Source organism: Neobacillus sp. PVCKKU3 (assembly GCF_058323225.1).
Window position 1 is genome coordinate 56074 of the sequence record NZ_JBLVQN010000020.1, and the last position, 53593, is coordinate 109666.

General features: G+C 40.9%; 49 protein-coding genes and 1 pseudogene (1 of these 50 cut by a window edge). 42 read left to right on the plus strand and 8 right to left on the minus strand.

Annotation, left to right across the window (positions count from 1 at the left end; translation table 11 throughout):
* The 22 genes from ACNQGS_RS14980 to ACNQGS_RS15085 form a co-directional block, all read left to right on the plus strand.
* Positions 1-427: the 3' portion of a TRAP transporter small permease gene (locus ACNQGS_RS14980; RefSeq protein ID WP_491488019.1), read on the plus strand. It extends 131 nt beyond the left edge of the window; the window shows 427 of its 558 coding nt (coding positions 132-558); the start codon falls outside the window, past its left edge; its stop codon occupies positions 425-427.
* A complete protein-coding gene (locus ACNQGS_RS14985) occupies positions 424-1692 on the plus strand; it encodes a TRAP transporter large permease (RefSeq protein WP_491488020.1) in 1269 nt (422 codons plus the stop codon). The genes ACNQGS_RS14980 and ACNQGS_RS14985 overlap by 4 nt, the downstream gene beginning before the upstream one ends.
* 91 nt (positions 1693-1783) lie before the next feature.
* Entirely contained in the window at positions 1784-2644 is an 861-nt protein-coding gene (locus ACNQGS_RS14990; protein ID WP_491488021.1) for an HpcH/HpaI aldolase/citrate lyase family protein, read from the plus strand.
* A 25-nt stretch (positions 2645-2669) separates the two neighbouring features.
* Entirely contained in the window at positions 2670-4022 is a 1353-nt protein-coding gene (locus tag ACNQGS_RS14995) for an MmgE/PrpD family protein (RefSeq protein ID WP_491488022.1), read from the plus strand.
* Between the two features lie 72 nt (positions 4023-4094).
* Positions 4095-5561, plus strand: coding sequence for an SLC13 family permease (locus tag ACNQGS_RS15000; protein WP_491488023.1), 1467 nt, complete (start codon positions 4095-4097; stop codon positions 5559-5561).
* 91 nt (positions 5562-5652) lie between these two features.
* Complete coding sequence (locus tag ACNQGS_RS15005) at positions 5653-6318, plus strand: GntR family transcriptional regulator (protein ID WP_491488024.1); 666 nt, start codon at positions 5653-5655, stop codon at positions 6316-6318.
* Positions 6319-6379: 61 nt separating this feature from the next.
* A complete protein-coding gene (locus tag ACNQGS_RS15010) occupies positions 6380-7735 on the plus strand; it encodes an MmgE/PrpD family protein (protein WP_491488025.1) in 1356 nt (451 codons plus the stop codon).
* Between the two features lie 40 nt (positions 7736-7775).
* Entirely contained in the window at positions 7776-9305 is a 1530-nt protein-coding gene (locus tag ACNQGS_RS15015; RefSeq protein WP_491488026.1) for an FAD-binding protein, read from the plus strand.
* 22 nt (positions 9306-9327) lie between these two features.
* Positions 9328-10179, plus strand: coding sequence for a fumarate hydratase (locus ACNQGS_RS15020; RefSeq protein WP_491488027.1), 852 nt, complete (start codon positions 9328-9330; stop codon positions 10177-10179).
* Between the two features lie 12 nt (positions 10180-10191).
* A complete protein-coding gene (locus tag ACNQGS_RS15025) occupies positions 10192-10770 on the plus strand; it encodes a Fe-S-containing hydro-lyase (RefSeq protein ID WP_491488028.1) in 579 nt (192 codons plus the stop codon).
* Positions 10771-10904: 134 nt separating this feature from the next.
* Positions 10905-11846 carry a hydroxymethylglutaryl-CoA lyase gene (locus tag ACNQGS_RS15030; RefSeq protein WP_491488029.1) on the plus strand — a complete coding sequence of 314 codons (942 nt, stop codon included), beginning with the start codon at positions 10905-10907 and terminating at the stop codon, positions 11844-11846.
* A gap of 14 nt (positions 11847-11860) precedes the next feature.
* Positions 11861-12661 carry an enoyl-CoA hydratase/isomerase family protein gene (locus ACNQGS_RS15035; RefSeq protein ID WP_491488030.1) on the plus strand — a complete coding sequence of 267 codons (801 nt, stop codon included), beginning with the start codon at positions 11861-11863 and terminating at the stop codon, positions 12659-12661.
* A gap of 230 nt (positions 12662-12891) precedes the next feature.
* Entirely contained in the window at positions 12892-14061 is a 1170-nt protein-coding gene (locus ACNQGS_RS15040) for an acyl-CoA dehydrogenase family protein (RefSeq protein ID WP_491488031.1), read from the plus strand.
* Positions 14062-14120: 59 nt separating this feature from the next.
* A complete protein-coding gene (locus ACNQGS_RS15045) occupies positions 14121-15338 on the plus strand; it encodes a CaiB/BaiF CoA transferase family protein (protein WP_491488032.1) in 1218 nt (405 codons plus the stop codon).
* Positions 15339-15452: 114 nt separating this feature from the next.
* On the plus strand, positions 15453-16436 hold the full coding sequence (locus tag ACNQGS_RS15050; protein ID WP_491488033.1) for a quinone oxidoreductase family protein: 984 nt from the start codon (positions 15453-15455) through the stop codon (positions 16434-16436).
* A 76-nt stretch (positions 16437-16512) separates the two neighbouring features.
* On the plus strand, positions 16513-17025 hold the full coding sequence (locus tag ACNQGS_RS15055; protein WP_491488034.1) for a DUF3189 family protein: 513 nt from the start codon (positions 16513-16515) through the stop codon (positions 17023-17025).
* Between the two features lie 142 nt (positions 17026-17167).
* The gene (locus ACNQGS_RS15060; protein WP_491488035.1) at positions 17168-17380 is read left to right on the plus strand and encodes a hypothetical protein; all 213 of its coding nucleotides are present in this window, start codon (positions 17168-17170) and stop codon (positions 17378-17380) included.
* A 158-nt stretch (positions 17381-17538) separates the two neighbouring features.
* Entirely contained in the window at positions 17539-19146 is a 1608-nt protein-coding gene (locus tag ACNQGS_RS15065) for a sigma-54 interaction domain-containing protein (RefSeq protein WP_491488036.1), read from the plus strand.
* 169 nt (positions 19147-19315) lie between these two features.
* Positions 19316-20467, plus strand: coding sequence for an iron-containing alcohol dehydrogenase (locus tag ACNQGS_RS15070; RefSeq protein ID WP_491488037.1), 1152 nt, complete (start codon positions 19316-19318; stop codon positions 20465-20467).
* Between the two features lie 18 nt (positions 20468-20485).
* Entirely contained in the window at positions 20486-21877 is a 1392-nt protein-coding gene (locus ACNQGS_RS15075; protein WP_491488038.1) for a hypothetical protein, read from the plus strand.
* A 59-nt stretch (positions 21878-21936) separates the two neighbouring features.
* Entirely contained in the window at positions 21937-23355 is a 1419-nt protein-coding gene (locus ACNQGS_RS15080; protein WP_491488039.1) for an NAD-dependent succinate-semialdehyde dehydrogenase, read from the plus strand.
* 184 nt (positions 23356-23539) lie between these two features.
* Positions 23540-23872 (plus strand): nuclear transport factor 2 family protein, encoded by a 333-nt coding sequence (locus ACNQGS_RS15085; protein WP_491488040.1) that lies wholly within the window; start codon positions 23540-23542, stop codon positions 23870-23872.
* Between the two features lie 161 nt (positions 23873-24033).
* On the opposite strand, the gene ACNQGS_RS15090 is transcribed toward ACNQGS_RS15085, so the two are convergent.
* Positions 24034-24405 carry a winged helix-turn-helix transcriptional regulator gene (locus ACNQGS_RS15090; protein WP_491488041.1) on the minus strand — a complete coding sequence of 124 codons (372 nt, stop codon included), beginning with the start codon at positions 24403-24405 and terminating at the stop codon, positions 24034-24036.
* Between the two features lie 197 nt (positions 24406-24602).
* Here ACNQGS_RS15090 and ACNQGS_RS15095 point away from each other — a divergent pair, with 197 nt between their 5' ends.
* The 6 genes and pseudogenes from ACNQGS_RS15095 (at position 24603) to ACNQGS_RS15120 (ending at position 30491) form a co-directional block, all read left to right on the plus strand.
* The gene (locus ACNQGS_RS15095) at positions 24603-25826 is read left to right on the plus strand and encodes an MFS transporter (protein ID WP_491488042.1); all 1224 of its coding nucleotides are present in this window, start codon (positions 24603-24605) and stop codon (positions 25824-25826) included.
* Positions 25827-25839: 13 nt separating this feature from the next.
* Positions 25840-26685, plus strand: a pseudogene (locus tag ACNQGS_RS15100) (aldo/keto reductase).
* Between the two features lie 138 nt (positions 26686-26823).
* Positions 26824-27696: a LysR family transcriptional regulator gene (locus tag ACNQGS_RS15105; protein ID WP_491488043.1), complete on the plus strand. Its 873-nt coding sequence runs from the start codon at positions 26824-26826 to the stop codon at positions 27694-27696.
* 585 nt (positions 27697-28281) lie between these two features.
* Positions 28282-28590 (plus strand): hypothetical protein, encoded by a 309-nt coding sequence (locus tag ACNQGS_RS15110; protein WP_491488044.1) that lies wholly within the window; start codon positions 28282-28284, stop codon positions 28588-28590.
* A 42-nt stretch (positions 28591-28632) separates the two neighbouring features.
* The gene (locus tag ACNQGS_RS15115; protein ID WP_491488045.1) at positions 28633-29553 is read left to right on the plus strand and encodes an AEC family transporter; all 921 of its coding nucleotides are present in this window, start codon (positions 28633-28635) and stop codon (positions 29551-29553) included.
* A 467-nt stretch (positions 29554-30020) separates the two neighbouring features.
* Entirely contained in the window at positions 30021-30491 is a 471-nt protein-coding gene (locus ACNQGS_RS15120; RefSeq protein ID WP_491488046.1) for a hypothetical protein, read from the plus strand.
* Between the two features lie 340 nt (positions 30492-30831).
* On the opposite strand, the gene ACNQGS_RS15125 is transcribed toward ACNQGS_RS15120, so the two are convergent.
* Entirely contained in the window at positions 30832-32214 is a 1383-nt protein-coding gene (locus ACNQGS_RS15125; RefSeq protein WP_491488047.1) for a chloride channel protein, read from the minus strand.
* A gap of 241 nt (positions 32215-32455) precedes the next feature.
* Between ACNQGS_RS15125 and ACNQGS_RS15130 the strand changes: the two genes are divergently transcribed.
* Positions 32456-33292, plus strand: coding sequence for a TolB family protein (locus tag ACNQGS_RS15130; RefSeq protein WP_491488048.1), 837 nt, complete (start codon positions 32456-32458; stop codon positions 33290-33292).
* A gap of 96 nt (positions 33293-33388) precedes the next feature.
* A complete protein-coding gene (locus ACNQGS_RS15135; protein ID WP_491488060.1) occupies positions 33389-34297 on the plus strand; it encodes an alpha/beta hydrolase family protein in 909 nt (302 codons plus the stop codon).
* A gap of 74 nt (positions 34298-34371) precedes the next feature.
* On the opposite strand, the gene ACNQGS_RS15140 is transcribed toward ACNQGS_RS15135, so the two are convergent.
* From ACNQGS_RS15140 to ACNQGS_RS15150, 3 genes are all read right to left on the minus strand, one after another.
* Positions 34372-34905 (minus strand): phosphatase PAP2 family protein, encoded by a 534-nt coding sequence (locus ACNQGS_RS15140; protein WP_491488049.1) that lies wholly within the window; start codon positions 34903-34905, stop codon positions 34372-34374.
* Positions 34906-35008: 103 nt separating this feature from the next.
* Positions 35009-36184 carry an MGDG synthase family glycosyltransferase gene (locus ACNQGS_RS15145; protein WP_491488050.1) on the minus strand — a complete coding sequence of 392 codons (1176 nt, stop codon included), beginning with the start codon at positions 36182-36184 and terminating at the stop codon, positions 35009-35011.
* Between the two features lie 139 nt (positions 36185-36323).
* A complete protein-coding gene (locus ACNQGS_RS15150) occupies positions 36324-36494 on the minus strand; it encodes a hypothetical protein (RefSeq protein WP_213145550.1) in 171 nt (56 codons plus the stop codon).
* 298 nt (positions 36495-36792) lie between these two features.
* On the opposite strand from ACNQGS_RS15150, the gene ACNQGS_RS15155 reads away from it, so the two are divergent.
* The 4 genes from ACNQGS_RS15155 (at position 36793) to ACNQGS_RS15170 (ending at position 41299) form a co-directional block, all read left to right on the plus strand.
* Positions 36793-37566, plus strand: a complete 774-nt coding sequence (locus tag ACNQGS_RS15155) for a MurR/RpiR family transcriptional regulator (RefSeq protein WP_491488051.1) — start codon at positions 36793-36795, stop codon at positions 37564-37566.
* A gap of 128 nt (positions 37567-37694) precedes the next feature.
* Complete coding sequence (locus ACNQGS_RS15160; RefSeq protein WP_423798448.1) at positions 37695-39296, plus strand: PTS transporter subunit EIIC; 1602 nt, start codon at positions 37695-37697, stop codon at positions 39294-39296.
* A gap of 62 nt (positions 39297-39358) precedes the next feature.
* Entirely contained in the window at positions 39359-40684 is a 1326-nt protein-coding gene (locus ACNQGS_RS15165) for a 6-phospho-alpha-glucosidase (protein ID WP_423798447.1), read from the plus strand.
* A gap of 123 nt (positions 40685-40807) precedes the next feature.
* Positions 40808-41299, plus strand: a complete 492-nt coding sequence (locus ACNQGS_RS15170) for a PTS sugar transporter subunit IIA (RefSeq protein ID WP_491488052.1) — start codon at positions 40808-40810, stop codon at positions 41297-41299.
* 302 nt (positions 41300-41601) lie between these two features.
* Here the strand turns inward: ACNQGS_RS15170 and ACNQGS_RS15175 are convergent, their stop codons facing one another.
* Complete coding sequence (locus ACNQGS_RS15175; RefSeq protein WP_423798445.1) at positions 41602-42615, minus strand: DUF3231 family protein; 1014 nt, start codon at positions 42613-42615, stop codon at positions 41602-41604.
* 329 nt (positions 42616-42944) lie between these two features.
* Between ACNQGS_RS15175 and ACNQGS_RS15180 the strand changes: the two genes are divergently transcribed.
* A complete protein-coding gene (locus tag ACNQGS_RS15180) occupies positions 42945-43589 on the plus strand; it encodes a YczE/YyaS/YitT family protein (protein ID WP_491488053.1) in 645 nt (214 codons plus the stop codon).
* 281 nt (positions 43590-43870) lie between these two features.
* On the opposite strand, the gene ACNQGS_RS15185 is transcribed toward ACNQGS_RS15180, so the two are convergent.
* On the minus strand, positions 43871-44587 hold the full coding sequence (locus ACNQGS_RS15185; protein ID WP_423798443.1) for an urease accessory protein UreH domain-containing protein: 717 nt from the start codon (positions 44585-44587) through the stop codon (positions 43871-43873).
* A gap of 394 nt (positions 44588-44981) precedes the next feature.
* Between ACNQGS_RS15185 and ACNQGS_RS15190 the strand changes: the two genes are divergently transcribed.
* Complete coding sequence (locus ACNQGS_RS15190) at positions 44982-46031, plus strand: NAD(P)-dependent alcohol dehydrogenase (protein WP_491488054.1); 1050 nt, start codon at positions 44982-44984, stop codon at positions 46029-46031.
* Positions 46032-46386: 355 nt separating this feature from the next.
* On the opposite strand, the gene ACNQGS_RS15195 is transcribed toward ACNQGS_RS15190, so the two are convergent.
* Positions 46387-46935, minus strand: a complete 549-nt coding sequence (locus ACNQGS_RS15195; RefSeq protein ID WP_378584934.1) for a TetR/AcrR family transcriptional regulator — start codon at positions 46933-46935, stop codon at positions 46387-46389.
* Positions 46936-47150: 215 nt separating this feature from the next.
* On the opposite strand from ACNQGS_RS15195, the gene ACNQGS_RS15200 reads away from it, so the two are divergent.
* The 6 genes from ACNQGS_RS15200 (at position 47151) to ACNQGS_RS15225 (ending at position 53275) form a co-directional block, all read left to right on the plus strand.
* The gene (locus ACNQGS_RS15200) at positions 47151-47906 is read left to right on the plus strand and encodes a carboxymuconolactone decarboxylase family protein (RefSeq protein ID WP_491488055.1); all 756 of its coding nucleotides are present in this window, start codon (positions 47151-47153) and stop codon (positions 47904-47906) included.
* Between the two features lie 118 nt (positions 47907-48024).
* A complete protein-coding gene (locus tag ACNQGS_RS15205) occupies positions 48025-48888 on the plus strand; it encodes an aldo/keto reductase (RefSeq protein WP_491488056.1) in 864 nt (287 codons plus the stop codon).
* A 134-nt stretch (positions 48889-49022) separates the two neighbouring features.
* The gene (locus ACNQGS_RS15210) at positions 49023-50204 is read left to right on the plus strand and encodes an MFS transporter (RefSeq protein ID WP_423798438.1); all 1182 of its coding nucleotides are present in this window, start codon (positions 49023-49025) and stop codon (positions 50202-50204) included.
* A gap of 130 nt (positions 50205-50334) precedes the next feature.
* Positions 50335-51066 (plus strand): dihydrofolate reductase family protein, encoded by a 732-nt coding sequence (locus tag ACNQGS_RS15215; RefSeq protein WP_491488057.1) that lies wholly within the window; start codon positions 50335-50337, stop codon positions 51064-51066.
* A 25-nt stretch (positions 51067-51091) separates the two neighbouring features.
* Complete coding sequence (locus ACNQGS_RS15220) at positions 51092-52069, plus strand: aldo/keto reductase (protein ID WP_423798436.1); 978 nt, start codon at positions 51092-51094, stop codon at positions 52067-52069.
* A gap of 99 nt (positions 52070-52168) precedes the next feature.
* Complete coding sequence (locus ACNQGS_RS15225) at positions 52169-53275, plus strand: MBL fold metallo-hydrolase (RefSeq protein ID WP_491488058.1); 1107 nt, start codon at positions 52169-52171, stop codon at positions 53273-53275.
* The last annotated feature ends 318 nt before the right edge of the window (positions 53276-53593 follow it).

Here is a 53593-nt window from a genome sequence, read left to right on the forward strand (position 1 = left end):
TACGGAAATATTTGAATTTCTGCTTACATGGTCTATTTTTATCGGTTTTGGGCTTGCGCTGAAAGACAACCGGCATATTCAAGTAGAATTATTATTTGACGTGCTTCCGAAGGGTCTAAAAAGAATAGTTGCAACGATTAGTAATATAATTGGCGGTGGATATTCCTTCTACCTTGCTTATTCTTCCATTGAATTAATAACGCTATCAAAAGAACAAGGAATTAAAACAATTGATGTCGGTATTCCAATTTGGATTTCATATCTGGTCCTTCCCATCGGAATGGGACTTCTCGGGTTTTACTTTTTTGTAAAGGCTTACAGAGCGGCGAAAGGCGATCATAGAGAGCTTGTCGGCGAGATTGAACAGTTATATGAATCGATGCAAAATACGGAAGGAACATCAGGTGAGAAAGGGGTAGGAGTATGAATCCAGTTTTAATACTGTTTTTAATTTTCGCAGTCCTTTGCTTAATACGCGTACCAATCGCCGTTAGTTTGGGCTTATCAAGCATCGTCGCTTTATCAATGGCAGATTTTACCCTTTACACCGTTATCCAGAAAATGTTTAACTCCTTAAACTCAGCCACCTTAATGGCTATTCCGGGCTTTGTATTTGCCGGGATTATTATGTCAAAAGGCGGTATCTCACACTATTTAATTGAGGCATTAAAATCATGGGTAGGGCATATCCGCGGCGGGCTGGCTGTCATCACTATCCTTGCTTGTATGATCTTTGCCGCCATTTCTGGTTCAAGCCCGGCCACAGCAGCGGCTGTCGGAAGTATTATGATTCCTGCGATGGTGGAAGCAGGTTATGGTAAAAGATATGCAATGGGGCTTGTAGCCGCATCAGGGACGCTGGGAATTCTGATTCCACCTTCGATCCCATTAATCATTTATGGCACGGTAGCTGAAGAATCAATTGGAAAACTGTTCTCAGCTGGAATCGTCCCTGGATTATTGCTAGGTGGAATTCTATTAATTTCTGCTATTATTCATGCTAGAGTTCATAACTTTGGTAAATTGCCAAAACAGTCGATGGAGGAAAGATGGAGAAAGACTGCAAAAGCTTCTTGGGGCTTTTTCCTGCCGGTCCTTATTCTCGGTGGAATCTATTCCGGTGCCGTCACACCGACTGAGGCAGCCTTTGTATCATGTTTCTATGGATTATTCGTTTCTATATTTATCTACAGAGAACTGTCATTCCCTAAGTTTAGAGAAGTCCTGAAGGAATCTATTAACATTACGTCAATGATTTTTCTAGTTATTGCATCGGCAATGATCTTCGGTATGTTCCTAACTACGGAACAGGTACCACAGGCATTTGCGACATGGATTGAAACAAGTACATCAAATAAATGGATCTTTATGATTGGTGTCAATATTATGTTCTTTATTTTGGGTATGTTCCTTGAATCCGTTGCCATCATTTTAATTACACTGCCAATTTTATTACCGGTACTAGCATTATTTGATATTAATGTCATCCATTTTGCAATCATTATGACAATAAATATGGAGTTGGCGATGATTTCACCTCCAGTTGGGCTAAATCTATTCGTCGTCAGTGGGATCACGAGGGAAAAGGTCGGAGAAGTCGTCAAAGGGGTGTTGCCATTCTTTGCTCTGATGGTTCTAGCACTTGCTATCGTTATTATTTTCCCACAGGTAGCATTGGTTTTGGCGAAATAGCCTGATCTCCAAGAAAAGAGGATCTGCTTACTCATATGACAGGGTAAGCTGTTCTTTTTCTGTGTATCCAATATCCTAAAGGAAGGAGTTCATGGAATTGATGCGATCCTATTTATTTGTTCCTGCAACCTCCACCAGAATGTTTGAAAAAGCGTTGGTAAGTGTAGCTGATTGTGTCATTTTTGATTTGGAGGATGCCGTAGCGATCTCTGAAAAACAAGAGGCAAGAGAACGTGCGAAACATTTTCTCTTAAACAACCAGCCGGAGAAAGACGTGTTGATCAGAATCAATGATATGACAACGAATTTTTGGCGGGAGGATTTAGAAGCTGCCATTGAAGCCGGGGCCAGCGGGGTCATGGTACCGAAGGCTGAAAGCTCCATTAGCATGAAGACGTTATGCGAAACAGCTGTTATTTGTCTCGAAAGACAGAAAAGAGAGCTTCATTCCTTTGCGGTAATCCCATTAATTGAAACTGCCAGAGGGATTCATTTTGCCTATGATATTGCGGCGGCGCATTACTTGATTAAAAGATTAGCATTTGGCTCGATTGATTATTCCTTGGATGTCGATTGCGAGCTAACGGATGACGGGACAGAATTGCTTTATGCCAGGTCGCAGGTGGTCAATGCCTCGAAAGCTGCCGGAATTAGCAGTCCGATAGATTCGGTTTACCCTGATCTTGCAAATGAAGCGGGGCTCATTAACGAGTCTCAAAGGGCGAGGAGGCTTGGGTTCAAGGCAAAGCTAACCATCCATCCTAAGCAATTGCAGCCGATTCATGAAATTTTCTCGCCAAGCAAAAAGGAAATGGAAGCTGCTTTAGAAATTGTCAATGCCTTTGAAGCCGCAGAGCAGCAAGGAGTTGCCTCGATTGCGGTCGGGAATAAGCTGGTGGATTATCCGGTTTATAAAAAAGCGAAAGCGTTATTAGAGTCAGTAATTTTATAAAAGAAAAATGATGGAGGAACCACAAATGGTAACCGAAAAACTAGCCTTACATATTACCAATACTTCTTACGAGGATTTTAATGAAAATGCGATCAGAGAAGCGAAAAGAAGTCTATTAAACTGGCTTGGAGTGGCGATTGGCGCTGCCAACCATGAATCGATGGATATGGTGCTTAACGTATCAAAACTCACAGACAGTCAGCCGCAAGCAACTGTACTGGGAAGAAATGAAAAAGTCGATATCCTGTTTGCGAGCCTATTAAATGGGATGTCTTCGCATATCTTTGATTTTGACGATACCTTACTAGAAACTGTTTTACATCCATCAGCACCTGTTTTTCCGGCCATCCTCGCTTATGCCGAGCAGCAAAAGAAAACCGGCAAGGATGTTCTTGAAGCGTTTATCATTGGCTGCGAGGTCGAAGCAAGACTTGCCTTAAGTGTCTATCCATCTCATTACTGGCGCGGCTGGCATATTACCGGCAGTGTGGGCGGAATTGGAGCCGCTGCAGCGATTTGTAAGCTGATGGGCTTAGATATTGAAAAAACGATTTATGCTCTGGGAATTGCAGCAACCGATCCAACTGGGTTACGCGAAATGTTTGGCACGATGACAAAGCCTTATCACCCGGGAAAAGCGGCAATGAATGGGTTATTAGCAGCACTTGTGGGCGCTCAAGGTTTTACCGCCTCCAAAAAACCTCTTGAAGCAGAGCGTGGATTCCTGAATGTCTTATCTGAAGAGAATAAAGCAGAGCTCATTACCGAACAATGGGGCGAAAAATGGGAAGTAGAGAAAAACAGCTACAAGCCTTTTGCCAGCGGAATCGTTACCCATCCAGCCATTGATGCCATTATAACAATCCAAAAGGAGCATAAACTGCAAGCAGAAGAAGTGGAGTCAATCGTTATCACGGCCCATCCACTTGTGAAAGAACTGACTGGCAAAACGGCCATTACGACGGGGCTGGAAGGAAAGTTCAGTGTCTATCACTGTGTCGCAGCCGGGTTCTTTAATCTGAAGGCAGGCGTCTATGAATTCACAGATGAATATGTCAACGACCCTTCTGTAAAAAATCTTCGTGACAAAATAACGCTTGTTATCGATGAGAAGATAAAAGAAGATCAGGTCCACTTAACTGTTAAGTTAACAGATGGCCGGGAAATCTCTCTTTTTGTTGAACATGCGGTTGGAAGCGCGGATACTCCAATGACAGATGAACAAATCAAAGAGAAATTTCTGGATGTTACTGGAAAAGTCATCTGTTCAGCGGCAAAAAATGAACTCGTTGACCTTATCGACCGCTTTGAAGAGGTCGAGGATTTGACTTCGTTCTTCCAGCTCTGCCAGCCAAAAGAGACCGCCAATCAATACTAAACAAATCACCGAGGGAACTGCGGTTAGGTTCCTAAGGTGATTATGTATTTCTTTAGAAAAAAGGAGAGAATTATGGCTTTCCCAAATACAAGGGTGAAAGTAAATGTTGTAGCGAAGCCTAAGCAAAAGTCTTCTCTAGAAGTAAAAAAAATCATCCTATTGCTGCTTGGAATCGCGTTGATGGCGGGAGTCTACTTCATCCTTCCCGCCAACTATACAGGATCAGCCAGAATGATGCTGTCATGTTTGGTACTAGGTGTGTTTTACTGGACGTTTGAGCCAATTCCGATTGGCTTAACGGCGGTTACTTTATTAATCTTAATGCTCGTATTCGGAGTAGTCACAACGGATGTCGTCTATAGTGGATTTGCTTCACCCGCTGTATTTCTGATCATTGGTGGGATGATGCTGGCAAAAGGGGTCAATGATACGACACTGACCAAAAGAATTGCCTATCTTTTCTTATCGAAATGGGGAGGTACGGCTAAGGGGCTCTTGGCGAGCATTCTATTGATTCCACAAATCCAATCCTTTTTTATCCCAGCGGCTGCGGTTCGGGCACAACTGATGCTTCCGATTGCAACAATGTCACTTGATACTATCGGGGAGAAGGCAAAAGGGAATCTTAGAAAAATGATTCTTCTTGGCGTGGCGTTTGGCGGGACAGTCAGTGGTACTGCGGTGATGACGGCTGCGATTGGGAATATTTTAACGGTTGAATTATTAAAAGAGTTTGTTGGGATTAAAATCACCTATATTCAGTGGTTTACCTATACCTTCCCAATCTGGCTCATCATGATCCCAATACTATGGTTTACTTTATTGAAAAGCTTCCCCTTAACAGAAGAAGAGAAACACTTTCCGCATGTACAACAAGAATTGGAAAATAAGCTGGAGGAATTAGGGCGGTTAAATATTGAGGAGAAAAAGTGTTTAGCCATCCTATTCATTATCGTGGCATTATGGTTTACCGAGCCCCTGCATGGGCTGCACCCTAGTGTGCCTGCACTGATTGGGGTGGTGTTAATGGCCTTACCGGGAATCGGCTTCACCAGTTGGGGCAATTTAGTAAAAATCAATTTTGATACCGTCCTGTTAATGGGGGTAACGCTGTCTCTAGGCTACGCTTTCAATAAGTCAGGAGCAGCCAAGCTGATTGGAGATAGTTTAAGTTCCGATTGGATTCTCTACTTTCTCCATTCACCGGTTGTCGCCGTCATCACGATTCTGGTGATTACCCATATCCTTCATTTAGCAGTGGCAAATGTTTCAACGGCAGTCGTCACCCTTGTCCCGATTTTTATCGGATTATCGACGAAAGCAGGGGCAGACCCTGTGCTGATTTGTTTGACAGCCTCAATAGCTTGTTTACACGGATATATTCTCGTGGTGGAAGCTACACCAAATATCATTGTCTACAGCTCTGGCCGTATTCAGCAAAAGGAGTTCCTCATGCCTGGATTGTGGCTAACGGGTCTAATGAGTGTCGTAGTGCTTCTAATTGCGATTACTTGGTGGAACTGGCTTGGACTACTTTAAGAAAATTTATGATAAATTTGCAAATCTATAGACAATTTATATTGGATTCTGTATCCTATTTTAAAATAGCGTTAATGAGAGGTACTTAAACATGCTTGAAAAAAATCAGCTTATGATAGAAAACAGGGATACATTGCATTTAAAAGTATGTAATATTATTCGCGAAGCCATTTTAAAAGGAGAGTTAAAACCAGGCCAACGCCTTAAACAATCGGATCTTGCCGATGCGATGGGTGTCAGCCGGATGCCAATCCGGGAAGCGCTGCAAAAACTCGAAGCAGAAGGACTGATCAAGCTTGAGCCGCATAAAGGGGCAGTGGTAAAGTCGATTGAAGTAGGGGATATTGAAGAGATATATGCACTCCGAACGGAATTGGAAAAAATGGCTGTATACCAAAGTGTGGAGCATTTAACGGATGAAGACCACCAGCAATTAATTACCTTGGTAGAGCATATGGAAGCGAGCGAAGATGTGGATGATTTTATCCGTCACAATATTGAATTTCATCGTCTATTAATGAAGCGGAGCAGCTGGGAGCGGCTCAATTCCTTTATTAGCACCTTATGGAATGGTCTGCCGCAGCAAACTCCTCATATTTTAAAAGGCCAAAAAGATACATCGAATGTGGAACACAGAAGTATCTTAAATGCCGTGTTAAACAGAGATAAGGAAACGGCAGCGAATCTCGTTTCCAACCATATTTCGCGCACCGGCAATATGTTAGTAAAGAGATTAAAAGAAGAGGGAAAAAAATAGTTCTCTCTTTTTTCGATAAAATTGTATCCAATATCCAAAATAAGAATGTGAGGGATGTAAAATGACATTATCAAAAAGATTAGCTGAATATGTGTGCCAAACGAGTTTTGAAGATTTACCTGAACATGTCGTGGAGTTTACGAAAATCTGTATCCTAGATTGGTATGGCTCTGCCATCGCTGGAAAAGACATGCCGCCAATTCAAGCGGTAAAGGAGCTTGTCGAAGAATGGGGCGGTCATGAACAAGCAAGTCTCGTCACGGGAGGAAAATCCTCACTAGGCAATGCAGTGCTGGTCAATGCCGCCTCCAGCCATATTGTGGAGCTCGACGATATCCATAAATCTTCGATTATTCATGCCGGCACTGTGGTCATTCCGGCAGCCGTTGCCGCAGCAGAAGCCTATGACCTAAGCGGAAAAGAATTGATTACAGCAGTCGCCGTCGGCTATGAAGTCTGTTACCGAATTGGCGAGGCTGTGTCTCCATCACACTATTATTTCTGGCATAATACCGCCACATGCGGCACATTTGGCTCCGCCGCTGCGGTAGCGAAGCTAGTAAACTTAAATGTGGAGCAAACGATGCATGCCCTCGGAAATGCCGGCAGCCAAGCGGCAGGACTGTGGGAATTTATCGAAGACGGGGCCAACACAAAACAATTGCACACCGCTAAAGCAGCCTACAACGGGACACTCGCCGCCCTGCTTGCCAAAAAGAACTTCACGGGAGCAACAAAAATTTTAGAGGGAAAAAGAGGGTTCTTTGAAGCGATGGCTGAATCGGCAGACCCATCGAAAATCACGAAGAATCTCGGACATGAATGGAAGATCATCGAGAACAGCTTTAAGATCCATGCATCATGTCGCCATACCCATCCAGCCATCGATTGTATCCTCGACATCATGAATGAACATTCCATTGCGTATCAACAGATAGATAGAATCACGATTAAGACCTATCAAACCGTCCTGAATATTACCGACAAACCAAACCCTGACAGTATCTACGCCTGTAAATTCAGCAGTCAGTTTTGCGCTGCTTTGGCCGCAGTAAAGGGCTCCGCTTCGTTACGGGATTTTACGAATGAGAGCTTACAAGATTCCGAGATTTTAAATCTTTTGGAAAAAGTAGACGTAGTCGTCGATGCCTATTATGAGGAAGCCTATCCGGAAAAATGGGGCGCTAAAGTCGAAATTGCTCTTACAAACGGGAAGATTTTTGAACAAGCAACCGATTATCCAAAGGGCGACCCTGAAAAAATGGCCACAAAAGAGGAACTAATCCAGAAGTTTATCATGATGACTGCTGAAAAGTTAGAACATCCTGAAGAAGAGGTCGAAGCGATTTTTAAATTAGATTCAATCAGCACGAGGGAATGGCTGAGGAAACAGGAAATCAGCCATTTACAGCAGTAATGGAGGATATCACTATTTCATATCGAACTTATAATTGGGAGTGAATATAAAGATGTCCATGAATGTTGATGTCATCGTGATTGGCGGGGACCAGGCGGCGCTTTCGGCAGCGATAGCGGCTAGGGAAGCAGGGGCACGTGTTGCCATCATCACCAAAGGGAAAGCGGGATTTGGCGGTTCATCCGTTATTTCAGATGGCGTCCAATCAGCCATTTTTTCAACAGGGGATTCGCCTGAAACCTTTTTCGAAGATATTATTCGTGGCGGCCGAAATCTATCAAATCCCAACCTAGCGAGAATTCTAGCTGAGGAGTGTACCGTCAGGGTCAACGAACTGGAGAGTAAATTCTGTATCCCCTTGGAACGGGAGCGGAAAATCAGTACGCCCGGACACTCGTTTCCGCGCAGGGTTTATGCCGCAAACGGTCTTGGGAAAAACACCACAAAGGTATTAAGACAATATGCGCTGGAGATCGGCGTGGAATTGTTCGAGCAGACTGCCTTGATTGATTTAATCAAGGTGGACCAAGTGGTGATCGGTGTGGTCGTTGAAAAGGCTTCGGAATTACATGCCTTTTATGCGCCTTCTACGATACTAGCAACAGGTGGATTCGGAGGGCTTTATGCGTCTACTGATAATCCAAAGGATGTATCAGGAGAGGGGATTGGCATGGCGTGGAGGCATGGTGCCGAGCTTGTCGGGATGGAATTTGTCCAGTTTTATCCGTATCGGCTGAAGCATCCTGCGAACGTTGATGTCATGACTAGGATTTTTGGAAAAGGAGCCGTCCTTTTAAATAACGCTTCTGAACGTTTTATGGCGGATTTTCCAAGAAAAGAGCTGGAAACACGAGATATTCTAAGCTATGAAATGTTCAAGCAAAACGATGTGTACCTTGACTTATCTAATGTTTCTGATGAGGATTTAGCGAAGGACAGTCCATATGTATATCGGCTTGTTAAAAAAGGACATCAAGGGGAGTGGAAAATGTACCCGGTTCAGCATTATTGCATGGGCGGGATTAAAGTGGATGAATGGGGCAGAACGAGTTTACAAGGATTATATGCCTGCGGGGAAACAACCGGCGGACTCCACGGGGCGAATCGGCTTGGAGGAGGTTCCCTGACAGAAGCACTTGTGTTTGGGCACCGGACCGGCACGATGGCGGCTCGAGAAGATGTACCTGTTCCAAAAGCGGTCGAAATTCCTACTTTTGGGGAAAACACTTTACCTAATGGAAAAGAGTTGGAGGTAACACAGCGACTGAAAGAGATCATGTGGAACCTTGTTGGAATCGAAAGAACCACTAATTCCTTACAGCAGGCGGAAAAAGAACTAGACCGGCTGGCGGCAGAATTAAATAAGGAAAAAGGAGTCACAGCACTTCAGCTCCAAGATAAAGTCCGGGCAGCATGGGCAGCCGCGTTTGCCGGTGCGATGAGGAAAGAAAGCAGAGGGGCCCATATCCTTCAGAATGTAAGAGAGGAACAGATACAATGGGAAGGAAACCTTTTTATTAAAGGGAAAACCATTGAATTCAGGCAAGAAACCGTGAGTGAAATGACCTAACTTTTTTAACATAAAGGGGAAGATGGCTGTGCGAACGATTTTTTATGAAGAGATTGTCAATCAGGTGGCCAACATGTGCCAAGAGGCCAATTTTGAACTGGGCCAGGATGTGATTCAAGCCTTTCAAGCTGCCTTGAAAAAAGAAACCTCCGAAACGGGGAAAGACATTTTAGAACAATTGCTGCTGAATGCTGATATCGCTAGGTCCGAGCGTGTGCCGATGTGTCAGGATACAGGAGTTTCCGTTTTTATTGTCGAAGTCGGCCAGGATTGCCACATTAGCGGCGGCAGTCTCTACGATGCAATTAATGAAGGGGTTAAGAAAGGCTACGAAGAGGGTTATTTAAGACACTCAATTGTTGACCATCCAATCACTAGGGAGAAGAGTAAGGGCTATAATACCCCATCGATTATTCATATTGAATTGGTACCGGGTGAGGATCTGGTCATCCATATGTCGGCCAAGGGCGGCGGAAGTGAAAATATGAGTGCCTTAAAGATGCTGAAGCCTGCAGACGGCTTAGACGGAATCAAGGACTATATTTTAGGCATCGTCGCCCAAGCAGGACCGAATGCCTGCCCGCCGTTAGTTGTCGGAGTCGGAATCGGCGGGAATTTCGAGCGCTGTGCCTATTTAGCGAAGAAGTCGTTATTTAGGCCAATTGGTCATCGCAGTGAACGACCGGAAATCGCAGAGCTTGAAAAGGAATTGATGGTAAAAATTAATGAGCTTGGCATTGGGCCGCAGGGGATGGGCGGGAATACAACGGCTCTTGATGTAAAAATAGAGATTGAACCATGCCATATTGCCGCCCTGCCCGTTGCTGTAAATTTAAACTGCCATGCTAGCAGGCATAAAGAGGTCAGAATTTAGGGGGGAGCATCAGTGTCAGCTATTCACATCACCAATCCAATATCGGAACAAGAGTTATTAAAATTAAAAGCGGGCGATCGAGTATTATTAAGCGGAACCATTTATACAGCCAGGGATGCTGCCCATAAAAGAATGCACGAGGCACTGCAAAAAGGGGAAGAATTACCTTTTGATGTTGCCGGACAAACGATTTATTATGTCGGTCCGACTCCTGCCAAGCCAGGAGCTGTGATAGGTTCAGCCGGTCCGACCACCAGCGGCCGGATGGACAAATATACTCCCGTCTTATTGGATCTCGGTTTAAAAGGAATGATTGGAAAAGGCTACCGCAGTGAAGAAGTGATTGAATCGATGAAGAAAAATAAAGCCGTTTATTTTGCTGCCATCGGCGGTTCGGGAGCATTGATTGCCAGAACCATTCAATCTGTAGATGTGGTCGCTTACGAAGACCTGGGCCCAGAAGCGATTTATAAATTAACCATCAAAAACTTTCCTGCCGTGGTCATCATTGATCGTGAGGGAAATGACTGGTACAAAATAGGAAAACAGCAATTTTTTGAGCAAAATCATGTACAAGGCGCTGACTGTTAAGATCGGCAGCCTTGTTTTTTTGAGAAAAGAGAAATAAGTTTATGAATATTCGAAAAACTATTGAAATTGTATTTTGGATACAGTATCCTATTTATATAGAAAAACATCATTTTCCTTAATGGAGGAACCATACGATGAAATTGCCTGATCAAGTCACGATTTACGAAGTAGGCTTACGGGATGGGCTTCAGTTAGAGTCAAAAGTATTAACGGTGGATGAGAAAGTGGAGATTTTTTCATTATTGCAGAAGGCGAATGTATCCGAAATTGAATTTGGTTCATTCGTCCATCCAAAACTCGTCCCGCAAATGGCCAATACGGCTGCATTTTATGAGCATCTAAAGTCATACCCTGAGCTCAGCCTGATCGCTCTTGTACCTAATTTGAAGGGGCTCGAGCTAGCTAAACAAACAGGCGTAAAGTCTGTCAATTATGTTTTTTCAGCAAGTAATACCCATAACGAACAAAATGTTCGGCAGACCACCGAACAGTCATTGGAAAACTTCAAGTATTTATCGCAATTTGCATCAGATAACGAGATTAACCTTAACGTTACAGTTGCTACCTCATTTGGCTGTCCTTTTGAAGGTCCAGTTCCGCGACACCGCATCATGGATCTGATTGAACAACTTCTCTTACATAACATCAAAAGAATTACACTAGCAGATACAACAGGAATGGCCAATCCGAAGCAGGTCTATCAATTGACGAAGGAAGTCGTGAATGAATGGAAGAATGTTGAATTTGGATGCCACTTCCATAATACAAGGGGGATGGGTCTTTCTAATATCCTTGCCGGTTTAGAGGCAGGAATCACAGTTTTCGACGCATCCTTAGGCGGGATTGGCGGCTGTCCATTTGCTCCTGGTGCAACAGGTAATGTTTGCACCGAGGATGTGGTTCATATGTTAGAAGAAATGGGCGTCCGCACTTCTATTGATCTTGATGGTTTAATCGAAGCTTCTCATCGTCTCGGGGAATTACTGGAACATGACTTGCCAGGACAAGTCGCAAAAGCAGGGAAAAGCTCACGTTTGTACCCTGTACCAAATAAAACAACAAGTTCTTTATGTTAAGGGGATGAGCATATATGCTAGTCAAAACCTATGAAACTATCAAATTAGAACGGGCCGAGAGCCATCAAGGAATCGCCGTTTTAACCCTGAACCGTCCGGAATCCATGAACGCAATGAATACAAAAATGGCGTTGGAATTAATCGAAGCTTTTGAGGAACTTAAATACGATGAATCGGTCCGCGTTTTGGTGCTTACTGGTTCAGGTACTAAGAGCTTTTGTGTGGGGGCCGACCTAAAAGAGCGGAATGGCATGTCCCAGAAGGACTGGAAGAAACAGCATGACTATTTTGAAAAAGTAACCGAGTGTATCCGCGAATTCCCGTATCCGGTGATTGTTGCCATTAATGGTTATGCACTAGGAGGCGGCCTTGAAATATCTCTTAGCTGTGACATTCGAACCGCAGCAGAGGGTGTTGGACTCGGGCTGCCGGAGGCGAAACTAGGATTAATTCCTGGCATCGGCGGTTCTCAATTGCTTCCTCGCATTCTACCAATTGGGTTAGCGAAGGAAATCTTGTATACCGGAAAACGGATTACAGCAGAAGAAGGTAAGCAGTGGGGACTAATTAATCATGTCTTTGAAAGTGAATCCCTATTGGCGGAAACTATTAAATTAGCTGAAACCATTGCTATGAACGCACCGCTTTCTCTAAAAGCCTTGAAGAAAGCGGTTAATAAAGGGACTGAAACAGATTTGGCCACGGGTATTGTCTTAGAATTAGAAGCTTACTATAGATGTGCGAACTCTGAGGACCGGCTAGAAGGCATTTATGCCTTTAATGAAAAGCGGGCTCCGGAGTGGAAAGGGCGTTAACGGGTGGCCCTAGGCTCTGGGTTGGGGTTACTCTCGGATAAGGCGGAAATACTCTCGGATGAGGGTGCGTTACTCTCGTATAAGGCGGAAATACTCTCGGATAAGCATACCTTACTCTCGATTGGACCCGATACTCTCAGATAAGCCAGAAATACTCTCGGAAAAATCGATATAACTGTCGGCGGGCAGTTTTTGTTAGAAAAATGAAAATAACTTGGAGGTATATAAAAATGTCAAATACAAAACTAGTAGAAAACACAGAACACGAAATGATTCGGAAAAGCGTTCGAGCTTTATGTGAGCGCTTTCCAGAAGATTACTGGCGGGAAACTGATGAAAAAGATGCCTATCCTACCGCCTTTGTCCAAGCGCTAACTGAAGAGGGATGGTTATCTGTATTAATTCCTGAAGAATACGGCGGTGCTGGACTAGGTATGACGGAAGCTTGCATCATTTTAGAAGAGATCAATCGCTCAGGAGGCAACTCAGGTGCCTGCCACGCCCAAATGTATACCATGGGCGCTCTTCTCCGCCATGGGAATGAGGACCAGAAACGAAGATATCTTCCTAAAATCGCGAGCGGCGAACTTCGCCTGCAAGCATTCGGCATCACTGAACCTACCGCTGGAAGCGATACAACCAGCATCCAAACCTTTGCTGAAAGAGTCGGAGACAAATACGTGGTTCATGGTCAAAAAATCTGGACATCAAGAGCGGCGCATTCCGACTTAATGTTGTTATTGGCTAGAACGACACCAAAAGACCAAGTAGCAAAAAAGACTGACGGGTTGAGCCTGTTTATTTTAGACATGAAGGAACAAGCTGATAAAATCGACATCCGCCCGATTGACACAATGATTAATCATGCGACGACAGAAGTATTTTTTGAAGGAGCGGAAATACCGGTTGAAAATCTAATTGGGGAAGAAGGAAAAGGCTTCCGCTATGTGTTAGGCGGAATGAATGCAGAGAGAATTCTCATTGCATCTGAATCCATTGGTGATGGCATGTACTTTGTTGATAAAGCGGTTCAATATGCCAATGAGCGCGAAGTATTTGGCCGTCCAATTGGGAAAAATCAAGGGGTTCAATTCCCGATTTCTAAAGGCTATATGGATATCCAAGCTGCTAAATTGATGAGAGATAAGGCTGCTGAAATGTTTGATGCTGGAATGGATTGCGGGGCTGAGGCGAACATGTCAAAATATCTTGCATCCGAAGCTACATGGCGCGCAGCGAATGCCGCAATGGACACATTTGGAGGATATGGTTTTGCAAAAGAATATCATATCGAACGGAAATTTAGGGAAGCCCGTCTATTTATTGTAGCACCGATTACCAACAACCTGGTTGTAAGCTATGTTGGACAGCATGTCCTTGGATTACCACGTTCATTTTAAAACAACATCAGGAGGACCTTTTTAAAAAAGGGTCCTCTCTTTGAAAAGGGGGAGCCAAGATGCCAGGACCATTAAGCGGCATTCGAGTAGTGGATATAACAACAAATGTTTCAGGGCCAAGTTTAACGATGATTCTTGCTGATTTAGGTGCAGAAATTATTAAAATTGAACGGCCTGATATTGGTGACGATTCGAGAGGAATGGGACCATTTTGGGAAGGGGAAGGCGTTTATTTCCTTCACATCAACCGTAACAAACAATCGGTCGTCATTGATTTAAAAAAGGAAAGCGGCCGAGAGATTGTCTATGACCTTGTCAAAACGGCAGACGTTTTTGTTGAAAACTTCCGCTTTCAAAAAGCGGAAAAAATGGGCCTTGGTTATGAGAGACTAAAAGAATTGAATCCTTCGTTGGTGTATTGTTCCTTATCAGCCTACGGCCAAGATGGTCCACTTTGTGACCGGCCCGGTTATGATGCGATTGCCCAAGCAGATTCCGGGATTATTGGTATTAACGGTGCAGAAGGAGCGGAAATTGCACGTGTTCCAGTTTCGGTCCTCGATCAAGGGAGTGCAATGTGGGGAGCCATTGGTGTCATTTCGGCACTTTTTCATAAACAAAAGACAGGGGAAGGCCAATTAGTCACTACTTCCCTTTATGAAACTGGGGTATTCTGGGTCGGCTATCATATGCTGTCATGGCTTGCGACGGGAAATGAGCCTAAGAAAAACGGTGCCGGACACACAGCCTTTGCACCGTATGGAGCCTTCCACGCAAGTGATGCTCCTGTGATTATCGGAATCTCCAATAATTCTTTATTCAAACGTTTATGCAAGGTGCTCGGAAAGGAAGAATGGGTTGAGGACCCGCGTTACAAAAATAACCCTGAGCGAGTGGAGCATCGGGAAAATTTAAGAGTGGCGATTGAAAACATTCTCCAAGCTAAAACGGCGGATGAGTGGGTACAGCTATTAGTAGATGCAGGAGTCCCAAGCTCAAAGGTAAAGAAAATATCAGAAGTAGTCCAGGATCAGCAGACAGAAGCGATCCAGATGTGGACTGATGTTGAACACTCAACAATTAAAGACTTCAAACTGCCAAGACTTCCTTTTGAGCTTAGCAGTTCACCTGTGTCCATTCAAAAGGCTCCACCTAAACTGGGCGGGAATACAGAGGAGATATTAAACAAGCTTGGTTACAACAAAGAACAAATAGAACAGCTTGTAAATGACGGGATCATCCAAATAGAGGCTAAAAAGCTAGAATCGCATAAATAATTTATAAGGAACCCACTGCCAAATTGTAGGCAGTGGGCGTTCGTTTTCTTGTTGACAACACTAATTGGCAGGAAATACAGTAAATGTAAAAGGGGACAGAGAGGGGTTACCTTAATGAAAGCAATTGTCGTGACCGGGTTTGGCGGTACAGAAAACCTAAAATACAAAGATGTTGAAATGCCAGTTATAGCTGAAAACGAAGTACTAATAAGAGTTGTGAAAACGAGTGTGAATTTTGCCGATATTAAATCAAGATACGGGCAAAAAGGAGCAACACTACCGTTTATCCCAGGATTAGATGCCACGGGATTTATTGAAAAAATAGGAAGCAAGGTATTGGGGCTCGTAGAAGGACAAAGAGTCATCGCCTTCCCGAAAAATGGTTCGTATGCAGAATATGTGGTGGCATCGGACAAATTAGTCTTTCCCATTCCCGCTGAATTGGATTTCAGGACAGCAGCCGCTTGTCCGATTGTGTCTTTTTTGTCGTACCGTTTATTGAAAAATATTGCCGCCATGGAAAAGGGAGAAACAGTATTAGTTCATTCTGCGGCTGGCGGGGTAGGGACCACCGCCATTCAAGTTGCCAAGATATTGGGAGCAAAGACGGTCATTGGGACTGTCGGCAGCAGGGATAAAATGAAGGTGGCTGAAGAAAGTGGAGCGGACTACGTTATTTGCTATGAGGAGGAAGATTTCGCACCCACCGTAAATGAGATTACCAATGGGCAGGGTGTGGATATTGTCCTCGACTCCCTTTCCGGCACCGTCACGGAAAATAGCTTCAATTGTTTAGCACCATATGGCAGACTGGTCCACTTCGGTAATTCCAGCGGACATGTAGGAACCATTAAAACAGTTGATTTACATGCTAGCTGCAGAAATGTATTAGGGTTTAGTCTAGGGACCACAAGAAAGTTAAGGCCGTATTTATTAAAAGAAACGGCTGAAGAGGTGTTTCCGCTTATCGTGAATAACCAGCTGAAAATTAAGGTGGGGCATGAATACAGTCTGGAAGAGGCTGCAGAAGCCCAAAACTTAATGGAGAATAGGCTAAATAAAGGGAAAATATTATTGAATGTTGATCCCAATTTTTAAAATAGAACTTTGGTTAAAAAATGGAACAAATAGCCATATTAAATATAGATAAAATATATGTTAGGGAGAATCCCCCATGATCTATATTTATAACGACTATGGCGGTACACATACAACCTCGTTGGCTGCCGCCTATCATTTAAACCAATTACCTCAATCGGAAAGAAAACTAACGACCGAAGAAATATTAAATGTGAAGTATTTTAACAAACTGACAAAAAAGGATTTTGGAAAGCTTATTTTTCATGGTACGGATGAGGATGGGAACAAAGTTTATACGATTGGGAGGAAAAGGAACAAATACGTTGTACCAGCGATGAAGGAGATGATTTTACTACTTCAAGAGAAATTTCAGTTTGATGAAAAAATCGTTTTTTCCAATACCTCACCAACCGTTCCGCTTTCTATGTCTTTTGGGGGATTTTTTTCGAGAGGCTTAAAGATAGACTTTATTGGCGTACCGTTACTAGTGAGAGGTGCCAAGCAATGCTGTGATAATATTTATCGGTTAGTGGAAAATACGAAACAAGTAGGGAAAACCCCATTTAATGAAAATGTGATTATTTTAGACAATGAAATGTATAAGTAATATAATCCTTTGGGAGAAATAGCAATACTAAATAACAGCAAGCAGGATTTCTAGTAATAAAAATTTTTATCTATTAATAAATTTGTCCATACCTTTTTCATAAAACTGCATTTACTAGTAGCATGAAAGGTGGTGGACAAGTATGAGTAGTGAAAATTTTATAAACCAGGCTCATCGTCTAGTAGGTCAAGAAGTAGAAGTTATTACAACTGAAGGCACATATCGAGGCACCCTTTTATCTGTAGGCAGTGACTCTCTTGTATTAGAGTCACTAATAAGAGGCCGTAGAGTAAGATTGATTATTCGAATAGCTCTGATCATTGCGCTTTTCAGATTAATAACAGGCATTTTTTAAGGGCCGCCTTTTTTATAGCCAGGAGGAAATCCTGGCTTTTTTATATTGAAAAATGTGATACATAGATCAACTGATACACTGGTAAAACCTGTGACTGAACACAAAAAAGGATTATAGTAAAATAAGATATAAAAGATATTAGAAAAGCTGGTGAGAAAATGAAACTAAAAGCGACTGATTCTGTTCAGCAGGCTATGTTTCTCTTTACTTCTACTGGGGATGAAATACTTGAGGTAATATCCGATTCCGGAGAGACCGCCGGAGTCTTTACATTAAACGATTTAAATGAAGCGATCCAAAAAGGGAAAGTGCATGAATCTATTGAAAACCTGATGGGCACACTTCCCGACCGCCTCATTAAACCTGAACTCTGGAAAGGCAAGGAATCGGAATACGACAAATTGATATCAAGCAAGGTTTTCACCGAAATCATCGATTCCTCTTATGATGGCATTTTTATTGCCGACGGAAACGGGATTACGATTAAAATTAACAAGTCATATGAACGGATTACCGGAATCAAAGCTAGCCAAATAATCGGTTTACATATGGATGAAATTGTGAACGCGGGCTACATATCGAAATCTGTGTCGACCCAAGTCATTAAAGAAAAACGTCCAATTACCATGATGCAGACACTTCAAAACAAAAGGAAGGTTATTGTTTCAGGAACACCCATTTTCGGTGGGAATAAAGAAGTCGTATATGTTATTAACAACGTCCGCGATATTACCGAGCTGATTCAATTAAAGCTTGAAATTGAAGAACTCCAGGAGATTAGGGAACTGCGGAAGTCCACCGAGGCTATGAACCAGAACGGCCATAACCTCGAATCGATTGTCATAACCGAAGAAACAGCGAAAGTATATAATCTAGCAATGCATGTCGCCAAAACAGATGTGAAAGTATTGCTTCTTGGGGAAACAGGTGTCGGTAAAACGCTTGTCGCCAACTATATCCATAAAAATAGCCATCGTTTCAACCACAGTTTTATTGAATTAAACTGCGGTGCGTTTCCGCCGAATTTGATTGAAGCAGAGCTGTTCGGCTATGAAGCGGGTGCCTTTACTGGGGCAGCTGCGAAGGGGAAAAAGGGTTTATTAGAAATTGCGGACCAGGGAACACTTTTCCTCGATGAAATTGGGGACTTGCCCCTTGAGCTCCAAGTAAAGCTGCTAAAGGTAATGGATGAACAAAAATTTATTCCTGTCGGTTCAACTAAAACGAAGGAAGTGGATGTCCGCATTATCGCAGCAACCCACAAAAACCTGAAGAAAATGGTGGAGGAAGGAAGTTTCCGGGAGGATTTATATTACCGGTTGAGTGTCGTTCCCATCACCATTCCTCCACTCCGGGACCGTAAAAAAGAATTAATTCCGTTGATAGAACATTATTTGGGCGTCTTCAACTCCAAATATAAATCGGCAAAGGTCCTTTCAATAGAGTCCATTGATCGGCTTTGCGACTATCACTGGCCCGGAAATATCCGGCAGCTGATAAATGTAATGGAAAGAATCGTCGTTACAACTTTAAATGAAGAAATAGGCTTGCGTGATTTACCTGAGGAGTTCAGGGTAAGGGAAAAGCATTCATTTGGAAATCCAAATCATGATATGCCATTAAAAACTGCAGTCGAACAGTTAGAAAGAGATTTAATTATAAGGGCATTAAAAACACACAAGACAACGAGGAAGGCCGCTGAAGCATTAGAAGTCAGCCAGGCAACCATTGTTCAAAAAATGAAAAAGTGGAATTTATCCGATTAAAAACCTAATCATACGTTTTTATTTGATTAGGTTTTTAATCAATTGTGACGTATCTGTGACAAATCATAAATTCCGAAACCGTTTACCTGTCAGTCTTTTTGCTGAATTTTAAATTTTGGCACGCTTCTTGCAATATTATTAGCGAAGAACGAAAGGGGAAGATTGTACGATGAATCTTATTTCAACTTTTAAAATTGCTAATAAACTTATTACCGGTAACGGTGCAACTGAGAAACTGCTAGAAGAAGCGACACGGTTAAACATGAGGAATCCATTGATTGTCACGGATGAAATTTTAGAAAAAATCGGTGTGGTTGATAAGATCATCACGCTTTTGAAAGGGCTTCCCCATGGAGTGTACACAGGAGTTAAGCCTGAGCCGGAAGTGGCCCTTGTGCAAGAATGTAAAGAGGCCTTCACAGCCGGAGGCCATGATGGCCTGATTGCATTGGGCGGAGGAAGTGCCATTGATATTGCAAAAGCGGTCTCCGGCTTTGCGGGATTTGACGGCCCGATTGAACAGCTGTTCGGAACAGACCTTGTCCCACATAAAGGGGCTCCGATTATTGCGATTCCGACAACAGCAGGAACTGGTTCTGAGGTAACCAACATCGCCATCCTGTCGGATACAGAAGCGCAATTGAAAAAAGGGATTGTCAGTGATTATCTGTTACCGGATGTAGCGATTGTTTCACCGGAAATGACTCTGACGATGCCGAAATCGGTAACTGCTGCAAGCGGCATCGATGCCCTTGTCCATGCGATTGAAGCGTATATTTCAGTCAATGCTTCTCCGATTACAGATGCGCTTGCGATTGGCGCCATGAAGATGATTGCAAAAAACCTGCCGAAGGCTTATGCGAATCCAAACCATATTGAGGCCAGGGAGAATATGGCGACTGCAAGCTTAATGGCTGGCATGGCGTTCGGAAATGCTGGGGTTGGTGCTGTACATGCACTTGCCTACCCACTTGGCGGGCGTTACCATATTGCCCATGGTGTCAGTAACGCGTTGTTGCTTCCATATGTAATGGAGTGGAATAAAATCGCCTGTGCCGAGCGTTTCCGTGATATTGCCGAAGCCCTTGGACAAAATACAGCGGGGCTCTCCGATATCGAGGCTGCAGACCTTGCGGTGGAAACCATGAGAACATTAAGTGCGATGGTTAATATTCCAACAGGCTTGCGCAGTTTTGATATTCCTGAAGAAGACCTCCGTTCTATGGCTGAGGATGCTTCACAGATTACTAGACTATTGAAAAACAATCCAAGAGTCTTATCAACCGACGATATTGAAAAAATCTATCAGTCTGCCTATTAGAACAGGAGGAGAAATGACATGTGGAAAAATCGTAAAGATGGCCAGGAATCGCCATTTATTCCTGCGGGTCCATTCAAGATAAGACTGCCGTTTATCCATTATAAATTGGAATGGCCTGATTATGTACAAGGCTTGCTAATGTGTGCGGTTGACCTCGGAGCAATTACTCTTTTGGCCGACCATTTAGGGATGCCTTTTGAAGTGGCGCTAGCAGTTGTAGTGTTGAACGGACTTCTATATTTGATGCACCATTTACTTGGTGATCCGGTGATTCCCGGCTGGATTACACCTGCTGTCCCCTTAATCGTGTTGTTTGTAAAAGAGTTTCCGGAAGGGCCGGATCGAGTCTATGCACTAATAGCATTTCAGCTTACTCTAGGAATACTATCAATATTCTTGGGCGTCACGGGTTTAGCGAACAAGGTAGTAAGGATTGTGCCTAATGCTATCAAGTCGGGCATAATTTTGGGAGCGGGAATCGGAGCAATTGTATCCATTTTTGAAGTGGGTGGAAAATTTGAATTGTTCCCTTACACCATCACTATATGTATAGGGTTTGTCTTCTATTTAATGTTTTCTAAGCATTTTGAATCGATAAAACAAAAGAACAAAGTGATGGTGTTAATTGGGAATTTAGGAATTTTACCTGCTGTTTTATTATCGGTTTTAGTAGCTCCTCTTGTTGGAGAAGCGAAATGGCCGGATATTCAATGGGGATTTAGTCAACCTGACTTTGCTACCCTATGGGCAAAATATACAGTCTTTGGACTAGGTTTTCCTGCATTCGCCTTTTTCATAAAAGCGATTCCTGCTGTGCTTGCTACGTATTTAGTGGTTTTTGGAGATGTATTGAAAGCGAAAGCGATCCTTTCTGATTCAGATGAAGTCCGAAAAGATGAAAAAGTAGACTACAATGCTAATCGTGCCCACTTAATATTTGGCGGCAGAAACATGGTAATGAGTATGATTGGTCCTGATATCACCATGTGCGGACCAATGTGGGCTGCCATGCAGGTTGTCGTAGTGGAACGTTTTAAAGAAGGTAAAAAAGCGATGAATTCTATCTTTGGAGGAGCCGGTTCTTTCCGCTGGGGGACAAATACAGGGTTATTTTTATTGCCTATTGTTAGTCTACTGCAGCCGATTCTAGGAGTTGCATTGGCTCTTACTCTGTTGGTTCAAGGTTATGTAAGTGTCCGCATTGGCGTTATGCAGGCAAAAAGTCAGCGTGATTTGGGAATCGCTGGAGTGGTGGCGGCAATATTGGTCATTAAAGGTGCGACTTTGGCGTTTGCAGCAGGTATCCTATTGTGCCTATTATTATACGGCAAGGAATTCTTTATGGGTGAAAATGACGAGACATTCTCAAAGGATCTTCAATCCAAGGAGGACCTGAAGCAAGTTTCATAACGTTTTTTAAGAGAGAAAAGGGGGCTTCCCCTTTTTTCATGTCATAAGGAGGAGTACAAGTGGAAAAATACTCACTATTTATAAATGGAGAATGGACAGGGAGCGAGCTTGATACATTTGAAGTAACAAACCCTGCTACTTCAGAAGTCATTGCCACCGTGCCAAACGGAGGGTATCCGGAAGCAAAACAGGCAGCAGATGCTGCTTATGCGGCATTTAAGGAATGGTCAGCCTTTTCTGCCTACGAACGGGCTGAAATCATTTGGAAGTGGCATAAGCTGATCGATGAAAATAAAGAAGACCTTGCCAGAACGATGACGATGGAGCAGGGCAAGCCTTTCAAGGAAGCAGTGGGCGAAATCGCCTATGCAAATGGCTTTTTATCGTGGTATGCAGAGGAAGGGAAAAGAATTTACGGTGAAACCATCCCTGCCACTGGAAGAAACAAGCGATTATTTGTACACAAGCAGCCTGTCGGCGTGATTGCCGCAATTACACCATGGAATTTCCCGGCAGCGATGATCACAAGAAAGGTGGCGCCTGCTTTGGCGGCTGGTTGTACGGCTGTTGTTAAACCCGCAGAACAGACTCCGCTTACTGCTTTCAAGCTTGCTGAATTAGCGGAAAAAGCCGGGCTTCCTAAAGGGGTGCTCAATATTGTAACAGGTAAAGCCCAAGAAATTGGCCAGGCCTGGCTGGAAGACAACCGTGTCACCAAGTTAACATTCACAGGTTCGACGGAGGTTGGCAAGCTGTTAATGCGGGGGGCAGCCGACACCGTCAAAAAGGTTTCACTTGAACTCGGCGGACATGCACCAGTTATTGTCATGGAGGATGCGGACCTTGATAAAGCTGTCGAAGGAGTTCTTGCTTCTAAGTTCAGAAACGCAGGCCAGACTTGTGTCTGCTCAAATAGGATTTATGTCCATGAAAGCATTGCGGAAGCTTTTACCGGCAAGCTTGTTGAAAAAGTCCAGGAGCTCCGTGTTGGTAACGGGCTTGAAGAAGGTGTTGATATTGGACCATTGATTGATGAGGCGGCTATCAAGAAAGTGAACCGTCATATCAGTGATGCCCTTGAAAAAGGCGCCAAGGTGGAAACAGGCGGAGAGTTAGTTAAGGATCTGTTCTTTGCACCGACAGTTATTACCAACGTCAATGATGATATGATCTGCATGACGGAGGAAACCTTTGGCCCGCTTGCACCCGTTACTACCTTTAAAACCGAAGAAGAAGCGATTGCACGTGCCAACGACTCCATCTATGGCTTGGCAGCCTATGTATTTACCGAAAATATTTCACGTGCAATTCGTATTACAGAAGCATTGGAATACGGAATCATCGGTTTGAATGACGGCCTGCCATCCACTCCGCAAGTGCCATTCGGCGGCTTCAAGCAAAGCGGACTCGGACGTGAAGGCGGCCATTACGGAATTGAAGAATTCTTGGAAGTGAAGTATATTTCGCTTGGATTATAAAGTTTAGACATTAAAATAGGTCTGCTCGCTGATACATGTACCAGCGGGCAGGCCATTTTTATTTAAGCTGGTAGTTAACAGGGAGATGGGATAGATTATTTACTAGAGCCCTTAATGTTTTAACCTAAGTCAAACAACTTAGATGGGGTCGTGTGTAACAATTCTATATGTAGGAGTGTAATGAATGTCAATAGAACAGGTTGTTCAGAAGCAAATTGAATTTTATAACAAAGGAGATATCGAAGGATTTGCCAGTACATATGCAGATGATATTACGGTACATACTTTTCCCGACAATTCGATAACCTTAAGCGGTAAGCAGGCATTAATTGAAAGGTATTCGGAAACATTTAAAAAGAAAATGTTTGCTGAAATCAGAAATAGGTCAATTGTTGGCAATAAGGTAATCGATTGGGAATTCGCAACGAACGGAATGACTGGAGAAACCGTCAGTTTAATGGCTATTTATGAAATAGAAAATAATTTAATCTCTAAAGTTTGGTTCATTCGCGAGTAACATGGATAAGTGATTCTAAATAGATTTGCGATCTGAAAACATTTGCTAAAAATTTTCTTAAAGTTTTGGTCTACTATTTTGGGTTGACGGCTGTAACGAAGGCTTACAATGCAAAATGCAAGCTTGAATAATAAGCCTTCGTTCCTTTCAGAAAAATGCTACTATTTTAGGTGATCATTAAGTACACTTTCCTCCAAAACAGAGAATTTGTCACCATAAACCTTTGTAATATGATTTTCTCCCCAAGTACATAAGGAATCAAGGATCCCTTTCAAACTTAGTCCATATTCACTGAGTTCATATTCTACTTTCGGTGGCACTTGATTATGGACGATTCGGTTAATGACTCCGTCCTCTTCCAGTTCACGTAATTGTTGGGTCAACATTTTTTGTGTAATGTTTGGCATCAGCCGTTTCAAATCGCTTGTGCGTTTTTTGCCGTGTGTAAGATGGCAAAGGATGACACACTTCCATTTTCCTCCTATGACTTCCAATGTGGCTTCAACGGCAATATTATATTTCTTATTATTCATGATACCTCCAGATCCATAGGCACTAAAAAGTACCTATCGTACTATTTGGTGCCTATCGCACTTTAAAGTACGTACTTTTCTATTAGATTGATATGTTTCATAATAACATGTGCCGGTCAAACTTCAACATATTTAATATTTATCTGCTAGCAGATTGAATCATACTACAATACTTTGCTCAGGAGGGGAACTATTTTATGTCCTTTGATAAGAAAAAGAGTACATTGGCGCTCTTGGCATTGGCAGTGAGCGCATTTGCAATTGGAACAACAGAATTTATCAGTGTAGGTTTATTGCCGCTTATAGCGAAAGATTTACAAATTTCAGTCACGACAGCTGGATTAACGGTTTCACTGTATGCATTAGGGGTAACCTTTGGTGCGCCGATCCTCACGTCTCTTACATCTAGTATGTCACGGAAGTCGTTGTTACTTTGGATCATGATTGTTTTTATTATTGGCAACAGCATTGCAGCCAGTGCTGATAGTATCGGTGTTTTACTAGGTGCCCGTGTTCTTTCCGCATTTTCACATGGGGTGTTCATGTCGATTGGATCTACTATTGCCGCTGATTTGGTACCGGAAAACCGCAGGGCAAGCGCGATTGCCATTATGTTTACAGGGCTCACGGTCGCAACTATTACAGGAGTTCCATTTGGTACATTCATGGGGCAAGAATTCGGCTGGAGAACTTCCTTTATGGCCATTGTTGCCGTTGGAATCATTGCTTTTATTGCTACAAGCATCCTTATTCCATCTCAGTTGCGTAAAGGTGTTCGCACAACATTTGGTGATCAACTCAAGCTATTGTCAAATGGCCGTTTAGTACTTTTATTTGCGATTACGGCCTTGGGATACGGTGGGACGTTCGTTGTCTTTACGTATTTATCTCCACTGCTTCAAGAGATTACAGGCTTTAAAGAAGGAACAGTTGCTGTAATTTTACTTGTATATGGCGTTGCGATTGCGATCGGAAATGTGATTGGCGGGAAGGCAGCAAACCAAAAGCCGATTTCTGCATTATTTTATATGTTTATCGTACAAGCCATCGTTCTATTTGTCTTAACATTCACCGCTCCATACAAGGCAGCAGGCTTAATTACCATCATCCTGATGGGGCTATTAGCTTTTATGAATGTGCCTGGCCTGCAGGTCTATGTTGTAATGTTGGCTGAACGTTTTGTACCGAGTGCTGTGGATGTGGCTTCCGCCATTAACATAGCCGCATTTAACGCAGGTATCGCAATTGGTTCCTATTTAGGTGGGGTAATAACGGATTCAATCGGGCTCATTCATACGCCTTGGATAGGGGCTTTGATGGTGGCAGGAGCCGTGATTTTAACAGGCTGGAGCAGAGCGCTCGAGCGAAAAGATGAAAAAACAGCTGACACGAATCAAAAACAAACTTTTCAATACAATTAGGAGGTAATTTTTTATGACAGCAAAAAATTTAAAAGCTACAACAACATTAAATAACGGCGTACAAATGCCTTGGTTTGGCATCGGAGTGTTTAAAGTGGAAGAAGGTCCGGAACTGGTTGAGGCAGTAAAAACAGCGATTAAACATGGGTATCGCAGCATTGATACAGCAGCCATTTACGGAAATGAAGAAGGAGTCGGACAAGGTATAAGCGAAGGAATGAAGGAGGCAGGCATTTCCAGAGAAGAATTATTTGTAACCTCGAAGGTTTGGAATGCTGATTTAGGGTACGACTCGACAATTGCTGCCTACGAAAAAAGCTTAAATAAACTCGGTTTAGAATACCTGGATTTATTCCTCATTCATTGGCCTGTAGAAGGTAAATATAAAGAGTCTTGGAAAGCTTTAGAGACTCTTTATAAAGAGGGCAGAGTAAAGGCAATTGGAGTAAGTAATTTTCAAATTCATCATCTAGAGAATTTAATAAAAGATGCGGAAATAATTCCAATGGTGAACCAAGTAGAGTTCCATCCGCGTTTGACTCAAAAAGAGCTTCAAGCGTTTTGCATGGAACATGGCATTCAACTGGAGGCTTGGTCTCCGCTCATGCAAGGCCAGTTACTAGATAACCAAGTGCTGCAAGAAATCGCGGACAAGTATAACAAATAGGTTGCTCAAGTAATTTTACGCTGGGATTTACAAAACGGTGTTGTGACTATTCCAAAATCCACAAAAGAACATCGTATTGTTGAAAACGCGTCAGTATTCGATTTTGAGTTAACAGAAGAAGACATGAAACGAATTGATGGCTTGAACCAGAATCACCGTGTTGGTCCAGACCCAGACAATTTTGACTTTTAAATATGACGAATTTGGACTCATCATTAAGATGGGTCCTTGTTTAGTATAGAAATAATAAAATATCTTATTTTCCTTATTTTTAATATGGTAATATTAATAGTGATTTAATGATCATGGAAATATGAGGTAATCGAGATAATGGATGAACAGGACTGGGTAATCTTAAAGGCGCTTTACGAGAAGAAGAATATCACGAAAACGGCTGAGAGTTTATATATATCCCAACCATCATTAACAAAGAAAATTCAACAAATAGAAAAAGAATACCAAGTAGAAATTGTCAAACGGGGAACGAAAGGTGTTCACTTTACACCCCAAGGAGAATATTTAGCTCAATGTGCGGATGAAATGCTGGGTCGTCTCCAAGAGATTAAAGATACAGTAATGGATATGGGAGAAGAGGTTAGCGGAACCTTACGATTGGGGGTTTCTAATTACATAACTAGGCACAAGCTGCCACAACTTTTAAAGCGTTTTCGTGAACAGTTCCCAAAAGTAAACTATAAAGTGACAACGGGATGGAGCAGGGATGTATTTAATCTTGTATACAATGGGGATGTACACATTAGTATGGTCCGCGGGGACTATCAGTGGCCAGATTCAAAGAACCTACTCTTTGAAGAAAATCTCTGTGTGACCTCATTAGAAAAAATTGAACTTCATGACTTGCCTTCATTACCGAGAATTGAATATGAAACAGATGCTTTATTAAAGACGATGATTGATAATTGGTGGAGTGGGGAATTTTCAAGGCCGCCTTTTATAGGCATGGAAGTGGATAAAGCCGATACATGCAAAGAAATGGTTTTGAACGGATTGGGATACGGGATCCTTCCTAGTGTTCTTATTCGGGAGCATCAACACCTTAACCGGATCATTCTAAAAGATAAAAAAGGGAATCCGATTGTAAGAAAAACATGGATGTTGTATCATGAAAAATCACTTGAGACTAAAGTAATTAAAGAGTTTGTAGAATTTGTGAAGAAATTGGATTTTAAATCTTCTATTTAAAAAGCGTGGGCATATGCTCACGCTTTTTTTAACGTGAAATTCCGAATGAAATATGTGGTAGGAAAGTAAAATGATGATTTTGGAAAGTATTTTGTGAAAAAGTGGAAGTAAAATGATCAAAGTGGAAAGTATTAGGTTGAATTTGGAAAGTAACCTTCCGGAATCGGAAGGTATATCCAATTAAATGGAAATTATTAAAAAAAGGTCATTGAAAATTACCTGAACCAGGCTGGACGCCCGGCTTTTTTGCGTGGAATTCTGCGTGAAATATGTGGTAGGAAAGTAAAATGATGATTTTGGAAAATATTTCGTGAAAAAGTAGAAGTAAAATGATCAAAGTGGAAAGTATTAGTTCTAATATGGAAAGTAACCACGCCGAATCGGAAAGTATATCCAAATAAATGGAAATTCTTCAAACGAGGTCATTGGAAAATTTACCTGAGTCAGGCTGTGCGCCTGGCTTTTTTCGTTGGTGCCAATCAGAAAATGTTGTCATTCCTTTTTTGAATGATGGTCGATAATTTATTTGTATTTCAACTATTTGGATTTTGTTTTTAAAATGAAATGGATAAGGGGTGAGAGTAATTGGAGGGAAATGCAAGGGAATTTATAACATTTTTTACTGCACACGAAGGGAAAGATTTCGATGCAGTTCTTACGAATGATACCGAGGATACAGTTGAATTTAGTTTTATGAGCTACATTAAAAACGCAAAAGTTCATATTCAAACCGGGAGAATAACAGTGAGCGAACCCAAAACCGGAAAATATTTTAGCTTGCCAATGAGCGGCATCAAGCAGCTTTACGATGAAAGCTGTGGACCGTATGATTTAGCATTAACAATTGAATATAACAAGGGTTATTCCATTTTTATACAAATATTTGAATCTTAATAGTTAACATACATACCATTCTTTAAATGGAGAGGATTATTTATGAGCATTTTATTTCACATCACTTTGTATGTTATTTTACCCATATTTGCCCTTATTGGAGCTGGAGCATTTCTTCATAGAAAATTTAAATTCGATATGCATACCTTATCGAAATTAAATACTTATTTCCTCATGCCTGCTGTGAGTTTTACCAATGTCTATCAGAGTAAAATTAGAGGGGATACACTCCTGCAAATTCTTAGTTTCCTAGTCTTACAAAGTCTTTGTTTAATGATTTTCAGTACGGGTATATCTAAAATGGCGAAATTTGAGAGTAGTCTTTCATCGACCTTTAAAAACAGTGTTGTACTAGTTAATTCGGGTAATTATGGATTACCAGTCAGCCAGGTTGTTTTTCAGCATAATCCACTTGGTTTATCGATCCAAGTTGTGGTCATGATTTTTCAAAACCTCTTAACTTATACTTATGGATTATTTAATTCTGTTTCTGTTGATAAGGCAAAATTCCAAGCGGTAAAAGCATTTTTGAAAAATCCTGTTTTATACGGTTTTTTGTTTGGAGTCTTTCTCAATGCAGTATCCATAAGAATTCCAGAATTCATCTGGACGCCTATTAAAAATACTTCAAACGCATTTATTGCAATTGCCCTTGTTACACTTGGTGCACAAAGTGCTTTCCTGAAAATAGGAAGCTTCTCGCTGCCTCTAGTTCTAAGCCTAATCGGACGTCTCATTTTTTCGCCGTGTATGGCATTAATCATCATTTTAACATTGAAGCTGGACGGTATTACAGCACAGTCATTGTTTATTGCGAGCTCTTTTCCAACTTCAAGAAATAGTTCGTTGTTTGCATTGGAATATGGAAACCATCCTGAATATGCAGCACAAACCGTTTTGTTGTCTACCATATTCAGTATGATAACAGTAACGACTGTTATATTTTCTGCTCATTTGTTATAAAGTTCGGGCACAAGTTCAAGGGACAATTGATGTTGATGGAGTTTAAAGAATTACCCGAATAAGCTGTCACTATGATTTAAAGGTCCCAAAAGGGAAGCGTGATGCAGCGGAACGTGCATTGTCCGTATTTGAACGGGGATGCCCAGTTGCCCAAACATTAAAAGGATGCATTTAATTTGACCATCTTTATCTGAATTTGCCTCGAATGGCGGTTGTATTTAGCAACGGGGAAACTGTTGATGAGGCTAGACAGCGAGCTGAGTTGGCTGCTTCGAAAATAATGATTACTCACGATTAGTTAAAAGTGGAGGATTTCCTTCATTTTATCAAAGGTAATATATTTAAAACTTTGAAAGGCTGTTCTGCAGCCTTTTTATTATGATTTAAAAAGGGACTGTATAAGTAAGGAATTCTTGTTAAAAATAAACTAAAATCTGATCAAACAAAATATCCCTTGGGTGATTTAAATGAAAAATCAAAAATTGTTTTTGCTATTGTTACTGGTTCTACCTTGGTTAACGGTACCATTAATGGGTAGGAAAGCATTTAAAAGATTTCTTCCGACTGCAATCTTTATGTGTACTTTTACTAAGGCTTTAGATTTGTATGGTGAAAAGAAAAACTGGTGGGAATTTTATAAAGGTATTGGCCCTTTTAATAGCATGAATTTTATGAATTTCGGTCCATACCTAGTCACTAGCTTATGGATTTTAAAAATGACTTATGGTAAATTCCTGATGTTCATCATTTCCAATACTGTTCTTCATACCGTGTTTATCTTCGGCGCAATAAAGCTTGTAAAGGAATTTAAAATATTTTCTTTAGTAAACTTAACAAAAATTAAATATTTAGGAGTGAATTTCTTAAGGGCTTTGATGCTCTATGCTTTTCAATATATAACGGAAACTGCTTTTTCAAGGAAGTGGTTTATTAAATAAGAGACATTGAATGTTGTTAATAATCTCCAAATTTAGAGGATAGGTGAGCCTATTTTTCGATGGATTGGGATCTATGTAATGGTAAAGTGGAGTTTCCTTTATTCCGTTCCAATCTATTTTCTGATTTATCTGGCTGCCGATAGGTTAAGTCGAGTAAAAAACTTTGCAGAAATATAATGGGGGAATATCATAATGGTGAATTTCTTTCCGATGTTTTCCCTTTTTTAAAATGGTTTCATTTAGGACAACAACTTCAGTATAAGGAAAAATTAATATAGAAAAAAAGATAGTAAAACCTTATACTATCTTCTTTCTATTGTTAATTTCCATCAATATATTTTTATAGTTTCTTTGGACGTTTAAAATATCCATTTAATCGTTTTTGCTGATGCTGCCATCGTCTGATCCTTTTTAAAAGGGTATAGGATACATGAATTTTCTCATTTTCTAAGGCAATATCAGGAACTAGTCTCATCCACAATGATTTAGGGTATGCGACTAGTTGATCAGGATACACACTTCGATGGCCAATCGTGATATAGGCGGTAATACAGGCGCCCACTACATAAATCCCAGTTGAACTTCCGAATAACTCGAATCCCATAAAAACCGCAGCAATGGGGGTATTGGATGCTGAGGCAACAACGGATACCATACCAACCGCTGCCCCCAAGGCAGGATTGACCCCAAGAAGTTGGGCTAGTACATTCCCTGCAATTGCCCCAATCACAAACTGCGGTGTTACAATCCCACCATAGAAACCAGAACCCAAAGTTATCGAAACAAGTAGAATTTTCCAAAGCCAACCAATGTATGAAACATGCTCGCCGCTTAAGGCTTTGTCCATAATGGGCAAGCTTAATCCAAGGTAATCCGTTGGGATTATTAAAATAAGCAATGACATAATGAGCCCGCCTACAAATGGCATCATTGGCGGCCAAATATGGAATTTTTGCTGAATGGAACTGAATAACCAGCGTACTCTCTCAAAGGATTCAATAAATAACCATGAAATAAGACCACAAACCATACCAATGAGAAGAATTTTTAAAAATAAAACATCAGAAAACTGCTGGGAAAGATGGACAGGATAATAATCATAAGTAATTCCCCATAATTTGCTCACTTCAAAGGAAGTAACACCGGCAATCACGGCTGGAAAAATAAAATCATGCCGGATTCGTCCAATCGTCAACACTTCAATTCCATAAATGGCTCCTGCAATAGGCGTCCCGAATACACTGGCAAAGCCGGCGCTGACTCCGCAGGCAACTAGGCGTTTTTGGAGCTCGGGATTTAAGTGGAGGAGATAGCCGAACCAGGAAGCAAGCGTCCCCCCAATATGGGAGCAAGGACCTTCCTTACCTGCAGACCCGCCCGAAGCAAGTGTAATGATAGCGGCGATCGGCTTAATAGCGATTGTCTTATAAGGCATCAGACCCGATTGTTCATGAACTGCAGCAATGACAGAATCCTTTTTATCCTTGGATCCATATCGATAACCAAAATACAAAATCAATCCATTCAAAAGCCCTCCAATTGGCAATAGTATCATACTCAGCCACAAAGGAAGGTGAGAGGTTTTATCTGTAGAAAAGTAAAGCCCTTTTAAAAACAGACTGGTCCCTGTCCCTACAATACCTCCAGTAATAGTAGCCAATAAAAACCAGCGGATGATCGTTGCTATCATCACGAGCGGCTCAACATATCGAATGCGTGACATTAATCAACACCCCCTTTTAAAAAATAGCACTTGATTAAAGGGATGTCTAATGGAAGGGGGGATTGGAAATTTCGGAGTGGGAACTTTTTTCCTGTATTGTATAATAACCCCGTCCAAAAAGAATAACTTGAATGAGGTCTAAATATAATGGATTCGATGGCATGAAAATGGGCCTTATCAGCACATATTTAAACACAGTTAAGCGATTTTATAATCCCTTAATTGAACGGGAGGGGTGTTCTTGTTTAAAGAGAGTATAGACCCTTATTTGCACGTTCGCTATGCCAAGAATCCTGTATATACCCCTGATGGTCAAAAGCTTAGCTTTATTGCCGATTATACGGGCATACCACAGGTTTGGGAACTCAATCGTGGGGAAGAATGGCCTGCTCAAATTTCTTTTACAAAAGAAAGAATTACCTTTGTTGGACTTGTTAAGAGTACTTCTGATCGGATTATTGGGATGGATGTGGGCGGAAATGAAAATCAGCAGTTGTTCTTACTCAAGGAGGATGGGAAACTGATTGAACTGACAAAGTCACCCAATCATGTTCATCGATATGGTGGCAGCTCCCCGGATGGAAAATGGATTGTCTGGTCAAGCAATCGCCGCAATTCAGCATTCTTTGATATTTATATTCAAAGTCTAGAAACACTGGAATATCATCCTTTGTTAACCGGAGATGGCCTTTTTACAGCAGTGGAATGGTCTCCTGATGGGAAATCATTATTAGTCCAAAAGACAAATTCTCCCCTGGATAATGATTTAGGCATACTCGATCTGGCAACAGGGTCTGTTGATTGGATAACAGAGCATAAAGGGGAAGCCAGTTTTCGAGAAGTCCATTTTAACAAGGATGGAGATCATATCTATGTATTAACGAACAAAGATAGCGAATTTTTCGGGCTTGCACTGATCCATATAAAAACCAAGCATTTTGTTTGGCTAGAGCAAGGAAATTGGGATTTTGAAGAACTCGAAATGAATAATGATAAAAATTTGTTAGCCTTTTCCGTGAATGAGGGAGGAGTATCTAAGGGGGTACTTTTAGACATAAATCGAAGTTACCTTTATTAGTGGAAAACACCAACTGGAATCATAAAAGATTTAAAATTTTCCCCTGATAACAAAAAACTGGCTTATGTTTTCAATGGCCCGGCATATCCATCTGATATTTGGGAGCTTGATTTAGAAAGCATACAGTCGGAAAGACTTACCTATGTTTCCCGTTCCCCAATACTTCAAGATAAATTAGTTGAGCCAGAGCTTATAAGTTATCGCTCATTTGATCATCTTGAAATTCCAGCATTTTTTTATAAACCAAAGATTACAACTGATAAATTTCCGTTAGTCATTGTCATTCACGGTGGCCCTGAGAGTCAGTCTCGGGCTGTATACAACCCCGTTGTGCAGTATTTAATCGGTAAAGGGTATGCGGTGTGCACACCAAATATCCGAGGGAGTACAGGTTATGGAAAAACGTTCACGAAATTAGATGATGTCCGAAAAAGAATGGATGCCCTGAAGGATATAGTTTTTTTAGTTGAATGGCTAAAGGTGAACGGGAACATCGATTCTAATAGGATAGGAATAATGGGAGGCAGCTATGGAGGATTTATGGTCCTAGCAGCCATCAGCCACTATCCACAGCTATGGTCTGCCGCGATTGATATTGTGGGTATGTCGAGCCTTAGAACGTTCTTGGAAACCACCCATCCTTGGCGGAAGAAGCTTAGGGAAGCGGAATACGGAACGATTGAAAGAGATGGAGACTTCTTTGATAAAATCGATCCATTGAATCATGCAAGTCGCATTACTACTCCGTTATTGGTGATCCATGGGGAAGGTGATCCTCGTGTCCATATTAAAGAATCCGAGCAAATCGTCAATAAATTGAAGGGAAAACAACACCCTGTTGACTTTATCCGCTTCGAAGATGAAGGTCATACGATTTCAAAGCTAAAAAACAAAGAAATTGCCTACAAGGCAATCGTAGATTTTCTCGAACGATGTTTTGAAATCGAAGACAAAAGAAGCAGGGGATTTAAAAGGAGTCGGGAATATCCTTTCTTCTTTGGGTGAATCTCATGACAAAAAGGACTGACCACGCTTGGTTAGTCCTTTTTGTCATGCACATGTAGCGCATGGCACTTCTGTTACATTAATAGTAAAGAGTAGGACAAACAGCCTGCCGATATTCCGAGGATGGCTCCGACAATCACGTCAGATGGATAGTGGAGGCCTAAATAAATTCTTGAGACTCCTACACATACACCCACGAGAATCAGAACCAAAGAAAATGTCGGGATCGTTAAGATATAGGGAGTCAAAACGGCAAATATGGCGGTTGTATGACCCGAAGGGAAGGAATGGTCCTGTAAGGGATTAGCCAGTATATTCGTTTTTTCAATCGTTAGATATGGACGTTTTCTAGGGAAAAATTCTTTTGCGAGATGGACTGGAATATGGCTCGCTGCCAAAGCAAGAGCACTGGAAATGGCAAGAAGCCGCGTTTCCCTGGACCATGATGTCAGAAAAAGTAAGATTGTGGAGATAATCGTAAATCTTGCTCCCCCGAAATGTGTGATCGTTCGAAAAAAGAGATTCAACAAATACAGATGAAAATGCCGATTGATTTTCTGGAAGATTCGACAATCGACCCCGTAAAGCACATGGATGATTTTGCTCATGCTCGGCTCCCCTTATAAGTAAAATACTCACTTCAGTCCAAAACCCAAACATAGGGTTTCTTCCATTATACAGGGAAAACGGCCAGTTTTTATGAAACTGGTGTTAAGAATAAATTAAGAATTGTAAATTATCTTGTTTTGCTGGCGATTCAGGCTTTAATGATGCATGAGAACCGTCCCCATGCCTCAATATAAATGTTAGAATGTCTTCGGCGGCGTTGGCATGGATGAATTTTCTTTGGGAGTTTATTATTTTGTTGAGTTTTTCACCATTATTTTCGAGTAGGTTCGTTACAGTCAGTCTAATTTCCTTTGGATTTTTGCAAACTACTCCCAAATTGAAAATTTCGGCGAAGGCTGGATTATCCTCTTCTTGACCTGGCAAAGCCCCTGTAATGATTAGCGGCGTATTGGCAGCGATTGCCTCAAACATGACATTGGGGCTTCCCCTGGTAAAAGCGATATCAGATTGCAGCATCAAATCATGAATATTTTTCGTGAACCCATAAATCTCAACTCGATCACCATATGGGGGCTTAAGTGCTCTCGTCAGTTTTGCTTTAAGTTTTTCATTTCTTCCCGCTGCAATTTTTACCGTACAATTGAAATGATTAAGGAGGCTTTTCGCTATTTTCTCCATGTTTCCTACACCTTCACCGCCGCTCATGATCAAACATTTTAACGGTTTTTCTTTTCTATAGAGTTTAGGTGGGGGATCGCACTTTCGGAAAAAGCGAGATCGGACTGGAAATCCTATAACCTTTATCTTCTGAAGCGGAATCCCAAGATCAATACACTTAAATTGGGCCTCAAACGTGGGACAAATGATGGTTTCTGCCCGCTTATCCAGCCATAGGGGGGAAATGTTTACAAGGTCAGCGATTAAGGTAATGAAAGGGATATTTACGTTTTGCTTCTCAAGGATGTTCAAGATGGAACCATTAAAATTGGGATGAACCGATAAAATCATATCGGGCTTTATATCGTGAAGAAGTTGAAGAAAATGATCTTTAATAAGTCCTTCAAAAAAATGGTTGACGATGGAGGGTTTTTCAGCTGATAGTTTCCAAATCATTTTCCATAGTGTTTCGGAATTTCTTGTGAGGGGACCATAAGCTTCACCGATTTTTGACAGTAAGGGATTGCCGAGCGAAAACCCATCTACAACATGAATGTTTACCCTATTGAAAGATTTGACTTTTTCACACAGTGCTTCTGTTATGCTCTTATGTCCATGGCCTGTATGTTCGGAAGAAATAATTAATAATGTCTTTTCCATAGTATCAGCCCTTTTTTAAGTTTTTTATAGTTCGTACTATGAGTTCTGACACCTACGTAAAGAAATATGAAAAGAAAGAAGATATGAAAATAGCAAACAAGACGGCAGCACCCGTCTTGTTCCGCTGTTTTCTGCCTGCTTATTGACCAGAATTGCCATCTTCATTTTGTGATCCATCATCTTGGGAACCATCGTCGGTTTGTTCAGTGTTTGTATCATCTGTTTTAGAACTGGTATCTGAGCATGCTGTTGCAACTCCGAGTAACATCAATGCGGACATCAAAGCAAATAACCATTTTTTGAATTTCATCTTTCTTCCTCCTTGAATGTTGCATTTTTTATTACAGTCTTATCATACAAGCTTTTGAGGAAAAAAATAGACGATTTTCCAATTCTTAACATGAATTAATCGTATCTATAAATGGCTTTAATAGTTTCCATTTAAAATTTACTTATAATTTACGAAACTGGAATTTTGGTTCATTCTCTTTTTTATAACTTCTTACTATAAATGTTTTTCCTCGACATAAGTTTGTAGTAAAACTCCTATTCCGATATAATGAAAACTATTGATACCGAGGGCTTCATCGAGTGAGAGTGGGTAAAATATGATTGATATTAGTAAAATTGTTCAAGGGAAAAATTTAACCGAAATAGATGTCCAGCTTGTTCAATTTATCATTGAAAATATCGACACAGTTTTGCAAATGGGCGTACGGAAAATAGCAAAAGAAAATTTCACTTCTCCGGCAACTGTCATCCGCCTGTCCAAAAAATTAGGCTATACCGGAGTTGTCGATATGTATTATCAGCTTCTGCCGCTTGTCAAAAAAGCAGATTTACCGCAAAGCGGCGTGATTGAGGATTTTTTGGAAATTAGTGAGAAGGATTTTCTAGACCATAATTCGCTGGGAGATTTCCAATCCTTTATAGACAATGTACTAAACCTTAAGCAAAGCTATATTTTTATTTACGCCACCGGTTTTTCCGCCATTGCTGCAGAATACTTGTATAAAAAATTATTGGTATTGGGCAGAAAAACCATTTTTGCAAGCGGAACAGATTCAGTTGGCGTATTCGAAAATAATTTAGAAGATATCGGGGCTTTAGTGGTCATCTCTAAATCAGGTGAAACACAGCTAATCATCGATAAATTACAGGCAGCCAAAGAGCATCAGATTTTTACAGTGTCCTTTACAAAAGAAACAGATAATCGGATCGCTGAGCTTTCCGATTTAAATTTTAAAATCATCGATCACAGTAAACTAGACGACCGAAATATGCTGCCAAACAGCTTTTTTCCAAGTCTCATGCTGATGTTTGAATTCATCATCAAGCAGTATGTTGAAACAATTATGAATAAAAAAGATAGCAACAAGTGAAACGTGTTTCAATGTATGAAACACGTTTTTTATCTTGTTGAATCTATCGACTATGAAACGGTTACATTGTATTCTAAACCTGTCGACGAAAACGAATACAAAAAACACATATAGGAGGGGAAGGCAAAATGAAAGCGAAAGTCATGGATGGTATGCAGCGCTTTTCGAAGGCGATGTTCATTCCGGTACTAATTTTGCCGATTGCGGGTATTTTAATTGCCCTAGGGAACTTACTAACCAATCAAAGACTATTAGAAGTCATCCCATTTTTAAATAATCCGATTACGACCGGATTTGGAACAATTCTAACTGGATCATTGGTTTCAATTCTTGGTAACTTGGGACTTATTTTCTGTGTCGGGATCACGGTCGGTTTAGCGAATAAAGAAAAAGCTGTCGCTGGATTTACCGCATTGTTAGGCTACCTGGTGTTTGTCAATGCGATGAATAAATTCATGCAGCTGAGCGGGGTTCTTTATCAGGGAGATACTCTACAGGGAACTGGCCAAACGCTTGTCTTGGGTGTACAAATCCTTGATATGGGTGTATTCCTTGGACTAATCCTTGGTATCATCACCGCGATGGTCCATAACAAATTTATTGATACAGAATTCAATGGAGCATTTCAAATTTACGGCGGTTCACGATTTGTCTTTATCGTTCTAATTCCAGTTGTTGTGCTATTATCCATCGCTCTTACATTTATTTGGCCATATTTCCAAACAGGTATTAACAAGCTCGGAACACTGATTAACCACAGCGGAAGCTTCGGTATTTTCTTATACGGAGCACTAGAACGTTTGTTAATCCCAACAGGACTGCATCACTTAATCTACACACCATTTTTATATACAGAATTGGGCGGCAGTGCTGAAGTTGGCGGCAAAATATTCGAAGGTGCAAGAAATATTTATTATGCGGAAATTGCCGATCCAAGCGTAAAAGAGCTTTCTCCAAGCGTCGTTTGGGATGCCCGCGGGATTTCAAAGATGTTCGGTTTAATTGGCGCATGTTTGGCAATGTATCATACTGCCAAGCCTGAAAACAAAGCGAAGGTAAAAGCAATCCTGATTCCTGCTGCTGTTACTTCCTTTATTGCAGGTGTCACTGAACCAATCGAATTCTCATTTATGTTCGTTGCACCATTATTGTTCGTAGTTCACGCTGGTTTAAGCGGTTTAGCGATGGTAACGTTCCATCTATTCGATGTACGTGCGATTGGGCCAAACGGAATGATTGACTTCTTACTTTTCAATCTACCGCTTGGAATTCAAAAGACACACTGGCCAATGTACATTTTAATCGGATTAATCTTCTTTGTGATCTATTACGTGGTCTTCCGCTTCTTGATAGTGAAATTCAACTTCAAAACAATCGGAAGAGAAGATGAAGGTAATGAGACGAAATTGTATTCAAAGAACGATTACAAAGCAAAGAAAAGTGCAGGAACTGCTGGTACTCCTGTGCCCCAGGGAAATGACGGAATTGCCCCTGTAATCGTCGATGCTTTGGGTGGAGCAAGCAATATTAATACAGTCACCAATTGTTATACACGACTTCGCTTAACTCTGGAGCATCCTGAAAGGGTAAATGAAGATGTGTTGAAAAAAGAAACAGGTGCTAGCGGAGTTATCATCAAAGATAAAAATGTACAGGTTGTTTATGGCTTACAGGTAACAAACATCCGTAAAGCGGTAGACAGCTACTTAGGATTAAGCACAAACGAATAAACATTAATAGATAGAAACCTATACAACAAAGAGAAGACAGATAATAGAAGGGAATGGAGAACATGAAGAAATTCTCAGTAGTAATTGCAGGCGGAGGAAGCACCTATACACCGGGTATTGTGATGATGCTATTGGATAATCTGGACCGTTTCCCGCTTCGGAAATTAAAATTATATGATAATGACGAACAAAGACAAGCTGTACTAGGGGAAGCACTTGAGATTGTCATGAAAGAGAATGCACCAGATATCGAATACTCTTTCACAACCGATCCGGAAGAAGCGTTCACCGATATTGATTTTTGTTTTGCCCATATTCGTACGGGAAAATATGAAATGCGCGAAAAAGACGAAAAGATTCCATTAAAGCATGGGGTCGTCGGCCAAGAAACCTGCGGACCTGGCGGAATTGCATATGGTATGAGAAGCATCGGTGACATGATCGAGTTGATTGACATTATGGAAAAATATTCACCTGATGCTTGGATGTTAAACTATTCCAATCCTGCAGCCATCGTAGCGGAAGCTTGCCGCGTGCTTCGTCCAAATTCCAAGGTATTGAACATTTGTGATATGCCTGTCGGAACGCTGCGCAGAATGTCGCACATTATCGGCAAAGAGCCAAAGGACTTGGAAGTACGTTATTTCGGATTAAACCACTTTGGCTGGTGGACAAGCATAAAAGACAAAGAAGGACATGAATATCTGCCACAAATTCGTGATTATGTCGCAGAGAATGGCTATCTGACACAAAAAGAAGTGGACACCCAGCATACGGATGCAAGCTGGCAGGAGACACATAAGAAAGCGAAGGATCTGTTAGCGGTAGATCCAAGATTCTTGCCTAACACCTATTTGAAATATTACTTCTACCCTGATTATGTGGTGGAACATTCCAATCCGGAATTCACAAGGGCCAATGAAGTCATTGCCGGCAGAGAAAAGACGGTCTTTTCAACAGCAAGAAACATCATTGAAAGAGGAACAGCAGAAGGCTGTGAATTTGAAATGGGCGCTCATGCAGTCTTTATTGTAGACCTTGCTCGTGCCATTGCCTTCAACACTCACGAAAGAATGCTGTTAATCGTCGAAAACAATGGTGCCATCGCCAACTTTGATGACGATGCCATGGTAGAGGTTCCTTGTATTATCGGCAGCGACGGTCCAGAACCATTAAGCCAAGGTAAGATTCCTGAGTTCCAAAGAGCATTAATGTACCAGCAGGTAACAGTCGAAAAACTAGTTGTCCAAGCCTACATCGAAGGCAGCTACCAAAAACTATGGCAAGCTCTAACACTATCAAAAACAGTACCAAGCGCTAAAGTAGCAAAAGAAATCTTAGATGACTTAATTGAAGCCAATAAAGCATACTGGCCAGAACTGCACTGATTCATGGGGACGGTTCTCTTGTCTCAAGCACAAGAATAAGCAATAATAAAAGGATAGGCGAATAAAGCAGAAAGCTTTTTTCGCCTTTTCCTACGGGCATCAAAAGAATAGGAGGAAAAAGGAATGTTTAAGAAGTTATTCGGAAAAAAGGAGACGACAGTAACCCTTGTTTCTCCGATTACAGGAAAAGTAATCAAAATTGAAGATGTTCCTGACCAGGTATTTAGCCAGAAAATGATTGGCGACGGGATTGCGGTTGAGCCTACTGAAGGAGTAGTTGTTGCTCCAATGGACGGAGAGATTGCGCAAATTTTTCCAACCAATCATGCTGTTGGAATTCGCAGTAAAGATGGCTTGGAAATATTAATTCATATCGGAATGGAAACCGTTGCGATGGGCGGAGAAGGCTTTGAAGGCCATGTAAAACAAGGTGACCAAGTTAAAGCGGGAGACATGCTTGTTACCTTTAACTTGGATTTGGTCAAAGAAAAAGCGGAAAGCATTATTTCGCCAGTTGTGATTACAAACTTTGATGCAGTTGACACTTTAACTAAAACGGAGGAAATTTCAGTAACACGTGGGGAATCTGTTTTGTTGCAGGTGAAAATAAAATAGAAAAATAATTGGTTGTTGTGTTTAAAGGGATCTCTATAAAATATTGCAAAAAGACCAAACGTTTACTCAACGGGTTCACTTTTAAGGTGCAAAAAGTAAAATAACAGATCAATTCACTGACTCATTCGCAAGATTTTTTGCCTCTAATTCCTATGAAAATCCATATATAGGTTTGACAACTGAAATTAATAGAGCATTTTGGGTAGCCAATGGAGGTTGTTGGCTACCCAAAGTGGTTGGACAATAAAGACTCGAAAAATTCGAAAAGGTGAGATTATTACATTTAAAAGGTGTGACCTGCATTATTCAGTTCGATTAATTAATTGATTTCTATCTTCCGTTTGCGGTGGTTCTTCATACCATCCGTTTTTAAACATAATTTCAAGTCCTTCCTGACCATAAAAAAAGACATCTTTGGCTAATGACGCTGTTTTTAAGGATAAATCATTTCTTAATGTAAAAAATGTCCCAAAGCTTTGACCGACAATACTAAATCCATTAAGAAGGTCGATGCAAAACATCATTAGCTTATCTGAAAATGGGGCAACAGTTGAAGTTGTTACCGTACTTCCTATCGTAGCGGAAAACTGAATATCACTTTCTAAAAGAAAATCTTGAAAAGTTTTTATATGCTTTTTGGAGAGTTCTATACCTTTTTCAAAATACTGCCTAACTTCTTTGTTCTTTGCACTTTGGGCAAATCCAGTAATAAGTTGCATTCCAATATTATTCACTTCAATTCCAGAATGAAGTACCCCTAATTCAATAGCATTTAATGGTCTTTTTTCACTAAATGGTTTAAATCCTCTCATATAGCGTTTACTTTCAATAAATTCGGTTCTTTTAGGCATAGTTATTATAGGAGGGCGAGTTAAAATCCCTTTTTTTAGTAAATAAACAGTTGCCAATTTATAACACTTTTGAGTAATCGAAGTCAGACCTTCATAAACTGTCATTACATCTATTCGGTACGCCATATTCATATTAATGGTATACATTCCCATACTGACTTCTTTTAAAATGCGAAGGAACATTATGTCAAATCCATTGTCAAATAGCTTGGGTGCATCTAAATTAACATCTTCTTTTGTAAACCCTTTAGGAACGACCGCACCTTCACTTTCAAAAATCCCTGATATCAACTCCACATAATAATCCAATTCTTGATACATCATACCAATAATATTTTTAGCTTGTTGGTCTTCTGCTTTTTCTAAAAAGTATTCTAAAATTCTTAGTATCATTGTTTTTTCTTGATATGTAATCCATAGGGTACCTAATTCAGATGAGCTTAACGGTTCTTTAGTCTTAAACACTTTAATCCTCCATTAACATTGTTTAACTAGAGTATGTTTCGAAATAATGTAAATTATTACATATTATTACGAATAGAGTAAAACAGATAACATTTCTGCCAAGTTTATTTAAACCTGCATGCATAGGGGATTCTTAAACCTATAATAAAACGTCCCTTGGTGCATTCCGTTCTGTCTGAGAAATCCAGTCCGCAACCTTATTTAACATTTCTTGAACCTGTTCGTGGGTTAAACCTTGGTCGCGAGCCTGCTCCAATTAACAATTATCTTGTTCTTTTAGGCCTCTTCATCTAAAGTAGATGATGAATATATGATGTAGAGGTGTAGAAATGTCACTTTGGCTATTACGGTATTTTATTTTTTTTCTTGGTTTAACTTTCTTTGGGTTAGGAAATGCGATAGCAGTGAATGTTCAATCCTTGGGGCTGCATCCATGGGAGGTATTAAACGTCGCTCTGTTCCAACGGTTCGGGTTCACGATTGGGACTTGGAGTGTCATATGCGGCTTAGTACTGGTGCTGATTACTCTTGTCGTTGATAGGAAGTATATTAGTATTGGGACCTTTCTAAATGCCTTATCGATTGGCCCGATCATGGATTTCTTTTTGCATCTCAACATTCTTCCTCGTGAAAACGAGTATTGGTGGTTGAATCTACTAATCTTGTTAATGGGTATCATCATAACCGGCATTGGCGGAGGAATCTATGTGGCTGCGGGAATCGGGGCCGGTCCACGGGATGGTTTCATGCTTTCCGTTTCGGAAAAAACCGGGTTATCGGTCAGCCGGTCAAGAATCGTTGTCGAGAGTGTCATCTTGATTATCGGCTTAATCCTTGGCGGTCCTGTCTTTATTATGACATTTGCATATACCTTTATTCAAAGCCCCATCTTTCAGTTTTCCATGAAACTAATGCGTTCCTATATCACTAGTCTGGAGCGACAGCAAAAGGGACAATTTAAAATCCCGTTATAAATCTAAGGAGGCTGCCTTTTTTTATGTTCAACCACCTTTCTTCTTGCTTTAGTGACATGTTATTAACTTCAATTTGGGAGTGAAGTCTTTTTCTTATTTAAGTAACGGGAGTTAGTTGAAGTAGATATTGGAAATGGATATAAGAAACGGCTCATTATAGTGACTGAGCCGTTTCTTTATAACTAAAATATACACAAAACACGGGACAATATCGGTTGCATTTTTAAGTTTTGCGATAGGAAACGGAACCCGTGAGGAAAATCCATCTCTCTTCTATGAAACTACTGTATCCAAAGTTTAAATAATCCTTCAGTTACCCCTAGATTGTACATATAAAATATCCCAAATACGATACTAATTACCCCCGTTATTTGAGTAAGTGATTTATTCAGCCCTATTTTTTTGGAGCTAAAAACGAAAGGAATTCCTATAATTGTGGTAAAGAAAAGCATTCCAATTATGGTTCCTACACCGAATATAAGGATATAAATGGCCGCTTCCCAAACACTATGAACGGTACTCATGGTTAAAAGAACCATAGCACCACTTCCAGCAAGACCATGAATTAAGCCAATCACCATGGATTTTAAGTATGAGACATTTTTATGTTTATGTTTATGCCCGTGTTTTCCCATATGAGTATGAGAGTGAACATGTTTATGTTCTTCTCCATGGTGTTCATGCTGATGTATGTGGATACTCTTAAATGAAAGGACGGTTGAAACTCCAAGATAAACAAGCATGATACCAACTAAAAATTCTAATGACATCGCCCATTTTTCAGGTATTTCGCCTTTCATAAGAATAATGATAATCCCGATAATAAATAATGTAGCAGTATGACCAATCCCCCAGAATACTCCTGCTAAAGACGAACGTAATAATTTTTTACTTTGACTAGCAATGGTTGATACAGCAATCACGTGGTCTGGTTCTATTGCGTGCTTGATGCCAAGCGCAAATCCTAAACCAAGAATAGATAGAAAACCTACCTCCATTTAAAAACCTCCTTAAAAAATAGTAAAAAAGCAAACACCTTACATTTGTATGTTGGATTGAATTAACAAAAGAATTTAGAATGGTTTTGAACATTAATCAATAATATCATAGAATGGATTATCTTTATTGAAAAAATTGTTAAAATGATAATCAACAATTTTTATAGATTTGTTGATTAAACAACGAAATGCGTTTTTTTAACCATTGAAAGCATCTTGGTTCTATTTATAATGATAAACAGATGTTGATTAATCTTGCTAAGAGGGAAATTGGTATTTGGGGCTTTAACAAACTAGCTAATTTAAGTTGTGTACCTGACAGAAATTGTCCGAGAATCCCAACCAACAAGATTGTAAACAATCAATAATATTGGATTTACAGGAGGATTTTTATATGATTAACGCTAAAGCACGTGCTGTATTCAATCCGGAAGGTCCATTCAAATCGACCACTATAGAGCGCAGGGATTTACAGCCGCAAGATGTCCTTATTGAGATTCAGTACGCTGGTATTTGCCACTCTGACATACATACAGCCCGCGGCGAGTGGGGTCCGGTCAATTATCCACTTGTTCCAGGACACGAGATCGCCGGAATTGTCACCCAGACTGGTTCGGAAGTTACAAAGTTTGCCGTTGGTGACCGAGTAGGAGTAGGCTGCATGGTGGACTCCTGTGGAGAATGCGTAAACTGCCATAAGGGAGAAGAGCAGTACTGCCTCAACGGAAATACGGGCACATATGCATCTGTCGACAGGTACGGGCAATACACACAGGGCGGTTATTCCTCTAACATCGTCGTTACGGAAGATTTCGTAGTTCGAATTCCAGATAGCATCGAGCTTGACGTTGCTGCTCCACTCTTGTGTGCTGGCATCACAACGTACTCGCCGCTGCGCCATTGGGGAGCTGCTCCCGGCAAAAGGATAGCTGTCGTAGGACTTGGCGGACTTGGACACATGGCTGTGAAGCTCGCTCATGCGATGGGGGCAGAGGTCACTGTTCTATCACAAACATTGAAAAAGAAAGAAGACGGTTTGAAGCTTGGTGCGGACCATTATTATGCCACGAGCGATCCGGAGACATTTAAGAAACTGGCTGGTTCGTTTGACCTTATTGTAAATACAGTGAGCGCGAAGATTGATGTTAATGCATACCTTTCACTGCTGGCGCTTGACGGTACGCTGGTCAACGTCGGTGCTCCAGCCGAACCGTTGTCACTTAACGTATTCTCACTTATCGGTCATCGCCGGTCGTATGCTGGCTCGATGATTGGTGGAATTCGCGAAACGCAGGAAATGCTTAACTTTTGTGCTGAACACCAGATTGCTCCGGAGATTGAGGTTATTTCCGCCAATCAGATTGATGAAGCCTGGGAGCGTGTCCTAGCTTCAGATGTACGGTATCGATTTGTGATCGATATCAGCACGATGGAAAATGAATAACAGGTATAACTAGCAACAATATTAGAGGGCACTCCTATATCGGTGTGCCCCTTTTATTAATGATATGTTAACTTCACCTATATTAGGAGAATCTTAAATAATAAATTTAAACAAACGGGACGATAAATTAGGCAGACATCGGTGCCCTTGTAGAAACGATTAACAAAATAGAAAGCTTTGTCTGGAGGAAACCAATGGATACTCTTGATTTTTTAGCACAATTGAACCAAGGAAAAGCAGTTGAGGGCGGTTCGGAAATGCACCAGATGATGCACAATCTTTCGCAGGTGGCAATAAAGGGCGTCTAAAAGCTTTGACCTGCTTTTTGGACACCCTCATTTTTTTATATTGACCCCTATTCCAGGTTTCTGTCCAACAATGCCCCCGTCTGCTCTGCCATCACACGAGCTGACAAAGGCATTCCATTCTTGAACCACCATTCCACTGCCCCAACGACCGCTGAACCAAAAAATTGAAGAATAACATCTTCACTTAATCCTTGATTTTTCCCTTCGGTTGTCTCCACTTCAGCTCTAAACTCTTGAATAACTAAATCGAGAAAACGACTTCGGAAATAGGGTGCACCTTTACTCGCTAACATCGTTGAAAAAAATAAATAATGACGCTCAAAGTATTCGTACCAGACATAATTTCCTTCTTGAAACGTCATCTCAGCCGCCAATTGGCATAGTTCTCGGAGATTGTCCATATGTTCTTCAATCATCTTATCCAAGAGGTCGTATTTATCGGTGTAATGAAGATAGATGGTTCCTCTATTAACATCTGCTCTGTCAGCAATATCCTGAATGGTAATGTCATCAAAACTTTTTTCAGACATCAGTTCGGTTACAGCATTTTTGATTGCTACTTGGCTTTTGGCTATTCTTCTATCTACTTTAGGCATTTCATTCACCAGTCTTTCTAAGATAATCAACAATTTTAATTGATTTGTTGAGTAATCAACGAATTGCGTTATTTTAACCATTGAAAGTATGAAGGACTTTTTTATAATTATAAACAGTTGTTGATTAATCAATCAATATTAATTTTTTTAAGCAGCATGTTTTACTAGATCTTGGAATATTAAAAGTAAACTTTCTTCAAACTGGAGGCTTAGTTATGGACCGCATTGAAAAGAGCAAAGAAAAATATAAACAGCTATTCGGAAATGGAGTACCAGTCGCATACGCTACTGATCCTGATTTTCAGGACATCCTTAGCCGCTTCATTTTCGGGGAAGTGTTCTATCAAGGAAATCTGGATGACAAGCAACGTGAGTTAATCACTTTGGTAGTGCTTGCCACGAACCAGACGCTGCCTCAGCTCAAGGCACATGTAGTTGCCGCACTTAACGTTGGTCTCACAACTGTCGAAATAAAGGAGGCCGTTTACCAGTGTGCTCCATACATTGGATTTCCAAAAACATTAAACGCCATCAATGAAGTCAATGAGGTTTTCCGAGCAAAGAATATTGCATTACCAATCGAAAGCCAAAAGCAGGTGGATGAAGAAAATCGCTTTGACAAGGGACTATCCGTACAAGTAGAGATTTTTGGTGAGATAATCGCAAAAATGCGAGAGGCTGCCCCCGCAAATCAAAAACATATGCAGGATTATCTTTCGGCTTTCTGCTTTGGAGACTTTTATACCCGTGGTGGACTCGATTTGAAAACGCGGGAATTGCTGACACTGTGCATCGTAAGTAGCCTGGGCGGTGCTGAAGGCCAAGTAAAGTCACATGTGCTTGGTAACAAAAATGTAGGCAATGACAAGGAAACGTTGATCACTGCCATCATTCAATGCCTCCCGTATATGGGCTTTCCGAGAACACTGAATGCATTAGCTTGCATCAATGAAATGATTCCAGAAAGTTAAGAAAGTAGAATAGGGGATTCCACATATTATTTGTAAAACTTTTACCCGGCAGGACTGAAGAGTTTTATTTGATGACAAGGTACTACAAAAAATATAACAATTCAAAGGAGACAAAAGCATGTTTAACGAAACTTACAAATTATCAAGTGGTGTAGAAATTCCAAAATTAGGTCTTGGTACCTGGCTGCTTGACGATGCACAGGCAGCACAGGCAGTGCGTGATGCGGTATCAATCGGATATCGTCATATTGATACTGCTCAGGCTTATATGAATGAAGCTGGTGTTGGCGAAGGAATCCGTTCCTGCGGTGTCGCAAGAGAAGAACTTTTAATCACGACAAAGGTTGCTGCAGAAGCAAAGTCCTATGATGCAGTTACACAGTCCATTGATGAGTCTTTAGCAAAATTGGGGCTGGATTACATTGACCTTTTGATTATTCACAGCCCACAGCCTTGGATGGAGTTCCGAGAGGAGAACCGTTACTTCGAGGAAAACAAAGAAGTATGGAAATCTTTGGAAGATGCTTATAAGGCAGGCAAGGTAAAGGCAATCGGTCTTTCTAACTTTCTTCAGGATGATATTGAGAATATTCTTGAAAGCTGCGAGATCAAACCTATGGTAAATCAGATATTGGCACATGTGAGCAATACACCTTTCGAACTAATTGAATTTTGCCAGAAAAATGACATCCTGGTAGAGGCATATTCACCAATTGCACACGGTGCCGTTCTGGATAATGCAGAAATTAAAGTAATAGCTGATAAGTATGGAGTATCTGTTGCACAGCTTTGCCTACGTTATGATATCCAGCTTGGTCTTGTAGTCATTCCTAAGACGGCAAATCCGGATCACATGAGAAACAATGCGGAGCTTGATTTTGCTATCAGCGATGCAGATATGGAGACTTTGAAGAAAGTGGAGCACATCCAGAATTATGGTGAGCATAGCTTCTTCCCGGTATTTGGCGGGAAATTAAAATAAACAGGTAATGAATAGAGGACGACAGATTCTACTTGTAACAGAAGGTCGTGGCTGCAATCAGGAATGGGAGCTACATTAGGGCTTTATTCAACAAAATGAGTACCTGGAATTTCTAAAGGGGGGAAAGCAAACCTATGAAAAACACTTGGAAAATTTACTTGCTGGCCTTCTTTACTTTCATGGTCAGTACATCGGAGTACGTCATTGCAGGAATTCTGGATAAAATCGCTGCGTCCAATAACGTTTCAGTATCGGCAGCAGGACAGCTGATTACCGTATTTGCGATAGCGAATGCGGTAGGTTCTCCCCTTGTCGTGATGGCGACGACAAAACTGAATCAGCGTAAGTTATTAATGCTTTCTCTAGTTTTAATGGTGCTCGGGAGCGTTATGACTATCACCCTTCCTGGCTTCGGTTTTCTAGTTATCTCTCGCATTATACTAGCTCTAGGAAGCGGGGTTTTTGCCATTGCTGCGAAAACTGCTGCGGCAAAATTAGCACCACCCGAAAAACAAGCAGGGGCGATTGGCACCGTTATCCTTGGGTTTAGTGCTGCCATTATCATCGGTGTTCCAATTGGTCGTCTTGTAGCGCTTGTCTATGATTGGAAGTTAATTTTCGTGGGGATCGGTGTACTAAGTCTATTAGCAATCTTCGTTATTATGCATACGATTCCTGCTACAAATAACGGGGCTGCCGTCCCTCTGGGCAAGCAACTCTCTTACTTAAAAAACCCGAAAATTTTAATGGGTCTTGGTATCACGTTCTTTTGGCAGTTAGGATATGGGGTGATGTATTCGTATATTGCACCATTCCTGCTTACCGTTACAGCAATGAGCGGACGAGAAGTGAGTAGTGCCCTGTTTGCCTTCGGTATTGCTACCTTAATAGGTTCAAAGTTTGGTGGATTCATGACGGATAGAATTGGTAACCCGAAAACTCTTGTCGGCGGTTTGGTTGTCCATTGTTTAGCACTTATCTTACTCTCTACCATCGCTAGGTCAGCTTTTGTTGCCATACCGTTGCTTATGCTTTGGTCCTTTTCAGCTTGGTCGTCAGGTCCAGGTATGCAGTATAACCTGATTTGGCTTGCTCCAGAAGCTTCAGGAATCATGCTTAGCCTATATGGCTCCTTCATTCAGTTAGGCATAGCTGCCGCGGCAGGAATTGGGGGTATTGCCGTAAAAAGCACATCCGTACTAGCGGTAAGTTGGATCGGGGCCGGATCTGTGGCAATCGCTGCAATTATTGCGGTGGTATCATTTAGTCTTAATAGTAAAGTAGTGAGAAAGTCGTTTAATGAGGAGGTACTATGAGCAGTCTAAAAATGACATTTAACAACGAGGAAGTCATAGTGAAAATGCATGATAATCCAACAAGCAAGGATTTTATCATTACTCCCGTTGACTTTAACATTCGAAGATAATGCTTAAAGGGGCAAAACAAATGGAACGACCATATATCATCTGTCACATGCTAACTTCATTGGACGGGAAAATCATTGGAGATTATTTGAAAGAAGAACGGGCAGCTTATTTTAGAGATTTATACGAAGAAATCCATGATCGTTACGGGTGTAAAGCATGGATGTGTGGCAGGGCTACCTTGGAAGAACATTTTACTTTTGGACATCAACTAGATTTAAAACAAGATAACATTACGACGATAACTAGAACGGATTACGTTGCAAATAAAGATGCAAAAGGTTATGCCATTGCAGTAGATCCTTCAGGGAAACTCGGATGGACAAAAGACTACATTACAGATGACTACGGATTAGGAGATCACATTATAGAAGTGCTTACAGAACAAGTATCTGATGCCTATCTAGCTCATCTGCAAAAAACAGGTATATCTTATATTTTCGGCGGAAAAGAAAGATTAAATTTTACTGTCGTAGTGGAAAAACTAAAAAATCTATTTTCAATCGATAAATTAATGGTAGAAGGTGGAGGAGTTTTAAATGGCTCCTTTTTGAATGAAGGATTAATTGACGAATTGAGCCTAATTTTGGTCCCAATTGCAGATGGTTCATCCAACACTACGACACTATTTGAAACGAGTTCTTATCTAAACAAACCGAAACCCGTAAATTTCTTCTTAAAAGAAGTCGAAAAACTGGACGATGGTGGGCTTTGGATGAAGTATATAACAAAACGTGACCAACCATCTGAATAGTATAATTAAATTTTGGAGGTACATGATGGAATACCACACAGTAGGTAAAACAGGAATTCAGGTATCAAATTTATGTTTTGGTGCCATGTCTTTTGGCGGAGACGCAGATGAAGAAACATCTAAAGCCATGTATAAACGTTGTCGGGAAGCTGGTATCAACTTTTTCGATACTGCCGATGTTTATGGGCGTTCCGAGGAAATTTTAGGAGAGTGTATTGCACATGAAAGAGACGAAATTGTTTTAACGTCAAAAGTGTTCTGGAACACGAGTGCTGATGTGAATGCTAGAGGATTGTCCCGAAAACATATGGTGCAAGGTATTGAAAATAGCCTGCATCGGTTAAAGACGGATTATCTTGATTTTTATTTCGTTCATGATTTTGACGAACAAACTCCAATGGAGGAAACGCTTCGGACAATCGATGACTTACAGCGACAAGGAAAGATTCTCTATCCCGCAGTAAGCAATTGGGCAGCATGGCAAATCACAAAAGCATTAGGAATTTCTGCAAAAGAACAACTTGCTCGTTTTGAATTAATCCAACCGATGTATAACCTGGTTAAACGCCAAGCAGAGGTGGAAATTTTACCAATGGCTGCTTCCGAACAAATGGGTGTTATTACTTACAGCCCGCTTGGTGCTGGACTACTATCAGGAAAATATGGAGTGAATAAACGTCCTGAGCAGGGCCGCCTTGTACAAAATGCCCGATACGGTGACCGTTACAGTGCTGATGAAGATTATATTACGGCTGAACAGTTCACCAAATATGCACAAGAACATAATGTGAAACCTGCAACTCTAGCTGTTGCTTGGGTAAAAGCAAATCCTGCTGTAACTGCTCCAATCATTGGTGCACGCAATTTGGATCAATTGGAAGATTCTTTAGCAGCTGCCGATTTTAAAATGACAGAAGACATGTACGCTGAAATCTCCAATTTATCAAGAACGCCTTCACCTGCAACGGATCGAACAGAGGTATTAACAGGTAAATGGAGGTAAGAGTTATAAACTCTTGATGAAGTGGATAAAGAAGGGTGTATAATGTATACACCCTTTTTTTAACGTTAAAGGGCTAGGGGAGGGGATTAGAAAAAGGTTATGGTTTATTTATTACTTATTTTATTTGTATTACTAATTTTCATCTTATTGTTTATCAACATAAGTCCAGCTTTCGGTAGCAACCCAAGTAAAAAACAAAAAGAGCAATTTAGTAAGTTGGCCAATTATGTGAATGGTAAATTTATCAATCCAGAACGAACAAAGCTAAATATGGGCGCAGCGGATTATTTCTCCATGCTGGAGGAAAATATTTCCGGTGCTAAAGACCGTAATCCTAAAGGTCAAATTCCTGTTTCAGAGATTGATTGGAACAAAGTCAAAAGTGAGGAAGATAGTTTAACTTGGTTTGGTCATTCTGCTTTTTTAGTAAGTATCGATAATAAAAAGATACTTGTAGATCCCATGCTGGGTCCAGTTGCTTCACCTGTTTCGTTCGTAGGAAGCAACCGATACAGCGAAGATATGCTGCATCTTATTGATGAAATGCCGCCAATTGATGCTGTTTTTATTACTCATGATCATTACGACCACTTAGATTATCCATCTATTAAAAAATTAAAGAACAAGGTCAATCATTTCTATGTTCCTCTTGGTGTAGGTGTACACTTGATTGATTGGGGAGTTAAAAAAGAAAAAATAACAGAATTAAATTGGTGGGATGAAACAGAGTTTCAAGGCTTAACAGTAGCATTCACTCCTTCCAAACACTTCTCTGGCAGAGGACCATTAAATAGAAATTCCACCCTTTGGGGCGGTTGGGTCATTCTTGGAGAAAAGACCCGTTTCTATACAAGCGGAGATGGTGGTTATGACACGCATTTTAAAGAAATTGGGAAGAAATACGGACCTTTTGATCTTACTTTAATGGAAGGCGGACAATACGATCGACGGTGGTCTTGGGTCCATATGACACCTGAACAATCTGTGCGGGCTCATTTAGATGTAAATGGTAAGAATATGATGTTAATTCACTGGGGAGCCTTTACCCTTGCTTATCATGGTTGGACAGAACCGATAGAACGAGCAATAAAAGAAGCCAAAAAATCAGGAGTTAATATAATTGCTCCTAAAATTGGCGAAACAGTTCCATTAGATGGGGAGTTCTCCATTCCTAGCTCCTCTTGGTGGACAAAATTAAATAAGTAGGTAAAAAAGATGAAAAGAACAATTAAAAATGGCACAATCCTTTATCATTAAGGAAAAAATAATTGACTATTTCTAAGATGAAAGACGTTACTGGACTCGCATTTTATAGACGAGTCCTATTTTTATTGTGATAAGGATTGTAGACCTATCTTTTTTCGTTATTCATATATTTCTCGACATACATAGATTTTTTCTCAGCCTCTATCTAGTAAAAAGGTTTGTCATAATGGATGAATCTGTAGATTTTTGTAAATCTATTGAAGTTTACTAAACTATTAAATTAAATGATAATTTACTGGAAATCGTTTACAAATCATT

What these genes read in the sequence shown, in the direction of transcription:
- ACNQGS_RS15140 (WP_491488049.1), bottom strand. Translation starts at nt 34,905, where the DNA reads ATGAGCAAAATCATCCATGTGCTTTACGGGGTCGATTGTCGAATCTTC.
- ACNQGS_RS15155 (WP_491488051.1), top strand. Translation starts at nt 36,793, where the DNA reads ATGATTGATATTAGTAAAATTGTTCAAGGGAAAAATTTAACCGAAATA.
- ACNQGS_RS15205 (WP_491488056.1), top strand. Translation starts at nt 48,025, where the DNA reads ATGTTTAACGAAACTTACAAATTATCAAGTGGTGTAGAAATTCCAAAA.
- ACNQGS_RS15200 (WP_491488055.1), top strand. Translation starts at nt 47,151, where the DNA reads ATGGACCGCATTGAAAAGAGCAAAGAAAAATATAAACAGCTATTCGGA.
- ACNQGS_RS15095 (WP_491488042.1), top strand. Translation starts at nt 24,603, where the DNA reads ATGTCCTTTGATAAGAAAAAGAGTACATTGGCGCTCTTGGCATTGGCA.
- ACNQGS_RS15170 (WP_491488052.1), top strand. Translation starts at nt 40,808, where the DNA reads ATGTTTAAGAAGTTATTCGGAAAAAAGGAGACGACAGTAACCCTTGTT.
- ACNQGS_RS15065 (WP_491488036.1), top strand. Translation starts at nt 17,539, where the DNA reads ATGAAACTAAAAGCGACTGATTCTGTTCAGCAGGCTATGTTTCTCTTT.
- ACNQGS_RS15160 (WP_423798448.1), top strand. Translation starts at nt 37,695, where the DNA reads ATGAAAGCGAAAGTCATGGATGGTATGCAGCGCTTTTCGAAGGCGATG.
- ACNQGS_RS15000 (WP_491488023.1), top strand. Translation starts at nt 4,095, where the DNA reads ATGGCTTTCCCAAATACAAGGGTGAAAGTAAATGTTGTAGCGAAGCCT.
- ACNQGS_RS15215 (WP_491488057.1), top strand. Translation starts at nt 50,335, where the DNA reads ATGGAACGACCATATATCATCTGTCACATGCTAACTTCATTGGACGGG.
- ACNQGS_RS15185 (WP_423798443.1), bottom strand. Translation starts at nt 44,587, where the DNA reads ATGGAGGTAGGTTTTCTATCTATTCTTGGTTTAGGATTTGCGCTTGGC.
- ACNQGS_RS14985 (WP_491488020.1), top strand. Translation starts at nt 424, where the DNA reads ATGAATCCAGTTTTAATACTGTTTTTAATTTTCGCAGTCCTTTGCTTA.
- ACNQGS_RS15225 (WP_491488058.1), top strand. Translation starts at nt 52,169, where the DNA reads ATGGTTTATTTATTACTTATTTTATTTGTATTACTAATTTTCATCTTA.
- ACNQGS_RS15045 (WP_491488032.1), top strand. Translation starts at nt 14,121, where the DNA reads ATGCCAGGACCATTAAGCGGCATTCGAGTAGTGGATATAACAACAAAT.
- ACNQGS_RS15035 (WP_491488030.1), top strand. Translation starts at nt 11,861, where the DNA reads ATGCTAGTCAAAACCTATGAAACTATCAAATTAGAACGGGCCGAGAGC.
- ACNQGS_RS15020 (WP_491488027.1), top strand. Translation starts at nt 9,328, where the DNA reads ATGGCTGTGCGAACGATTTTTTATGAAGAGATTGTCAATCAGGTGGCC.
- ACNQGS_RS15105 (WP_491488043.1), top strand. Translation starts at nt 26,824, where the DNA reads ATGGATGAACAGGACTGGGTAATCTTAAAGGCGCTTTACGAGAAGAAG.
- ACNQGS_RS15030 (WP_491488029.1), top strand. Translation starts at nt 10,905, where the DNA reads ATGAAATTGCCTGATCAAGTCACGATTTACGAAGTAGGCTTACGGGAT.
- ACNQGS_RS15075 (WP_491488038.1), top strand. Translation starts at nt 20,486, where the DNA reads ATGTGGAAAAATCGTAAAGATGGCCAGGAATCGCCATTTATTCCTGCG.
- ACNQGS_RS15085 (WP_491488040.1), top strand. Translation starts at nt 23,540, where the DNA reads ATGTCAATAGAACAGGTTGTTCAGAAGCAAATTGAATTTTATAACAAA.
- ACNQGS_RS15050 (WP_491488033.1), top strand. Translation starts at nt 15,453, where the DNA reads ATGAAAGCAATTGTCGTGACCGGGTTTGGCGGTACAGAAAACCTAAAA.
- ACNQGS_RS15195 (WP_378584934.1), bottom strand. Translation starts at nt 46,935, where the DNA reads ATGCCTAAAGTAGATAGAAGAATAGCCAAAAGCCAAGTAGCAATCAAA.
- ACNQGS_RS15070 (WP_491488037.1), top strand. Translation starts at nt 19,316, where the DNA reads ATGAATCTTATTTCAACTTTTAAAATTGCTAATAAACTTATTACCGGT.
- ACNQGS_RS15115 (WP_491488045.1), top strand. Translation starts at nt 28,633, where the DNA reads ATGAGCATTTTATTTCACATCACTTTGTATGTTATTTTACCCATATTT.
- ACNQGS_RS15150 (WP_213145550.1), bottom strand. Translation starts at nt 36,494, where the DNA reads ATGAAATTCAAAAAATGGTTATTTGCTTTGATGTCCGCATTGATGTTA.
- ACNQGS_RS15210 (WP_423798438.1), top strand. Translation starts at nt 49,023, where the DNA reads ATGAAAAACACTTGGAAAATTTACTTGCTGGCCTTCTTTACTTTCATG.
- ACNQGS_RS15165 (WP_423798447.1), top strand. Translation starts at nt 39,359, where the DNA reads ATGAAGAAATTCTCAGTAGTAATTGCAGGCGGAGGAAGCACCTATACA.
- ACNQGS_RS15005 (WP_491488024.1), top strand. Translation starts at nt 5,653, where the DNA reads ATGCTTGAAAAAAATCAGCTTATGATAGAAAACAGGGATACATTGCAT.
- ACNQGS_RS15180 (WP_491488053.1), top strand. Translation starts at nt 42,945, where the DNA reads ATGTCACTTTGGCTATTACGGTATTTTATTTTTTTTCTTGGTTTAACT.
- ACNQGS_RS15060 (WP_491488035.1), top strand. Translation starts at nt 17,168, where the DNA reads ATGAGTAGTGAAAATTTTATAAACCAGGCTCATCGTCTAGTAGGTCAA.
- ACNQGS_RS15090 (WP_491488041.1), bottom strand. Translation starts at nt 24,405, where the DNA reads ATGAATAATAAGAAATATAATATTGCCGTTGAAGCCACATTGGAAGTC.
- ACNQGS_RS15125 (WP_491488047.1), bottom strand. Translation starts at nt 32,214, where the DNA reads ATGTCACGCATTCGATATGTTGAGCCGCTCGTGATGATAGCAACGATC.
- ACNQGS_RS15040 (WP_491488031.1), top strand. Translation starts at nt 12,892, where the DNA reads ATGTCAAATACAAAACTAGTAGAAAACACAGAACACGAAATGATTCGG.
- ACNQGS_RS15055 (WP_491488034.1), top strand. Translation starts at nt 16,513, where the DNA reads ATGATCTATATTTATAACGACTATGGCGGTACACATACAACCTCGTTG.
- ACNQGS_RS14990 (WP_491488021.1), top strand. Translation starts at nt 1,784, where the DNA reads ATGGAATTGATGCGATCCTATTTATTTGTTCCTGCAACCTCCACCAGA.
- ACNQGS_RS15120 (WP_491488046.1), top strand. Translation starts at nt 30,021, where the DNA reads ATGAAAAATCAAAAATTGTTTTTGCTATTGTTACTGGTTCTACCTTGG.
- ACNQGS_RS15220 (WP_423798436.1), top strand. Translation starts at nt 51,092, where the DNA reads ATGGAATACCACACAGTAGGTAAAACAGGAATTCAGGTATCAAATTTA.
- ACNQGS_RS14995 (WP_491488022.1), top strand. Translation starts at nt 2,670, where the DNA reads ATGGTAACCGAAAAACTAGCCTTACATATTACCAATACTTCTTACGAG.
- ACNQGS_RS15145 (WP_491488050.1), bottom strand. Translation starts at nt 36,184, where the DNA reads ATGGAAAAGACATTATTAATTATTTCTTCCGAACATACAGGCCATGGA.
- ACNQGS_RS15190 (WP_491488054.1), top strand. Translation starts at nt 44,982, where the DNA reads ATGATTAACGCTAAAGCACGTGCTGTATTCAATCCGGAAGGTCCATTC.
- ACNQGS_RS15010 (WP_491488025.1), top strand. Translation starts at nt 6,380, where the DNA reads ATGACATTATCAAAAAGATTAGCTGAATATGTGTGCCAAACGAGTTTT.